Source organism: Streptomyces sp. NPDC048696, assembly GCF_043198895.1.
Taxonomy (GTDB): Bacteria; Actinomycetota; Actinomycetes; order Streptomycetales; family Streptomycetaceae; genus Streptomyces.
This window is the reverse complement of record NZ_JBICVJ010000010.1, coordinates 281,675-337,447: the sequence shown is the minus strand read 5'-3', so window position 1 is coordinate 337,447 and position 55,773 is coordinate 281,675. Positions and strand designations below refer to the sequence as shown.

Below are 55,773 nucleotides of genomic sequence, written 5' to 3'. Positions count from 1 at the left end.
CTGTCGGAGGGGATCGGCGACACGATCCGGGTTTCGCTGTCGGCGCCTCCGGCGGAGGAGATCAAGGTCGGGATCCAGATCCTGGAGTCGCTGAACCTGCGCCAGCGGCGTCTGGAGATCGTGTCGTGTCCGTCGTGCGGGCGCGCCCAGGTGGATGTGTACAAGCTGGCGGAGGAGGTCACGGCGGGTCTGGAGGGCATGGAGGTCCCGCTGCGGGTCGCGGTGATGGGCTGTGTGGTGAACGGTCCGGGTGAGGCCCGTGAGGCCGATCTCGGTGTGGCCTCGGGTAATGGCAAGGGGCAGATCTTCGTGAAGGGCGAGGTCATCAAGACCGTCCCGGAGTCGAAGATCGTGGAGACGCTGATCGAAGAGGCGATGAAGATCGCCGACGAGCTGGAGAAGGAGGGCATCGCCTCCGGTCCCCCGCGGGTCACCGCGCTGGGCTGACCGACACCACCGTGAGCTGAAAGAGGAACCGAAGGGGGCTCCAGCGTGACGATCTTGGAGAAAATTCGGGGGCCGCACGACCTGCAGGCGCTGGACGGCGCCGAACTCGCCGACCTCTCCCAGGAGATCAGAGAGTTCCTGATCCACGCGGTGGCGCGGACCGGGGGCCATCTCGGGCCCAATCTGGGGGTGGTGGAGCTCTCCATCGCCCTGCACCGGGCCTTCGACTCGCCGGTCGACCGCATCCTGTGGGACACCGGCCACCAGAGCTACGTACACAAACTGCTCACCGGGCGGCAGGACTTCTCGAAGCTGCGCTCCAAGGGCGGTCTCTCCGGCTATCCCTCGCGCGCCGAGTCCGAGCACGACGTCATCGAGAACTCGCACGCCTCGACCGTGCTCGGCTGGGCCGACGGCCTCGCCAAGGCCAACCAGGTACGCGGTCTCTCCGGCCATGTGGCCGCCGTCATCGGCGACGGTGCTCTGACCGGCGGCATGGCCTGGGAGGCGCTGAACAACATCGCCGCCGCCCGGGACCGCCCGCTGATCATCGTCGTCAACGACAACGAGCGCTCGTACGGCCCCACCATCGGCGGCCTCGCCGACCACCTCGCCACGCTGCGCACCACGGACGGCTACGAGCGGTTCCTCTCCTGGGGCAAACAGGTGCTCCAGCAGACGCCCGTGATCGGGCAGCCGCTGTACGAGTCGCTGCACGGCGCCAAGAAGGGGTTCAAGGACGCCTTCGCGCCCCAGGGCATGTTCGAGGACCTGGGCCTCAAGTACGTCGGGCCGATCGACGGGCACGACATCGCGGCCGTCGAGTCGGCGCTGCGCCGCGCCAAACGCTTCCACGGCCCGGTGCTGGTGCACTGCCTCACCGAGAAGGGGCGCGGCTATCAGCCCGCCCTGGACGACGAGGCCGACCGCTTCCACGCCGTCGGGGCGATGGACCCGCTCACCTGCGCACCGCTCACCCCCTCCAGCGGCCCCTCCTGGACCTCGGTGTTCGGCGCCGAGCTGGCCCGGCTCGGCGGGGAGCGGGCGGACATCGTGGCGATCACCGCCGCGATGCTGCACCCGACCGGTCTGACCGAGTTCGCCGAGCGCTTCCCGGATCGGGTGTGGGACGTGGGGATCGCCGAGCAGCACGCGGCGGTCTCGGCGGCCGGGCTGGCCACCGGCGGGCTGCACCCGGTCGTCGCCGTCTACGCCACCTTCCTCAACCGGGCCTTCGACCAGGTCCTGATGGACGTGGCCCTGCACCGGTGCGGCGTGACGTTCGTCCTGGACCGGGCCGGGGTCACCGGAGTCGACGGGGCATCGCACAACGGCATGTGGGACATGTCGATTCTCCAAGTGGTGCCGGGGCTGCGGATCGCCGCGCCGCGCGACGCCGCCCGGCTGCGGGCCGAGCTGCGCGAGGCGGTGGAGGTCGACGACGCGCCGACCGTGCTGCGCTTCCCCAAGGAGTCGGTGGGCCCGGACATCCCGGCGATCGGCCGGGTCGGCGGCATGGACGTGCTGCGCCGCGACGAGGACGCCGATGTACTTCTTGTGGCCGTCGGGGTGCTCGCCCCCGTCTGCCTCCAGGCCGCCGACCTGCTCGCCGGGCGCGGCATCCGGTGCACGGTGGTGGACCCCCGGTGGGTCAAGCCCGTCGACGACCAGCTCGCGCCGTTGGCCGAGCGGCACCGGCTGGTCGCGGTCGCGGAGGACAACAGCCGTACCGGAGGCGTGGGTTGGGCCGTCGGGCAGGCGCTGCGGGACGCCGGGGTCGACACGCCCCTGCGCACCTTCGGCATCCCCGAGCAGTTCCTCGCCCACGCCAAGCGGGGCGAGGTGCTGGCCGACATCGGGCTCACCCCCGTGGAGATCGCGGGACGGATCAGCGCCGCGCTCGCGGCGCGCGACGAGGCTGTGGTGCGTGAGAAGGAGAACGACGGATGACCGAGCCCAAAGGCTTCGACCTGGGCAGACTCCTCGCCGAGCGCGGCGGCGAGCGCTATGAGCTGCACGCCAGATACCTGAACCACCAACTGCCGCGCATGCTGCACACCATCGGCTTCGACAAGGTCTACGAGCGGGCCGAGGGCGCGTACTTCTGGGACGCCGAGGGCCAGGACTACCTGGACATGCTCGCCGGGTTCGGGGTGATGGGCCTGGGCCGCCACCACCCCGTCGTCCGCAAGGCGCTGCACGACGTGCTCGACGCCTCGCTCGCGGACCTCACCCGTTTCGACTGCCAGCCGCTGCCCGGCCTGCTCGCCGAGAAGCTGCTGGCCCACAGCCCGCATCTGGACCGGGTGTTCTTCGGCAACAGCGGCACGGAGGCGGTGGAGACCGCGCTGAAGTTCGCCCGGTACGCGACCGGCAGGCCCAGGGTCCTGTACTGCTCGCACGCCTTCCACGGGCTGACCACCGGCTCGCTCTCGGTCAACGGCGAGTCCGGCTTCCGCGACGGCTTCGCCCCGCTGCTGCCCGACACGGCGGTCCCGCTGGGCGATCTGGCCGCACTGGAGCGGGAGTTGAAGCGCGGGGACGTGGCCGCGCTGATCGTCGAGCCGATCCAGGGCAAGGGCGTGCACGCGGCGCCGCCCGGCTATCTGCTCGCGGCCCAGGAGCTGCTGCACCGGCACAAGGCGCTGCTGATCGCCGACGAGGTGCAGACCGGGCTCGGCCGGACCGGCGACTTCTACGCGTACCAGCACGAGAAGGGCGTCGAGCCGGACCTGGTGTGCGTGGCCAAGGCGCTCTCCGGCGGCTATGTGCCGGTGGGGGCCACCCTCGGCAAGGAGTGGATCTTCAAGAAGGTGTACTCGTCGATGGACCGGGTCCTGGTCCACTCGGCGAGCTTCGGCTCCAACGCCCAGGCGATGGCGGCCGGACTCGCCGTGCTGTCGGTGATGGAGGACGAGGACGTCGTCACCAACGCGCGCGTGACCGGCGACCTGCTCAGATCCCGGCTCGCGGCGCTGGTCGACCGGTACGAGCTGCTGCACGATGTGCGCGGGCGCGGCCTGATGATCGGCATCGAGTTCGGCAGACCCTCCTCGATGCGGCTGCGCGGGCGCTGGACGATGCTCCAGACGGCCCGCAAGGGGCTCTTCGCGCAGATGGTCGTGGTGCCGCTGCTCCACAAGCACCGCATCCTCACCCAGGTCTCCGGAGACCATCTGGAGGTGATCAAGCTGATCCCGCCGCTGACGATCGGCGAACGCGAGGTGGACCGGTTCGTCGACGCGTTCACCGCCGTGATGGAGGACGCGCACGGCGGGGGAAGCCTGATGTGGGACTTCGGGCGGACCCTGGTGAAGCAGGCTGTCGCCAACCGGTAGTCCGCCTGGTGGTGGAATTTGCCTCTGGGGTAAAAAATTTGCCCCAGAGGCAATGTCTTGCCTGAATGGGGTGCATGAGCACTCCCGCCGAAGGCGCCGGGGCCGAGGGGTCGGCCGGTTCCCCGCTGCCCGATGTCGCCCCGCGCCTGCGCGATCTGCGGCGCCGCCGCGGTCTCACCCTGGAGGCCGCCGCCCCGCGCGCCGGTCTCTCGCCCGCTCATCTGTCCCGGCTGGAGACGGGCGCCCGTCAGCCCTCGCTGCCGATGCTGCTGGCGCTCGCCCGTACCTACGGTACGACGGTCTCCGAGCTGCTCGGCGAGATGCCGCCGGAGCGCGAACCCGTCATCCGGGCCGGCCGCGCCGGACCCGCCGAGGCCGACGGCTGGACCTACCACCGGGCCGGCCACTCCGGCCGTGCCATGCAGGCCCTGCGCGTCGAGATCCCGTACGGGACCCAGCGCGAGCTCGTCCGGGTCCACCCCGGCGAGGAGTGGCTGTACGTCCTGGCCGGGCGGCTGCGGCTGAGCCTCGGTGACGCCGTGCACGAGCTCGACCCCGGCGACAGCGCCCACTTCGACTCGCTCACCCCGCACCGGATCTCGGCCGTGTCGCACGGCGGGGCCGAGTTCCTGTTCGTCCACACCCTGCTGCAGAGCCCCGATCCGCATCCGCACCATCCGCACGGCTGAGAGGTACGACATGTCGCAGAACCAGGGATCCGGCGCCGACACCCACGAGACCAAGTTCCCCCGGGGCCTGGTGATCCGGCTCTTCGCCTACTTGATCGCGGGCCACATCTTCGCGGCCTTTCTCTATCTCCTGTTCACCGTCGGCAAGTGAGCGGTCGGCACGTGGGGGCCGCGCCCGCGCCCCTCGCAGGCGCGGGCCCGTGGTCTACGCGGCCTCTGCGACCAGCCGGTCGCGCAGCCGCTCGCGGGTCTCGGGCGTGAGCCCCAGTCCCTCGGCGAGATAGCGCTCGGTGGTGCCCCAGGTCTCCTCGATGGTGTCGAAGGCCGCGTGCAGATAGCTGGCGCGGGCGTCGAAGAGGGGGGTGAGCAGTTCGACGACCTCGGCGCTCAGCCCGTTCGGCGAGTTGTCGCTGCGGTGCATCTTGTAGCGGCGGTGCGGGTCGTTGGACTTCAGGTAGTCCGCCTCGATCGCCTCGCGCTCGACGCCCACCGCGAGCAGCGACACCGCGATCGACAGGCCCGCGCGGTCCTTGCCCGCCGCGCAGTGCATCAGGGCCGGGACGCTGTCCTCGGCCAGCGCGTGCAGCACCCGGCTGTGCTCGGCGGTGCGCTGGCGGATGATCGTCCGGTACGAGGCGGCCATCCGGTCCGCCGCCTTGCCGTCGGACAGGACCGTACGCAGCTGGTTGATGTCGCCGTCGCGGACCATCTTCCAGAACTCGGCCCCGTCGGCCGGGTCGGTCAGCGGAATGTTGACGTTGCGCACACCCGGCAGATCGACGTCCGGGCCTTCGAGACGCTGGTCGGCCGCGTTGCGGAAGTCGAAGATCGTGTGCAGCCCGAGGGCGGAGAGGAAGGCCGCGTCCTGCTCCGTCGCGTGGGCGAGATGGCCGCTGCGGAAGAGCCGGCCGTGCCGCAGCACGCGGCCGTCCACGGTCGGCAGTCCGCCCACATCACGGAAGTTGCGCACCCCCGAGAGCTCGGGTTCGGTCGAGGGGGCCTGCGGAGTCTGCTGGGTCAACGTTGGCTCCTGATGTGGGTGTCGGAAAACGCTCACGGGTGGCGCATTCCGACGATACGACATGGATTCCTGGGGCAATCATCTCGTTCGACCACGGCCGAAGGCGAGCCCCGCGCGACCGTTGCCCTGACGGGCCCCGCGCCCCGATCCTGTTCCTGATGTTCGTGCCTGTTCGTACCTGTGCGGAACTGAGGGGTTGCGATGATCGAGACCGGTGACAACGGACGGCTGTGGCTGCTCTCCGGCCGTACCAGTGGCTATGCGCTGCACCTCACGGACCGCGCGGAACTGCTGCATCTGCACTGGGGACCCCGCCTCACCCTCGCCGACGCCGAAGTCCTGTCCGCCGAGCCCCTGCCGTCCCCCTGGCCCTTCGAGTCACCACTGGATGGCCGGGAGGAGTACACGGTGGAGGGCGGGCCCCGATTCGCGCGCCCCGCGCTCTCGGTACGTACGAGGGAAGTGCGCGGCACCGAGTGGGATTTCGCGGGTGCCGCCGTTGACGGGGACGAGCTGCGGCTGCGCTTCACCGACGCCGTGCACCGGCTCGGGCTGACCCTCCACTACCGGGTGCGCGACGACACCGATGTGATCGAGCGCTGGGCCACCATCGCGCACGAGGGCGCGGCCGGGGACCCGGACCTCGAACTGCTGCGCGCGGACGCCGCCGTGTGGACGCTGCCGCCGCGCGACGGCTGGCGCCTGAGCCAGCTGCACGGCCGCTGGGCCGCCGAGTCCCGGCTGGCGCGCTCCGAGCTCACCCCGGGCGAACGGGTGCTCGGCAGCCGTCGGGGTCACACCGGCCATCAGCATCTGCCCTGGGTCGCCCTGGACGAGGGCGCCGCCACCGAGGAGAGCGGCGAGGTGTACGCGTGCGCGCTCGGCTGGTCCGGATCCTGGCGCATCGCCGTCCAGCACCTCCCGGACGGCCGGGTGCAGATCAACGGCGGCGCCGGGCACGACGACTCCGGACTGCTGCTGCTCGCCCCCGGCGACAGCTGGACCACCCCCGTCTTCGCCGGGCTGTGGAGCCCCGGCGGCTTCGGCGGGGCCAGCCGGGAGTGGCACGCCTGGCAGCTCGCCCGGGTGATCCCCGACGCCGGGCGGACCCGGCCGGTGCTCTTCAACTCCTGGGAGGCCACCGGGTTCGCCATCTCCGAACCCCAGCAGCGGGCGCTTGCCCGGCGCGCGGCCGCGCTGGGCGTGGAGCTGTTCGTCGTCGACGACGGCTGGTTCGGCGCCCGCACCCATGACGCGGCGGGGCTCGGGGACTGGACGCCCCACCCCGAGCGGTTCCCCGGGGGACTGAAGCCCCTGGCCGACGAGGTGCACGCGCTGGGGATGCGGTTCGGGATCTGGGTCGAGCCCGAGATGGTCAACCCGGACAGCGACCTCTACCGGGCCCATCCGGAGTGGGTGCAGCATCAGGCGGGCCGGCGCCGGACCGAGTTCCGCAACCAGCTCGTCCTCAACCTCGCCCGCCCGGACGTCGGCGAACACCTGTGGGAGCAGCTGGACGCCCTCCTGTCGAGCGCGCCGATCGACTATGTGAAGTGGGACTTCAACCGCTGCTTCACCGACGCGGGCTGGCCCGGCGAGGAATATCCGCAGAAGCTCTGGACCGAGCACGTCCGGGCGCTCTACGCCCTGCTGGACCGGCTGCGGGCCGCGCACCCGGACGTCGCCTTCGAGTCCTGCTCGGGCGGCGGCGGCCGCGTCGACCTCGGCATCCTGTCCCGTACGGACCAGGTGTGGACCTCCGACAACACCGACCCGCTGGACCGGCTGGCCATCCAGGACGGCTTCAGCCAGCTGCACCCGGCCCGGGTGATGGCCGCGTGGGTCACCGACAGCCCCAACACCCAGCTGAACGGACGGACGAGCACTCTGCGCTTCCGCTTCGTCAGCGCGATGGCCGGAGTGCTGGGCATCGGCGGCGATCTCACCCGGTGGAGCGAGGCGGAACTGGCCGAGGCGCGCGGCTGGGTGGAGCTCTACAAGGAGATCCGGCCGCTGGTGCAGCTCGGCGCGCAGTACCGGCTGCGGCCCCCGCGCGGCGGGCTCAGCGCGGTCCAGTACGTCCACGGCGACGACACCGTGGTGCTCGCGTACCTCCAGGCCCAGCACCACGGCGAACGGCCGCCGGCGGTGCGCCTGCGCGGCCTCGACCCGGCCGCCGCCTACCGCTGCCTGGACACCGGGGCCGTGCACCGGGGAGCCCTGCTGCTGCACCGGGGCCTGGACACGGGTCTGCGCGGTGATCTGGACGCGGCCGTCCTCCGGCTCCGGCGCGTCCGTCCGCTCCCGGCGCACGCCCCCCGCGCTGGCCGGACCCGGCCATGAACTCCCTGGAGTGATGGGGGAGTTGAGGAACAGCGGCAGTCGTGAGGTGGGGTCCGGCGGTCCGGGCCGGGCCCGGACCGCCCAGGTCGCGCCCGGCCGGGGCGCCTCGGACGGGCCGCCGAGCCGACGCGTATACGACTGTGGAAAGTGGTCCGAATCTGGCATTTCACCCGCGCCCGCCGCCGAGTAGCGTCGCTGCCCCCTGCCGCGGTTGGTGAGGAGGCGGACCCATGTCCGATCCCCGGCAGCACGAGAAGTACGAGCGGTACGAAGGTGGCAGCCAGGAGGCCGAGCGGCTGCTGTTCGCGGAGCTCGCCCGGCGGATCGTCCGCGTCCAGAAGATCAACCAGGACAAGGGCGGGCTGCCGGGACCCGAGCGGACGTTCCACGCCAAGGCGTCGCTCGGCGTCGACAACGCCCGGCTGCGGTTCCACCCCGATCTGCCGCCCGGCCTGCGGGAGGGGTACGCCCGGCCGGGCGCCGAGTACCGGGCGCTGGTCCGGCTCTCGCACGCCTCCGGCATCCCGCGCCCCGACGCCGTGCCCGATCTGCGGGGCATCGCCGTGCGCGTCCTCGTCTCCGACGAGGAGCGGCACGATCTGCTGATGACCAACGCGCCCGTCTCGCACGCCGCGAACGCGCGGGAGTTCGTCGACTTCGCCGAGGTGATGGCGGGTGCCGGGAGTACCGCGGCGATCGCCTGGCGGCTGCTGGTGCGGCTGCCGCGCGTCGTCGGGTGGCCCACCGCCGCGCGGATGCGCCGCACGCTGAATCAGACGCTCGCCCGCAAGGTCGCCAGTCTCGCCGAGGAGCGGTACTGGAGCCGGGCGCCCATCCTGTGGGGCGACGCCGGACCGGTCCGCTACCAGCTGCGCCCCGGCCCCTCCGGGCCGCCCGCCGCGCGCCCCGACCGGGCCACCCGGGCCGACCCCGGCTATCTGCACGCCGAACTCGCCCGGCGGCTGCGGGCCCAGGACGTGGTGTTCGAGCTGTGCCTCCAGCGCTTCGCCGACGAGGGGCGCACACCCGTCGAGGACGCCTCGGTGGAGTGGCCGGAGACCGTGTCGCCGCCGGTGGCGGTCGCCCTGCTCACCATCCCGCGCCAGGACATCGACTCGACGGAGGCCCTGGCCACCGCCCGGCGCGTCGAGACGCTGTCGTTCACCCCCTGGCGTACAACCGAGACATTCCGACCGCTCGGCAACCTCAACCGGTCCCGCGAGGCCGTATACGGGGCGAGCAGCGCCCGGCGGCTCGGCCAGGGGTGAACGGCCCGGCCCCGCCCGGGACTCACCGTGAATCCACCGAGAACGAGAACCCTCCGTATGGAACGCCCGTATGGACCGCCCCGAGGGGGAATCCGATGAGCTCGTACCGCACCTCGCTGCCGTGGCGCCTGGTCACCACCGCCGCCGAGTTCCTGGACAGCAGGATCGGCTGGGACAAGCTCCCGCTGCCGCTGGGCCTGGGCACCCTGCTCGGGCTGCGCGTCCGGCTGCGCCAGGAGAACCTGCACGACACCAGCCAGCTGCCGGCCGCCAACGTGCCGGAGCCGACACCGCCCAAGGACCCGTCCAAGGTCCGGGTCAACCGGACCCCGGACGGCAGCTACAACGACCTCGACCAGCCCCGGATGGGCATGGCCGGGACCCGCTTCGGCCGGAACATCCCGCTCGACGACATCGCGCCCGCGACCCCCGCCGATGTACTGGCCGAGCCGAATCCGCGCAAGGTCAGCCGCGAACTGCTCACCCGCGACACCTTTGTCCCCGCCGAAACCGTCAACTCCCTGGTCGCCGCCTGGCTCCAGTTCATGATCCGCGACTGGTTCAGCCATGGCACCAGCCCCAGCGACCGGCCCTGGACGGTCGACCTGGTCGACGACGACCCATGGCCCGAGCGCCCCATGAAGATCATGCGGACGCCGGACGACCCCACCCGCGACCCGCACGCGCCCGCCGGGACGCCCGACACCCGGGTCAACGTCTTCTCGCACTGGTGGGACGCCTCGCAGATCTACGGGAACAGCGAGGACGAACTGCGCGCTCTGCGCACCGGCGAGAACGGCAAGCTGCACCTGTGGGACGACGAGCGGATGCCGTTCCCCTCCGACCCCTCCAAGGACCCCTCGCGCATCCCGGGCTTCTGGCTCGGACTCGCCCTGATGCACGACCTGTTCACGCGTGAGCACAACGCGATCTGCGACCACCTGCACACCGCGTACCCGGGCTGGGACGACGAGGAGGTCTTCGAGCGGGCCCGGCTGGTCAACGCCGCGCTGATCGCCAAGATCCACACGGTGGAGTGGACCCCGGCGGTCATCAGCCACCCGACCACCGTCACCGCGCTGCGCGCCAACTGGTGGGGCCTGGCGGGGGAGCGGGTGCACGACCTCTTCGGACGGATCAGCAAGTCCGAGGTCATCAGCGGCATCCCGGGCGGCGAGCGGGACCACTACGGCGTTCCGTACGCGCTCACCGAGGAGTTCGTCGCGGTCTACCGGATGCACCCGCTGATCCGCGACGACTGGGAGCTGCGGGCCGCCAACGACAACTCCGTACTGCGCGAGGCCACGTTCCGGGACATCGCGGGCCCCGAGGCGCTGAAGGTGCTCGGCTCGATCCCCACGATCGACCTGCTCTACAGCTTCGGCACGCTCCACCCGGGGCTCGTCACCCTGCACAACTTCCCGAAGTTCCTGCAGGAGTACGAGCGCCCCGACGGCCACCTCCAGGACCTCGCCGCCACCGACATCCTGCGCACCCGCGAACTCGGCGTCCCGCGCTACAACGAATTCCGCCGACTGCTCCGCCTCAAGCCCGCCAAGGAATTCGAGGACCTGACGGACAATCCGGTGTGGGCGAAAGAGATCAAGCGGGTGTACGGGGGAGACATCGAGAAGGTCGACCTGGAGGTCGGCATGTTCGCCGAGAAACTTCCCAAGGGCTTCGCCTTCAGCGACACGGCATTCCGGATCTTCATCCTGATGGCCTCGCGCCGACTGAACAGCGACCGGTTCTTCACCGAGTACTACACCCCCGAGGTGTACTCCAAGGCCGGTCTGGAGTGGATCGACGGCAACAGCATGATCAGCGTGCTGCTGCGCCACTACCCGGAGCTGCGCACCGCGCTCACGGGCAAGAAGAACGCGTTCGCGCCCTGGAACATCGCGGGCCAGGACTGATGGTGGGGCGTACGGGCGCATAGATGCATGGATCGGCTCTTTCGGTCCTTTGGTCCGAATTGGGTGCTATACGGGAAACCCCCTGTTTCCCCGACGGGAATGGGGGGTTGTCCGTGCAGATGTCCGTGAGCAGCGTCACCGTGGTGACGGTCCGTGGCGGTGGGCCGCGCCGGATCCCCCTGCCGCCGGGGCCTGTTGGGATTCCCGGTCGACGCAGGGTGACCGCAATTACCCGATGAATTCCCGGCCGGGAAATCCGATAACGAATTGCCACTTGTCGTGGCCCGCCGGGCTCGTTTACGGTCACCGCAATCCGAGTGGACCGCCGAATCCTGCCACCGCTCGGAATCCGCACCCATCCACGTGTGGCAGGAGCGGGGGACCCAGGTAGACGCCGTCCGGAATTCCGGCACGGCTTGGGGTGAAGCCGACGCACCGCATCGTGGTGCCCGGCCGGGCAGCTCCAGCCCGAACCCGACAGCTCACCTCGCAGGCGCCGGAGAGGAATCCGCCATGCCCGCGAAGGGTAAGCACCGCCGCCCCAAGTCCAGCCCGATATCCCGGGGCATGGTCGCCGCCGGCACCGGCGGCGCCGCGCTCGCCATCCCGCTGCTCGGCGCCACCGGCGCGCACGCGGCGGTGAAGAACGCGGCTGTGGCCGTCGCGCCGCAGCAGGCCGTCCGCGCCGCGTCCGCGTTCGCCGCCGCCCCGGCCGTCGCGCCGCAGGCCGCGCCCACGACGTACCAGGTCAAGTCCGGCGACTGCCTCTCGAAGATCGCCGAGGACCACCGGCTCGACGGCTGGCACAAGCTGTATCAGGACAACCGCTCGGTGGTCGGTGACGACCCCGCGCTGATCCGGCCCGGGATGAAGCTGACCATCGGGGCGAAGTCCCATGCCACGGCCTCGCACACGTCGACCACGGCCTCGCACACGTCGACCGCGACCTCTCACGCGTCCGATCGGGCCCCGGCCGCCACCACCGCTTCCGCCACCACCTCCTCGGCCGCCAAGGCGAGCCAGGGCTCCGCCTCCGGCTTCCGCGCCCCGCTGGACAGCGTGAGCATCGGCACCCCGTACCGCATGGCCGGATCGATGTGGGCCAGCGGCTACCACACCGGCGTCGACTTCGAGGCGCAGACCGGCACCACGGTGAAGGCCGTCGGCGCGGGCACGGTCGTCACGGCCGGGTGGGGCGGCGCGTACGGCAACCAGGTCGTCATCCGGCACGCCGACGGCATGTACTCCCAGTACGCCCACCTCTCGCAGCTCTCCGTCTCGGCCGGGCAGACCGTGACCGAGGGCCAGCAGATCGGCCTCTCCGGCGCGACCGGCAACGTCACCGGTCCGCATCTGCACTTCGAGATCCGGACGACCCCGGACTACGGCTCGGACGTCGACCCGCTCGCGTATCTGCGCCAGCAGGGCGCAAGTCTCTGACGGTCCGTGGTGCGGATCGGCGCGGCCCGGTACACGCATGCGTGTACCGGGCCGCGCCGTGCGTGGCGTATTCCCGATGGGGGCCAACTGACCGGGTGGTCTATATCACCCCCCGTCAACCCCTCCTTACGGTCGCGTAGGTCACATCCGTAAGGGAAAGATATGGTCCCGTGGCAGACGATTCGAGATCATTCAACAGCGGTACGTTCGGGTCGTACACGGCGATCGGCGACAGCTTCACGGAAGGCGTCGGCGATCCCGGCCCGGACGGGGCGTTCGTCGGCTGGGCGGACAGGTTCGCCGTGCTACTGGCTGATCAGCGACCGGAGGGGGCCTTTCGCTATGCCAATCTCGCGGTCCGGGGCAGGCTTCTCGACCAGATCGTCGAGGAGCAGGTGCCGCGGGCCAAGGAGCTCGCGCCCGACCTGGTGACCTTTTGCGCGGGCGGGAACGACATCATCCGGCCGGGCACCGACCCGGACGACGTCGCCGAGCGCTTCGAGCGCGCGGTGGCCGACTTGAAGAGCGCGATCCCGACGGTCATGGTGACCACCGGGTTCGACACGCGCGGGGTGCCGGTCTTCAAGCATCTGCGGGGCAAGGTCGCCACGTACACCGCGCACGTACGGTCCATCGCGGACCGCTACGACTGTCCGGTACTGGACCTGTGGTCGCTCAAGTCGGTGCAGGACCGGCGGGCGTGGGACGAGGACCGGCTGCATCTGTCGCCCGAGGGGCACACCCGGGTCGCGCTGCGCGCCGCCCAGGTGCTCGGCCTCGCGGTGCCGGCCGACCCCGACCAGGCGTGGCCCCCGCTGCCGCCGCGCGGCACCCTTGAGGAGCGGCGCGACGACATCCACTGGGCCCGCGAGCACCTGGCGCCGTGGATCGGGCGACGGCTGCGGGGCGAGAGCTCGGGCGACCATGTGGAGCCCAAGCGCCCGGACCTGCTGCCGCTCTGACGGCTCGTCACGGGCGTGTGCGATGCCCTGGCGGACCGTCAAGACGGTGGGGTGGCGCGGCGGTTCAGCCGTGCAGCAGTTTCCGCTCCGTCTCCGGGTCGAGTCCGACCCGGGGGCGGTCCGGCCGCTGCGGCGCCTCGCCGCCGATGGACTCCAGCCACGCCCAGGTGTCCGCGACCGTCTCCTCCACGGGACGGCAGCGCAGCCCGGCGAGTACGGCCTTCCACACGTTCGAGCAGTGCATCGTGGTGTGCAGCTCGCCCGGCGGGATCCACACCGGAAGGTCGGTCCACGGCTCGACCCCGGCGGCCAGGATCGGCTCGGGGTCGGTCCAGCGCAGCACCGCCCCGCCGCCGGTGACGCGTGCGCAGGCTTCGAGCAGCGCGCCCATGGTGGTGTGATCCGGCGGGCTGACCAGGTTGTACGGGCCGCAGAGCCCGAAGTCCGCGGCGCTGACGATCCACTGGGCGAGGTCCCGGACGTCGATGTACTGCACCGGCAGATCGCGCGGCCCCGGCGCGAGCACCTCGCCGCCGCGCGCGATGCGCCCCAGCCACCACGGCAGCCGCCCGATGTTCTCCCACGGCCCGAGGATCAGCCCGGCCCGCACAAGCAGCGAGCGCTCCTTGCCGAACTCCCGCTCGACGGCCAGTTCGCCGCCGCGCTTGGCCTGCGGATACGCCGCCTCGCCGGCGTCCGGCGACCCGTCGACCAGGGGTGCGCTCTCGTCGGCCCCGGCCGGGGACGGGTGCGGGTACACGGACCGGCTGGAGACGTACACATACCTGGCCGCGCGCCCCTGGGCCAGCAGTCGCGCCGCGTCCCGGACCGCCGAGGGCGCGCCCGACCAGGTGTCCACGACCACGTCCCACTGCCCGTCGCTCAGTGCGGCGAGCCCGCCCTCGGCGGTCCGGTCGCCGTGCAGCGCGCGCACGCCGTCGGGCGCCTCGTGGCGTCCCCGGTGAAAGACCGTCACCTCGTGCCCGCGCGCCAGCGCGGCCTCGGCGACGGCGCGGCCGACGAACTCCGTACCACCCAGTATCAGCAGTTTCATGTCCGCAACTCTGCCCGCCCGGGCGGGTCCTGAGAACCGCTGCATGCTCAGGGCGGAATCTGTTCGCTCACGGGCGATAGAGCTGGCCGGGCTTCGGAGGCGCGGGCGCGAGGAGCTGCGGGACGGTCACGAAGGTGAAGCCGCGCTCCTTGAGCGTGTCGATGATCCCGGGTACGGCGGGCACGGTCCCGTCGTAGATGTCGTGCAGCAGGATGACGCCGTCGCGGTCGGCCTGGTCGAGGATGCGCTTCTTGATGAGGGCCGAGTCGTTGGTGGAGTAGTCCTTGGCGGTCGCGCTCCACAGGATCTGGGAGAGCCCGAGCTCCTTGCTGACCTTGGTGACCGTCTTGTTGGTACGGCCCTGCGGCGGACGCATCAGCACGGGCTTGCGGCCCGTCAGCTTCGCGACCGCCTCCTGGGTGCTGCCCAGCTCGGTGCGTATCTCGTCGGCGCTGAGCTTGTCCAGCCGCTCGTGCGACCAGGTGTGGTTGGCGACCTCGTGCCCCTCGGCGGCGATGCGGCGCACGGTGTCCGGGTACTTCTCGACGTGGTTCTTGCCGAGCAGGAAGAAGGTGGCGTGGACCTTCTTCTCCTTGAGCGTGTCGAGCAGTTGAGGGGTGCGCTCGCCCGGCCCCGCGTCGAAGGTGAGGGCGATGCACTTGGCCTTCTGGCAGTCGGTCCCGGCCGCGCCGGAGCTCTGGGCCAGTGCCTTGGTGTCCAGTGCGTCGTTACGGGCGGAGCGCGGCGAGACCGCGTTGTCGGAGCAGCCGGTCAGCGCGAGGCCCAGCGACGCGACCGCGAGCAGCGCGGCGGCCGACCGCCCCCGGGCGCGGCGGACTCCGGTACCCCTACCCCTGTTGCGCATGACAAGACTTCCCTTCCGCCTGGACCAGATCATGAACCGGACTATACGCGAGGTGTATACACGCAGTGCATAGTGGGGTGGTGTTCGAGGAGGGTCCAGGGAGAGGGGCTTGCTCGCGTGGGGCGGCCGAGGCCTGCGGTTACTTGTTCCGGGTGCCGGACCGGCCCGGGCCCTTGCGGCCGGAGGCGCCGGCCCTGCGCGCGGAGGAGCCCTTGCGCGGGGCGTCCTTACGGGCGGGAGCGGCCGGGGCCGAGGCCGCGCCGCTCCAGTGGGAGGGGCGGTCGAGGCCGTCCGGAAGGAGCGTGGCGGCGTCGCCCCGCGCCGCGTTGACCTGCGTCTGGGTGAGGAAGAGGCAGTCGGTGAGGTCGGCGCCCGCGAGGTTGGTGTCGCGGAAGTCCGCGCCGATCACATCGGCCAGCCGCAGGTCGGCGCCGCTCAGGTCGGCCGCGATGAGATACGCGCCGCGCAGATCGGCCCCGCGCAGGTCGGCGCCCTTGAGCCGGGCCCCGAACAGGTCGGCGCCCCGGCGGTCCTTCTTCTTGCCCGGGACCTCGGCGCGCACCAGCTCGCTGGTCCGCAGCAGCAGGGTGTTCACCTCGGCGCGATACGCGGCCACGTCCAGGCCGAGCAGGGTGTCCACGTCGCCGAGGGTCAGGCGCTCGATCTTCTCCAGCTCGGCCCGCACCTGGCGGTGGACCGGGCGGGCGGCCGGGCGGGCCAGCGCCTGGGAGAGGTACCAGAGCAGCTCGTGGAACTGCCGCATCACGGGGAGCGCGGCGAACATCTGCCGCGCGCCGTCCGGGGTCTCGCGCCAGTTGTGGCCGGCGAAGGTGACCTGGGAGATCTTCTGGCCCGCGCCGAAGCAGTCGTAGACCGTGCAGCCCTGGAAGCCCTGGGGGCGCAGCTTGTCGTGGATGCCGCAGCGGAAGTCCTGCTGGAGGTTGGGGCAGGGGTCCCCGACGGCCTTGTCGATCGCGAAGTCCGTCGACTTGGAGAACGCCAGCGCGACGCAGCACAGGCCGAAGCAGTTCGCACAGTCGGCCCGCAGCTCGGATGGATCGGACAAGGCTGCTGGTCTCCTGTGCTCTCGGCCCCGGGAAGGCTGGTGATCGGACCCGTCACGGGCCGCATGGGCGCGCTTACGGGCAGGTCAAGCCTATCGTCCGGGTGGGGACCGGTCGGTGCGCCGGTCGGCGGCGGCCCAGGGCGGGCGACCGGGTCGCCGGCGTCCTACGCGGCTTCGTCGAGCTCCGCGGTGGTGGCCGCCGCCCACAGGGTGAGAAGGCGCTCGTACTCCTCCGAGGGCCAGCCGCCGTCCGCGTCCGCGCTGTCGACCAGATCGCGGATCGCCTCGTTCGCGGCGTCGGCGTCCGGCAGTACGGAACCAGGGTGGTGGGCGGAATGGGACATGCGTCCAGCCTAAACGCACCCTCCGACAATCTGCCCCGAACTTTCACTGCCAGGTCCGTCACACGACCGTCCGCCATCCCTCACACGTCCTCCACGCACGTGTGGCGGACGCCGGGGAATCGGCGGTACGCGCGCGCTGTTCTCCTGGCCATGACGCGATTCGACGCACACCAGGAAGCACTGCTCAAGCTGGTCGCCGGGCACAAGGGCGGCGTGCTGGTCACCCTCAAGCGCGACGGGCGCCCCCAGCTCTCCAATGTGATGCACGCGTACTACCCGGACGAGGGAGTGATCAAGGTCTCCCTCACCGACGACCGGGCCAAGACCAAGAACCTGCGCCGCGACCCGCGCGCCAGCTACCACGTGACCAGCGACGACCGCTGGGCCTGGACCGTCGCCGAGGGCACCGCCGACCTCTCCCCGGTGGCCGCCGACCCGCACGACGACACCGTGGAGGAGCTGATCTCGCTCTACCGCGACCTCCAGGGCGAGCACGCCGACTGGGACGAGTACCGGCAGGCCATGGTCCGCGACCGCCGTCTCGTCCTGCGGCTGCGTGTCGAACGCGCCTATGGCCAGCCCGCGGGCTGAGCCGTCCCCGGTGGGTCGCTGCCGTGTAACGCCGCGGTTCCCGCGTTGTCGTACCCGCCGCACATAATGGAACGACCCCGAGCCCCTGGAGGTGCCGTGACCGGCGCTGGTTCTCTGCTTCCACTCCGCGCCCGGCTGCGCGAGCTGCGGCCCGACGCCTTCGGGGCCGACCCGGCGGGGGAGCGGCTGGAGCGGATCCGCCGCTCGCCCAACTTCGCGGACGGGGTGTTCCAGAACCCGGAGGGCGCGCGGACGCGGCCGTCCGGCTCGATGCTGGAGTTCGCCAAGATCTACTTCCAGAAGGAGCAGCGCGCGCTGCGTGCGCCGGTGGGCAACATCCCGGTGCACGCGACGACGCTGGCCGACCTCGCCAAGCCGCCCGTCACGGGCCTGCGGCTCACCTGGATGGGGCACTCCAGCGTGCTCGCCGAGATCGACGGACGCCGGGTGCTCTTCGACCCGGTCTGGGGCGAGCGCTGTTCCCCGTTCGCCTTCGCCGGGCCCAAGCGCCTGCACCCGGTCCCCTTCCCGCTGGCCTCGCTCGGCCCGGTCGACGTGATCGTCATCTCGCACGACCACTACGACCACCTGGACCTCCCCACCATCCGCGCCCTGGCCGGTACGGAGACGGTGTTCGCGGTGCCGCTCGGCGTCGGCGCCCATCTGGAGCTGTGGGGCGTCCCGGCGGACCGCATCCACGAGCTGGACTGGAACGAGTCGACGAAGGTCAACGGAATCACCCTCACCGCCACCCCCGCACGCCACTTCTGCGGCAGGGGCCTGCGCAACCAGCAGCACACCCTCTGGGCGTCCTGGGCGGTCGCCGGGCCGGAGCACCGGATCTACCACAGCGGCGACACCGGATACTTCGGGGGCTTCAAGGACATCGGCGCCGAGCACGGCCCGTTCGACGCCACGATGATCCAGATCGGTGCGTACAGCGAGTTCTGGCCGGACATCCATATGACTCCGGCCGAAGGCGTACGCGCCCACCTCGACCTCCAGGGCGGCAGGCCGCACGGCGTCATGCTGCCGATCCACTGGGGCACCTTCAACCTCGCCCCGCACCCGTGGGCCGAGCCGGGCGAGTGGAGCCTGGACGCGGGGGAGGAGGCCGGGCAGACGGTCGCCACACCCCGTCCGGGCGAGCCGTTCGAGCCCGCCGGCGCCGTCCCGACCGACCCCTGGTGGCGGGCCGTGGCCGCGCCGACCCCGCACCCCTGGCGCCGCCCCAAGCCGGCCGTGCTGGAGGCGAAGCCGGTCCCGACCGACCTCGACCTCGCGGCGGAGCGCTGAGCGAGGCGAGGAAAGGCGCGGGGCGCCGCGGCGTCGTCGTCCGGCCGATCGCCGGTGCGCCCTTCGAACCCACCTCGGAAAACCCGCGCGCGCGGTCCGCGGCCCCATGGCCGTGATCCGGCCAAACACCCGCCGACGTCGCGCCATTTCGCGCTGTCGTGCGACGCGTAATACCAGAGCGGGACGCGGCGCGGGGAACTTTCCCAACTGCTCACCGAGGGCGAGGGGTTGACCACTACCGTGAGTGGTCGACGATCAACGCGGGTCCGTATAGGTTGAGTTGGACCCGACGCCACGATCTCTGGGACCCCACGTACCGAGGACGCAGATGTCTCATCTTCGCGCACCCGCCGCGCGGTCCGACCGCCGTGAGGGCGGGCGGCACGGACGTACGGCACACCGGCCGCAGCCCCCGGCCGCTCCCACCGGCACCCCGGCCCCGGCGGCCCGCCCGCCGAGCGGGCAGCGGCCGCCCGCCGAGGCCCGGATACGGCCGCAGCTGCTGCGCGCGGCCGTACTGCCCGCCGTGGTCGCCGTGCTCTGCGGCGCGGCGGCCGTCGTCGGCACGCTCCACTCCACCCACGCCCACCCCTCGCCGCTGCTCTGGGCGGCCCTCGGCGGAGTGGCGGTGCTGGCGCTCGCGGCCGTGGCCGCCGCGGCCGTGGGCGCGGACCGGGTCGCGAAAACCGTGCTCGGCCGGGCCAACAGCCTGCGCCGGGGCAGCGCCCGCTCGGCCGCCGACCTGCGTACCGTCGTCGAGGGGCTGCGCCGCGGCGAGGGCCCGCCGACCCGCCGGGGACCGGCCCAACTCCCCCCGGGTGCCGATGAGTTCGAGCTGCTGGCGCATGAGCTGACCCGCTCCCACGAAGCGGCCGTGGCCGCCGTGGTGCAGGCCTCGCAGCTCTCCAGCAGCGTCGGCAACGAGCAGAAGGTCGAGGTCTTCGTCAACCTCGCCCGGCGTCTGCAGTCCCTGGTGCACCGCGAGATCCAGCTCCTGGACGAGCTGGAGAACGAGGTCGAGGACCCCGAGCTGCTCAAGGGCCTCTTCCATGTCGACCACCTCGCCACCCGCATCCGCCGGCACGCGGAGAACCTGGCCGTCCTCGGCGGCGCCATCTCGCGGCGTCAGTGGTCCCACCCGGTCACCATGACCGAGGTGCTGCGCTCCTCGATCGCCGAGGTCGAGCAGTACCCCCGGGTCAAGCTGGTGCCGCCGATCGACGGGACGCTGCGCGGCCACGCGGTCGCCGACGTCATCCACCTGCTCGCCGAACTCGTCGAGAACGCCACGCTGTTCTCCGCCCCGCACACCCAGGTGCTGCTCCGCGCCCAGCTGGTCACCGCCGGGCTCGCCGTCGAGGTCGAGGACCGGGGCCTGGGCATGCCGGTCACCGAGCAGAACAAGATGAACGCGCTGCTCTCCGACCCCGATCAGGTGAATGTCGCCCACCTCCTCCAGGACGGCCGGATCGGCCTGTTCGTGGTCTCCGCGCTGGCCCGCAGACATGGCATCGCGGTCCGGCTGCAGACCAACATCTACGGCGGCGTGCAGGCCGTACTGGTGCTGCCGCAGGGCCTGTTGGGGGCCGACACCGAGAGTGCCAAGGACGGCGGGCGGGACGCGGCCGCGCCGGTCGCGCAGCAGTCCGCGCGCACCCCGCTCCCGGTCCAGCCGCAGCCCGCGGCCCCGGCGCCCGCCCCGCAGCCCGCGCCCCTGCCGACCACCGCGCCGGCGCCCACGCCCGCGCCCAAGGCGCACCGCACGCCCGCGCACGGCACCCCGCTGCCGTCCCTGCCGCGTCAGCCCCAGCATGGCGAGACCGTCTCCACGAGTGGCACCGCGCCCCTTCCGGTGCGCGCCTTCCACGAGGAGCGCCCCAACCCCGCGGCCGCCGTCCCGGGCGTCCACCGCGCGCCGGGCGAGACCCCGGCGCAGCCCCCGATACCCCTGACGAGCGGTACGGTACGCGCCGCGGCCGGCCGTCCGGATCTGCCCCGGCGCCGCAGCCAGGAGCACCTGGTCCCGCAGCTGCGGGACGCCCCGGCCGTACGCAAGGAAGACGAACACGCCCTGCACGACCCGGGGTTGATGGCGGCGTTCCAGCGGGGCATCGGCCTCGCCGAGTCGCAGCCGGCCCCGCCCGACCATTCAGCAGCACCGCAGTCGCAACCGCACCACCTCTCAGCCCCGTTACACCACCCCCAGGCCGAAACTGACGCCGAACACTCCAAGGAGTAGATGCACCATGGCGAGCGATGCGCCGACCGGACACGTCTCGGATCTCGACTGGCTGCTCAGCGGCCTTGTCCAGCGTGTGCCGTATACACGCAACGCGGTCCTGCTCTCCTCCGACGGGCTGGTGAAGTCCGTGCACGGTCTCGACGTCGACAGCGCCGACCACATGGCCGCCCTCGCCTCCGGCCTCTACTCCCTGGGCCGCAGCGCGGGGGCGCGCTTCGGCGACGGGGGAGAGGTGCGCCAGGTCGTCGTGGAGCTCGATTCCACGCTGCTCTTCGTCTCCACGGCGGGCTCGGGCACCTGCCTCGCCGTGCTCGCCGGCCGCGAGGCGGATGCGGCGGTGCTCGGATACGAGATGGCGATGCTGGTCAAGAGCGTACGGCCGTACCTCGTGACCCCGGCCCGGCAAGGCGCCGGAACGCCGAGCGGCACGAGGCACTGAGCGTGCCGGCCCCGCAGGACGGACCATGGCTCGACGACGACGCCGGGCGGTTGATCCGCCCGTACACCGTGAGCAATGGACGCACCCGGCCGACCGCCACCCTGGATCTGCTCTCCCAGGTGATGGCGACCGGGACACCGCCCCGGACACCGCTCGGGCCCGAGCACTCCCAGGCGCTCGGGCTGTGCGAGGGGCCGACCTCGGTGGCGGAGATCGCGGCCCATCTGCGGCTGCCCGCGGTCGTCACCAAAGTCCTGCTGTCCGACCTGGTGGAGTGCGGTGCGGTGACGGCCCGTGCGCCCCGCTTCCACCACACCCCCACCGACCGATCTCTGCTGGAGGCAGTGCTCGATGGCCTACGACGACGGCTCTGACGCCAGCCCCGCCGTGGATCTCTTCCCCACCGCGCTGAAGATCCTTGTCGCCGGCGGGTTCGGAGTCGGCAAGACGACCTTCGTGGGCGCGGTCAGCGAGATCGAACCGCTCTCCACCGAGGAGCTGCTCACCACGGTCAGCGTGGCGCACGACAGCCTCGAAGGCGTGGAGTCCAAGACCACCACGACGGTCGCCATGGACTTCGGCCGTATCTCCCTCGACGACCGGCACGTCCTGTACCTCTTCGGCACGCCCGGGCAGGAGCGCTTCTGGTTCATGTGGGACGAACTGTCCGAGGGCGCCCTCGGCGCGGTGATCCTCGCGGACACCCGCCGCCTTGAGGACTGCTTCTCCGCGGTGGACTTCTTCGAACGCCGCGGCATCGGATTCCTCGTCGCCGTCAACGAGTTCGACGGGGCCTACCGCTACACGCCGGACGAGGTGCGCTCCGCCATAGACCTCAAACCCGAGGTTCCCGTCGTCCTGTGCGACGCCCGGATCGGCAGCTCCGGAATCGGGACCCTGGTCACCCTGGTCCAGCATCTGCTGGCCACTTTCCCGGCCGCCACCAGCCATGGAGCCCACACATGACGTACGACCCGACCGGCCATCTGCTGCTCACCCCGATCGACCGGGAGGCGCCCGTGCGTGTGCAGCGGCTGCGCCAGCTCGGCATGGGGGAGCAGCCGGATCCGGCGTTCGACGACTTCGCCCACAAACTCGCCGAGGTCACCGCGGCGCCCTATTCGATGGTCAACTTCATCGACGAGAACCAGCAGTTCTTCGCCGGGCTGCACACCCCCGAGGGCGCGCACTCCACCGCCGATCTGAACGCGGCGGCCTCGGCGGGCGGGGTGAGCCGGATCATGGCGCGCGACCACGGGTACTGCCCGCACGTGGTGGTGCGCCGCAAGGCGCTCGTCCTGGAGGACGTCTGCGACTACCCCCGGTTCGCCGGCAACCCGGTCGTCGACGAGATCGGCATCCGCTCCTACCTCGGTGCCCCGCTGATCGACCGTACCGGGATCGCGCTCGGTACCATCTGCGTGGTCGACACCGAGCCCCGCCCGTGGGGCCGGGCCGGTCTGGAGACGATCAAGTCCATGGCGGCGGAGCTCATCGAGCAGATCCACCGCCGCGAGGACGGCGGCTTCTGACCGCCGTCCTCGCCGGCCATCGCGGTCAGTGGGCCGCCGCGAGCTCTTCCGTGCGTACGAGCTCGGAGAGCCGCTGGGACCACTGGCCCTTCGCGGTGCCCAGGGCCACCTCCGCCAGCCTGAGCAGCTGTACGTCCGAGGTGCCGGCCGGGGCGAAGATGTGGTGCGCGTCGCGCAGATAGCGTTCGATCGGGCGGTCGGTGAACAGTCCGGCCGCCGCGTGGATCTCCATGGCGCTGCGCGCCGAGTCCAGCGTGGACTCCACATTGACCACCTTGGCGTTCATCAGCTCCGCGTCGCACGGCATCCCCTGGTCCAGCAGATGCACCGCGTGATAGGCGGCGAGCCGGGCGGTCATCAGCCGGGACTGCAACTGGCCCAACTTGATCTTGACGTTGGTCAGTTCATGGAGCGGCTTGCCGTAGCGGATGCGCTCCGAGCAGAACCTGGTGGTCTCCTCCAGGATCGCCCGGTGGATACCGAGCGAGACGGCCGTCAGATTGGCGCGGCCGTAGAGCACGCTGGAGGAGTAGGCCACGGCGAGCCCGTCGCCCTCCTCGCCCAAGCGGCTCTCCACCGGCACCCGGCAGTTGTCGAAGTACAGCTCGCCGAAGCTGAAGCCGTGCAGCCCCATCGTGTCGCGCTGGATGCCGGCGGTGCACCCGGGCCGGTCGGATTCGACCAGGAAGGCGGTCAGCCCCCCGGAGCCCGGCCCGGTGCGGACGACCACGCCGTGCAGATCGCCGACATGGCTGTTGCCCACGTACACCTTGCGGCCGTTGAGGATGTAGTCGTCGCCGTCGCGCACCGCGGTGGCGCTCATGCCGAGCACATGGCCGCCGGACTCGGGCTCGGTCACCGCGATCGTCGGCAGGCAGTCGCCGGCGGAGATGGCCGGAAGCCACTGCTTCTTCTGCTCCTCGCTGCCGAAGTGGACTATTTTCGCCACCCCCAGCTGGGAGGCCTGTGCCATGGCGCCCATGGCCCCGCTGACCCGGGACAACTCCTCGATGATGATGGTCTTTCCGAGGTGCCCGACGCCCATGCCGCCGTACGACGGACTCACGGTGGCTCCGATCCAGCCCTGCCGGGCGATGAGCCGTGACAGGTCGTACTGGACCGAGCGCGCCGCCTCCATCGCCGCTATCCGGGGCCGGACCTCGTACTCGGCGAACTGCCGCACCTGTTCCCTCAGTTGGTGGTGCAGGCGGCTGCTGAAGTATCCGTCCATGGCGAGCCCTCCTCCGCGAAACGCCTGCCCGTATGGGTGTTCGGGCAGGTGGTGCATCGGCAGTGGTCCCCGTCCCGAAGAGGCCGACCCCATCATGTTGTGGATCATCCGGTGGCGCTTCAACGCGATTGTCAACTTTGGCCGAAACGCGGCGTGTTGACGTTTGGGTACTGGTGTTTCGTGTGAGGTTGGCCTCCTCGGTTCCACTCGGTTGGCATTCCCCGGACTCAACTTTTTGCCACATGCCAAGGGCAAAGGTTTCGTGGGTATCTGGCACTGAGGGACAGCTTTCGGTCCCGGATGCGCACATCGACGGCATCGAGGAGCACCCGCGAACGTGATCGGACAGCGGGCCCGAACGCATACGGACGCGCCCGTTGCCGCCCGGAACCAGGGTACGACGGTGTGCGAACCTGATCGTTTCGCCGTACGGGGATGAACGCCCGCCGGGGTCCCGCGCGTTGGAGTGCCCGCAGGGGGCAGCGGCGCGAAATAGTTGTCGTAGGCGCTTGCCCGGCGTGCGGTACCGGCTCGGGCGCCGCTGTCACCATCGGGCAGCGGATCACCCGGACAAGGCCGGGCCATCAACCCGCTCGGACCACAAGGAAGTTGACCATGACCGACCTGCGTATCGGCGCCCTCGGCTTCGGCCTGCGCGGCAGCCTCGCCCGCGTGGCCCACCGACCGGGCCGCGGCTCCCGGCTCACCGCGCTCGCGGACCCCGACCCCCGCGCCCGCGCGGAAGCGGCCGCGGCGTTCCCGGACGCGGCGATCACGAGCGATCACCGCAAGGTCGTCGAGGACCCCGACATCGACGCCCTGCTCATCCTCACCCCCGACCACACCCACGCCGACCTCGCCCGCGAGGCCATGCGGAGCGCCAAGCCCGTGTTCGTGGAGAAGCCCCTGGACATCTCGGTCGAGCGCTGCGACGCGATCCTGCGCACCGCGTACGAGACCGGGAGCAGGCTGTACGTCGGCCACAACATGCGCCACATGCCGGTGGTCCGGCTGATGCGGGACCTGATCGAGCGCGGTGCGGTCGGCCGGGTCAAGACGGTCTGGATCCGCCACTTCGTCGGCTACGGCGGCGACTGGTACTTCAAGGACTGGCACGCCCAGCGCGAGTACACCACCGGCCTGCTGCTCCAGAAGGCCGCGCACGACATCGACGTACTGCACTGGCTGGCCGGCGGCTACGCGCGCGACGTCCAGGCCATGGGCGACCTCATGGTCTACGGCGACAACCCGCACCGCCGCGCGCCGGGCGAGCCCAAGGCGGACGACTGGTACACCAAGGACGGCCACTGGCCGCCGCACACCCAGCGGGCCCTGAACCCGGTGATCGACATCGAGGACGTCTCGCTCCTGAACATGCGCCTGGACAACGGGGTGCTCGCCGCCTACCAGCAGTGCCATTTCACCCCCGACTACTGGCGCAACTACACGGTCATCGGCGACGCCGGGCGGCTGGAGAACTTCGGCGACGGCCCGGGCAGCCACATCAAGGTGTGGAACGCCCGGCGCTCGCACTACCGGGAGGAGCCCGACGAGCTCCACGAGGTGGCTCCGGCGCCGGACGACTCGGGGCACGGCGGCGCGGACCCGCTCCTGATGGACGAGTTCCTGCGCTTCGTACGCGAGGGAGGCACCACCGACACCTCCCCGGTGGCCGCCCGGATGGCGGTGGCGGCGGGCTACCAGGCGACCATGTCGCTGCGTGACGGCGGCACGCCCCGCCGGGTGGAGCCGCTGGATCCGGAGCTCGCGGCCTATTTCGCGGCGGGCCAGCGCCGCTGAGGCGGGCGGCTGGCGAAAGGCGTTCGTGACCACCGGTAGAAGTGCGGTATTGTTCTCGTGCACGTTCGGCCGGGGGAAACCCCAGGTCAGACGGGCACCGGGACGTGGCGCAGCTTGGTAGCGCACTTGACTGGGGGTCAAGGGGTCGCAGGTTCAAATCCTGTCGTCCCGACCAGCGTTTTCGCAGGTCGGAAGCCGTCTTCTCATTTCGGGAAGGCGGCTTTCCGTGTTTCTCGACGCCGATCGCGCCCGGTCTCGCGCGGATCGCGCCCGGCGGCAGGGCCCTGTCCGGCCGGAGCCCGTCACGAGATATCTTGATGTCGAGCAATGTTGCATACGTGGAGTGGAGCACCCGGTGACTGACTCGACCATCATCTACACCCACACTGACGAGGCGCCCGCGCTGGCGACGTACTCGTTCCTGCCTGTGGTCCAGGCGTATGCCTCGACGGCCGGGGTCACTGTGGAGACGCGGGACATCTCGCTGGCCGGGCGCATCATCGCCCTCTTCCCCGAGTACCTGCTGGAGGGCCAGCGCATCCCTGACGCCCTCGCCGAGCTCGGTGAACTCGCGAAGACGCCCGAGGCGAACATCATCAAGCTGCCGAACGTCTCGGCCTCGATCCCGCAGCTCAAGGCCGCGATCGCCGAGCTGCAGGGCCAGGGCTACGCGCTGCCGGACTACCCGGACGACCCGAAGTCGGACGAGGAGCGCGACATCCGCGCCCGCTACGACAAGGTCAAGGGCAGCGCCGTGAACCCGGTGCTGCGCGAGGGCAACTCCGACCGCCGCGCCCCCGCCTCGGTCAAGAACTACGCCAAGACGCACCCGCACCGCATGGGCGCCTGGACCCCCGAGTCCAAGACCAACGTCGCCACCATGGGCGCCGACGACTTCCGCTCCACCGAGAAGTCCGCGGTGATCTCCCAGGCGGGCTCGCTGCGCATCGAGCTGGCGGGCGAGGACGGCTCCACCACGGTGCTGCGCGAGTCCGTACCCGTCCTCGCGGGCGAGGTCGTGGACGCGTCCGTCATGCACGTGGCGGCCCTGAACGAGTTCCTGGCGGCGCAGATCGCCCGCGCCAAGGCCGAGGGCGTGCTGTTCTCGGTGCACCTCAAGGCCACGATGATGAAGGTCTCGGACCCGATCGTCTTCGGTCACGTGGTGCGTGCCTTCTTCCCGAAGACGTTCGCCGCGTACGGCGCCCAGCTGGCCGCGGCCGGTCTGAGCCCGAACGACGGTCTCGGCGGCATCCTGAACGGCCTGGCCGCGCTGCCCGAGGGCGACGCGATCAAGGCGTCGTTCGAGGCCGAGCTCGCCGAGGGCCCGGAGCTGGCGATGGTCGACTCCGACAAGGGCATCACCAACCTGCACGTCCCCTCGGACGTCATCGTCGACGCCTCCATGCCGGCCATGATCCGCACCTCCGGCCACATGTGGGGCCCGGACGGCCAGGAGCAGGACACCCTCGCGGTCCTCCCGGACAGCAGCTACTCCGGTGTGTACCAGGTCGTCATCGACGACTGCCGCGCCCACGGCGCCTTCGACCCGTCGACCATGGGCTCGGTCCCGAACGTCGGCCTCATGGCGCAGAAGGCCGAGGAGTACGGCAGCCACGACAAGACCTTCGAGATCGCGGCCCCGGGCACGGTCCGCCTCGTCGACCAGGACGGCAACGTCGTCCTGGAGCAGGCCGTCGCCGCCGGTGACGTCTTCCGCGCCTGCCAGACCAAGGACGCCCCGATCAAGGACTGGGTGAAGCTCGCCGTCACCCGCGCCCGCGCGACCGGCGACCCGGCCGTGTTCTGGCTGGACGAGACCCGCGCGCACGACGCCAACCTGATCGCCAAGGTCGAGCAGTACCTCGCGGAGCACGACACCGAGGGCCTGGACATCCGTGTCCTGTCCCCGGTCGAGGCCACCAAGCTGTCGGTGGAGCGCATCCGCAAGGGCCTGAACACGATCTCGGTCACCGGCAACGTGCTGCGTGACTACCTGACCGACCTGTTCCCGATCCTGGAGCTGGGCACCAGCGCCAAGATGCTGTCGGTCGTCCCGCTGATGGCGGGCGGCGGCCTGTTCGAGACGGGCGCCGGCGGCTCCGCGCCCAAGCACGTCCAGCAGCTGGTCAAGGAGAACTACCTGCGCTGGGACAGCCTGGGCGAGTTCTTCGCGCTCGCGGCCAGCTTCGAGCACCTGGCGACGACCACGGGCAACGCGCGCGCCCAGGTGCTCGCCGACACCCTCGACCGCGGCACGGCGACCTTCCTCAACGAGGACAAGTCCCCGACCCGTCGCGTCGGCGGCATCGACAACCGCGGCAGCCACTTCTTCCTCGCCCTGTACTGGGCCCAGGAGCTGGCGAAGCAGACCGAGGACGCGCAGCTCGCCGAGGCGTTCGCGCCGCTCGCCAAGACGCTGGCCGAGCAGGAGCAGACCATCGTCGACGAGCTGATCGCGGTGCAGGGCTCGCCGGCCGACATCGGCGGCTACTACCAGCCCGACCCGGCGAAGGCGGCGGCGGTCATGCGCCCGTCGGCCACCTTCAACCAGGCGATCGCCACCCTCGGCTGACCTCTCGGTCCCGCGACCGAGGATGGCGGACCCGTTCCGTCGTGGCTCACCCGTTCCGCCCCGGCCGGTTCCCCCGGCCGGGGCGGTCCCGTTTTCGCTACGGACCGCCCCGTATTTCGCTACGGACCGCGCCCGACGACCCGCCAAAGCGCCCGCGCGCTGGCACCATGGGGAAATTCCGGCGCCGTCCCAGGGGGAGCAGCGATGGTCGAGTTGTCCGTGGAGGAGCGCCAACGGCTCGTCACGCTCCTCGCCGCCATGCCGCTCCTCGGCTCGCCGGACGGCCGCGCCGAGATGCTGGCGCTCGCCGGGCTCGGCGACCTCGTCCCGCACATCGACCTCGGCGGCCCCGCCCTCGTGGCGGTCAGCCGTATCGTCACGTATCTCGGCGCGTACGGCCGGATCAGCCACGACCACGAGGCGCTGGGGCTCTTCCTCAACCTGGTCGCCACGCTCACCGGCCGGGAGCACCGGGACCTCCTCGCCGCGCTGCTGCTGCGCCACCGCATGATGGTCCCGGTCGCGCCGGCCCAGGCGGTGGCGAGGTGGAGGGGCGCCAGTGGCCCCGGCCGGGTCGAGGAGAAGATCATCACCAGCAACACGCTGCGGCCCGTCCACTTCCTGGAGCTCGCCCTGGCCGCCGCACGCCCGGTCTGCCACATCGTGGTGGCGGACGGCGCGAGCCGCTGGACCGGCACCGGGTTCCTGATCGCGGACGACCTCCTGCTCACCAACGAGCACGTACTCCCGCACGCGGGCCTGCTCGAAGGCGCCCGCTTCCTCTTCAACTACGAGGACGACGCCACCGGCAGACCACGCCCGGTGAGCACCGCGCGCGCCACCGGGCGGCTGTATCTCGCCGACGCCCGCCGCGACTTCGCCCTCGTCGAGCTGGCCGACTCGCCGGGCACCGAGTGGGGCCGCCTGGAGCTCGCCGAGACGCCGCCGCGCCCGGGCGACCGGGTCAACATCGTCCAGCACCCGGCCGGGCGTCCCAAGCAGATCGCGCTGCAGAGCAACTTCGTGGAGTACGTCGACGCCGATGTCGTCCAGTACGTCACGGCCACGCTCCCCGGCTCCTCCGGCGCCCCGGTGCTCACCGACGACTGGCGCGTCTGCGCCGTCCACCACGCCGGCGGCACCCTCCAGGAACCGGCCACCGGCAGCTACTACTACCGCAACGAGGGGTTCCTGCTGAGCGGGATCCTGCGGGAGCTGCCGCCGGACGTCCGCTCCCGCCTCGGCTGACCCATCGGCGCGACCCCGGAGACACCGCCATGCCAGACGCCGACCGCACCGCACTGCGCGGCAGACTCATCCAGAGCTTCGCCTCCCTGCCCGGTATGAACGAACCGGGCCAGCGGACGTTCCTCCTGGAGCACGCCGGATACGGGCAGCTCACCCAGCGGATCGCCCCGCAGCTGAGCACCGTCGCGTTCTTCACCGAGGCCGTCGGCGCGGTGGCGCGCGGCGGCCCGCGCGCTCTGTCGGACTTCGTCGCGGCGCTCGCCTCGGTCGCGGTCGTCGGCGTGGACCGCCAGGAGGCGATGGCCCGGCTCGCCGCCGAGGTCGCCCGGCTCGACCCGGCCGACCTCGACGCGCTGACCGCCACCGGAACGCCGTACGCGGGCCTGCGCGAGCGCGCGCGGACCGCCACCCTGCGGGAGATCTCCGAGATCGGCTCGAAGTACCTGCGCGAGCTCTACTTCCGCCACCGCGAACTCGAAGAGCGGGTAGAGGAGTTCCTGGCCGACGACAGCACCTGCTTCCTCGTGGTCTCCAAGCCGGGCCGCGGCAAGACCAGTCTGCTCTGCTCGCTGGCCGAGCGCCGCCTCGGCGACTCACTGGTGCTGCTGATGTCGGCCCGTGTCCCGGTCTTCGACCCGCGGGGGCTGCTCGACCTGATCGCCGCCCGGCTCGGCTACGGCGCCGACTGGCCGGGCTGCTTCGCCGACCTCGCCCGCACCGGGGGCCCCGGCCGCCCGCCGCTGCTGCTCCTCGACGCGATCAACGAGTCCCCGGCCAAGCCGGACGCCATGAAGGCCGCGCTGCACGAACTGCTGCGGCAGGCCGAGAGCGCGGGCGTGAAGGTGGTCGTCACCTGCCGTACCGACTTCTGGCAGTTCTACCGCGCCCCGTTCTGGTCCAGCTATGTGCGCCGGCGCGAACTCCCGCAGTCCGCGCCGAGATCCGGCGCCACGACCCGGGTCGAGGACGTGCCGCTGTTCCCGGCCGACTCCTTCCCCGCGATCGCCGCCGCCTACTTCGCCGCCTTCGGCATCCGCGGCGATCTGCGCGGCGAGGCCGCCGAGCGCTGCCGCCATGCCCTGGTGCTGCGCATCCTGTGCGAGGCGTACCGCGACCGGGAGATCGGCGTCGTCGAGGACTTCCGGCTCTTCCGCCTCTTCAAGCTCTTCTGGGAGCGCAAGGTCGAGCAGGTCGCCGACGCCACCTCGCTCAGAGGAAGCGGCGCGGTCGCCGAACTCGTCCTGGAGGTGGCCCGGTTGATGCGGCAGAGCCGCTGCACCTCGGTGCCGCGCAGCGTCGTCGCGGCCACCCTGCGCTACGCGCCCGCCGAGCTCGACAGCAGCGACTCGCTCTACAGCCGGGTCATCGACGAGGAGATCATCCTTGAGGAGAGCATCGACGACGAGATCGGCGTACGCAACGTCGTCTTCATCTACGACCGCTTCGCCGAGTACGTACTTGCCCTGAGCCTCTACGTCGACTGCGGCTGGGCGGGCAAGCGCCCGGCCGCCATCGCCGACGACGCGCTCGACCTGATGGCCCAGGAGCCCGGATTCAGCACCCTGCGCGGCGCGTTGGAGTTCCTGGTGCTGCGCCTGGAGGACCGCCGGGCGGACGACCGGGCGCACCTCGCGGTGATCCGGGCGATGCTCGGGCGCGACTGGAAGTGGCGGGGCATCGGCACCCAGCTGGTCTTCCAGCTCGACCCGCACCGGGGCCGCGTGTTCTGGGACTTCGTGGACGAACTCGCCTCGCAGGAGTACGACTTCGTGCGCCGCATCGTCGCCGAGCAGCTGCACCGCCTGGCCCTGACGAGCGGTTCACAGGTGCTGCGCCCCCTCAACCGTCTGGCGTGGGACGCGAATTCCACGGTACGGGCGTCGGCGCGCCGCACCCTTTTGCGGCTGCCCCCGGCCGTGGCCGCCGACGAGGTGACGCTGCTGCTCGCCCGGCCGTACGGCGACGCGCTGGAGCTCGCGGCCCGGCTGCTTGTCGGCGCGCCCGGCGGGGACGCGCCGGTGCAGGCCGAACTCGCCGCCCGGCTCGTGGGCGAGCACTATCTGGGCGAGCGGCTGCGTGAACTGGTCGTCGCCGCACTGGAGACCACGAGGGGCGTCGCCTACACCGAACTGCCGTGGCTGGCCGAGTGCGAGGACGCGTTCGCCGCGGCGCCGGTGCCGTCGGCCCCGCACCTGCGGGCGCGCGTGCGGGCGATACGGCAGCAGCGCGCCCGGGACCTGGAGCAGGACCGGTTGTTCGTGCGGACGATGTACGAGTGGGCGAGTGATCTGCTGGGCGCCGAGGGGCGGCCGGTCGCCCTCGCACCGGCGCGTGGCGGTCGCCACGGCTTCGGCCAGGGCGCGTCGGCGGGCGACGGACCAGGGGCTTCCGGGGACCTGATGGAGCTGGCCGAAAGCGTGTGCCAGGAGATGTGGTCGCGCTTCGGGCCCCGGCTCCTGCGGCTCGGCGGCGGCATCGAGATCATGGACGCCCCGCGTCAGGTGGCCGAACTGTGGTTGATCTGCCACTGGGTTGAGCGCGACCGGCCCGGCCCGGAGCAGGGCCTTGACGAGTGGGTCGCGTTCTGCGTGCGTACGGCGGCGAGCGCCGGGCACCGGCTGCCGCAGAGCGAGGCGCGCGCCCTGGCGCACCCCGAGCAACTGGCGCTCTGGCTCTGGGAGAGCGGGCGGCGGGAGGGGGAGCGCCGGAGCGGCATCGACGCGTTGGAGGAGCGGCTGCGGGGCCTGCCGGAGGAGCTGCTGGCCGACGAGTTCGCCCCGTACGAGTACCGGGAACCGATGACGCGGAACCCGCTCGCGGATCTCCTCGAAGCGCTCTGCCGGGTGCTGCGGGACCGGCCCGCGATGCCCGCTCGGGTGCTCGCGCCGCTGGTGGTCTGGCACGAGACGCGCGACAGCCCGCTGGTGGACGAGGCGCTGGCCGAGCTGCACTGGATGGACCCGGACGCGTTCTGGCTGGTCCTCCAGTCGTTCCTCAACCACCCTGACCAGCGGCTGATCGATGTGGCCGCGCGGGCGGGGGAGCGAGCCGAGCGGGCCGACGAGAGCGGGTCCGACCGGCGCCGGGAGGTTCTGGAAGGACTGGCGGAGATCATCAACGAAGTGACGGGCGTGCCGGTCGAGGAGGTGCGGATGGGGGCGGATTTCCTCACCGACCTGGACATCGACTCGCTGTCGATGGTGGAGGTGGCCGTCGCCGCCGAGGAGCAGTTCGGCCTGAGCATCCCCGACGAGTCCCTGATGGGTCTGCGGACGGTACGGGACGCGGTCGACTTCATCGTGAAGAAGCGTTCTCAGAGCGTGAGTTGACGGGTCATCGGCTCAGTGCCGCCGACGCGCGTCCGGTGCTGAGGCGCCCGCTCGGCGCCGCCTCGCGCGGCCACACCGCCGTCGCCAGCGCCGCCGCCGCGAGGGATACCGCGCCCAGGACCGTCGCCGTCACCGGCAGCCCGGCGCCCGCCGCCAGCCACCCCGCGAGCGGATACGTCAGCAGCCAGCAGCCGTGCGAGAGGGAGAACTGGGCGGCGAACGCGGCCGGGAGGTCGGCGGTGGCGGCGCAGCGGCGGATCAGCCGGCCGCCGGGGGTGAGCACCGCCGAGCCCGCGGCGCCGATCGCCGCCCAGGTGGCCAGCGCGCCCGCCCATGTCCAGCTCCCGCGCGGGGCGAGCGTGGTGGCGGCCACCGCGACGAGCACGGCGGGCAGGGCGAACGCCGCCGGGAGCATCACCGCGCGCTCGCTCACCCGGGCGAGCAGCCTCGGGAGCAGCAGCGCGGCAACGATGGAGCCCGCCCCGTACGCGCCCAGCGCCAGCGACACCGCACCCGCGCCCTGGCGGAAGTGGCCCCGGACCAGCACGACGGTGTTGACGAACACCATCGCGCCCGCGGCGGCCACCGCCAGGTCGAGCGCGAGCAGTGCCCGCAGCCGTGGGCTCGCCCAGAACAGCCGGACCCCGAACGCGGCCTTGGCGTAGGCGCCTTCGGTCCGGGTGACCGGCCTCGCCCGGGGCAGCACGGCCGAGACCACCAGCGTGGCGGAGCCGAGGAAGCCGAGGGCCGTGCCCGCGAACAGCCAGTTGTAGGAGACCAGCGTCAGCAGCGCCGCCGCGAGGGCCGGGCTGAGCAGGCTCTCCAGGTCGTAGGCGAGCCGGGACAGGGACAGGGCGTGGGTGTAGTCGCGCTCGGCGGGCAGGATCTCGGGGATGGTCGCCTGGAAGACGGGGGTGAACGCGGCCGAGGCGGCCTGGAGCAGGAAGATCAGCGCGTAGACCTGCCAGACCTGGGAGACGAACGGGAGCGTGAGGGCGACGCCCGCGCGGGTCAGGTCCGTCGCCACCAGCAGCGCCCGGCGCGGGATCCGGTGCGCGAAGGCGCCGACGACCGGGGCGACGCCCACATAGGCCACCATCTTGATCGCCAGCGCGGTGCCGAGCACGGCCGAGGCCCGGCTGCCCGCCATGTCGTACGCCAGCAGGCTGAGCGCGACCGTGGCGAGGCCGGTGCCTATGAGCGCCACGACCTGTGCGGTGAACAGATGGCGGTAGGTGCGGTTGCGCAGTACGGACAGCATGGGACCCGTCCCGGGGCGCGAGAAGGTGCTGGGACCTCCATCGTAATCAATGTGTGCGTACCTATGCACATGTTCGCCGAAGACCGGCTCCGGGGCTGCGGGGCGCGGGGGTGTCAGTCGTGTGGCGGAAGGGCGCTGAGCTGGTGGTCCGCCACGTTCAGGGCCTCGTCGACGAGGCGGCGCAGATGTCCGTGGCGCAGCGAGTAGACCACCCGGCGACCCTCCTTGCGGGTCGCGACGAGACCGGCGAGACGGAGCTTGGCCAGGTGCTGGCTCACCGAGGGGCGGGCGGCGCCGCACGCTTCGGTGAGGGTGGTGACATCGGCGTCGCCCGTGCCGAGTTCCTTGAGCAGGGCGAGGCGGGTGCGGTCCGCGAGCAGCGTGAGCACGCCGACGGCGACATCCAGGCGCTCGTCGTCGCCGGTCGTGCGCGGGTGCGGGGTGTGCGCATCTGACATCTGCTTGCTCGCGCTCATGGGGCCCATCGTAGAGCGCCGGTACGGGCCCGCCGGATGGCCCGCCCGCACCGCAGCGGCGGTCAGCGGGTGGGTATCACTCCGCCGTCGACGCGGACGACCTGGCCGGTGATGTGCCGGGCGGCGGGCGAGGCCAGGAAGCGGACGACCTGCGCCATGTCCTCGGGCCGGCCGGCCCGCCCCACCATGGTCTCCGCGACCCGGGCGTCGTGGAACTGCTGCGAGCGCCGGTCGCGGAAGAACTCGGTGTGGTCGACATAGCCGGGCGCGACCACGTTGCAGGTCACCCCGCGCGGCCCGAGCTGGCGGGCGGCGAAGATGTTCCAGCTGTTCATGGCCGCCTTCGCGGCGCCGTACGAGCCCGCTCCCCGGTCCGCCGCGAACGAGCTGATGTTCACCACCGCCCCGCCGGACACCAGCTGCTTGTCGACGGCGGCCGTGGTGAGCACCGCGCCGAGCAGATTGGCGTCCAGGTTGGCCCGCCACCGCTCGGCGAGCGAGCGCAGATCGCCGGGCGGCGGGGCGTCGAACTCCCGGTTCCCGCCCGCGTTGTTGACGAGGACGTGCAGGGCGTCCGGCAGCCGCTCGCCCAGCCGCTCCAGCTGCTCGGGGTCGGTGGCGTCGCACGGCAGCGCGGTCACCTTGCCGCCCAGTTCCTCGGCAGCCCGCCGCAGCACGTCTTCGCGCCGGCCGCTGATGACGACGTGGTCGCCGTCGGCCAGGAAGGCCGCCGCGATCGCCTTGCCGATGCCGGTGCCGCCACCGGTCACCAGGACGGTTCGAGTCATCTCCACACTCCCCAGAGGTCGTTGCCGCGTGCCGGGCTGTCGTGGTCAGGCCGTGGTCCCGAAGGCCCGGGCCTCCATCAGGTCATGGCTCAGATAGCCGTCGTGCGGACTGGTCCGGCCCGCGGTGTACGTGGGGATGGGGCCGAGCAGGACCTTGCGGATCGAGCGCTCGCGCAGCGCCTCGCGGGCCAGCTCCTCGTCGCCGCCGAGGATCGTCAGCGCGAGCGTGTCCTTCAGCAGGCCGAAGCCCTCGGCGCGCTGCCACGGCAGGATCCACACGCACGGGAACGACAGCTCGATCCGGGCGCCGGGGTGGTCGGAGCGGTCGCAGAGCAGCACCGCCGGGCGCAGCGCGCCGGACCCGTCCCCGAGGTCCGCCACCGGCCCGTCCGGGTAGAGCGGCGCGGCCACGTCCACCGCGCCCGCCAGGCTGCCCGCCAGCTGGGCGCGCAGCGCACGCGCCTCGCCCAGCGGCAGTACGGGCACCTGCGCGTCGGCCGACTGCGGCGGGGCCGCGGTCAGCCGGGCCAGCCGCTCGGCCACCGCCGCCGCCAGGGTCGCCGGGTCGGCGTCGGTGAACACGGCGGTCGCGTTGGTGCAGCGCATCCCGGCGTCGTAACCCACCGACGCGCAGATCACGTCGAGTGTCTCCTCGGTGATCTCGCCGGTGTGCAGCAGCTTGGAGCGGCCGGGACCGCGCAGGATCACCCGGCGGTCCTCGCCGTAGCGCCGGACCGCCGCGTCACCGCCGTACACCAGACTCAGATCGGCGGCCTCGACCAGCGCGTCCCCCGTGGCATGGCTGCCGGGAAGCAGCGACAGGTAGTGCGGCGCGACCCCCGCCTCCAGCAGCGCGGCGATCATCCGTGCCGGGGTGAACGGATCCCGTGTTCCCGGCCGCACCACCAGCCGGTACCCGCAGGCCAGTGCGGTGAGCCATTGGGTGTGCGTACCGGGGTTGTTGCTGGGGGCGATCACCGCCAGCACGTCCCCGCGCCGCGTCCACACCGCGCCGATCTCCCCGGGCGCGGGCCGTGCGCCCGCCCCGGCCGGGCGCTCGGCCAGGAACCGCGCCCCCACATTGGCGAACGTCTCGGCGACGTCCTTCAGTGAGTGCCGGGCCACCGCGACGGGCACCCCGGCGACCCGCGCCTGAAGCTCGCAGTAGCCCTGCGGTGAGAGCCCGTTGAGGGTCGCGGTCTCGAAGTGGCGGCCCGCCTCGGCCAGTTGCCCGGGTGTCGGTGTGCGCTCCTCACCGGCCCGCGCGTCCGCGACGGTGAGCCGGGCGAGCAGCGGTGGCGCGAGGTGGACCGTGGCCAGCAACGTGCCGTCCACACCCGTGAGTTCGGCGCGCTCGGACGACTGCCGGGCCCGGCCGGCGCGGATCAGCGGGATCTCGTACAGATCCTTGGCGTCAAGGTCTTTGGCCTCGCCCATCAGTCAGTACACCCCCTCGACCACCGAGGTGGTGGCCGACTCGTACGGGCGGACGCCGGAGACCTCGATCCCCGGGAAGCCGTCCACCGAGGCGCGCCGGGTGGCGAGGTCGCGCTCCAGGGTGGGCGGGGTGAAGTAGTCGCGGGTCAGGACGGTGATGACGACCCGGCCCTCCTCGTCCTCGGCGACGATCCGGTCCGGCTGTTCGGGGTCGACGAGTTCGACGACGGTGTACGGGTGGAAGGGGCGGAAGACGCACGGCGCCTTGTCGTGCGGCCGGGGGGTGCGCTGCGGGGCCACCCCCATCATCGTGTTGCCGTACGCGCCCGCCAGCGTGGCCTCCGGGAACAGCTCCTCCTGCAGCAGGCGCAGGGTCTCGCCGTCCATGCTGGTGCCGCCCCAGATCATCCCGCGCACACTCCGGCGCAGCAGGCTGTAGACGTCCTCGCGCGCGCTGATCGTCTCCAGGATGCGCGGGGTGCTGGAGATACAGCGGATGTCCTGAGTGGTGAGGACGTCCTTGACCTGGTCCAGGATGTGGTCGACATAGCGCCGGAACTCGCTCTGGCGCCCCTCGGCGACACAGCGCCGCACCCAGCGCGGGTCCAGGTCGACGAAGTAGCAGAGGTGGCCGCGCAGTTCGCTGAGCGTGGAGATGTTCTTGGCCATCACGTGCGGGCCGGTCGGCCCGATGTGCAGCCAGTTGCCGTCGCCCGAGGGGAACCCCTGCTCGTCCAGCATCCGGCTCTGCCACTCCACGTTGCGCCGCCGCGAGCCGGCGTCCACGATCCGCTTGGGCGCACCGGTGGCGCCGCCCGACTCGTAGATCCCGAACCGCACCCCGGGCGCGCTCCCGCGCGGCACCAGCTGATCGGCCGGTATCCGGCTCCAGTCGACCGGGACGTCCGCGAACAGCCGCAGATCCGCGAGGCTCCGGACGTCCGCGCGCGGGTCGAACGAGAAGCCCTTGGCGCGCTCCACCCAGTACGGGCTGCCGGTCAGCGGCGAGAAGTGCCACTCCATGGTCGCGCGGACGAGGTCGTCGATGTCGGGGGACTGGTCAAGTGGGGGCTCGAACACGGAACTGAAGTCGTCGGCCATCTCGGTTCGGTCCTGTCCGTTCTCTGCGAAGTCTCTGCGAAGCGATCGGCGACCCGGCGCCTTCAACACGCGGTGGCCGTAGAACAGTTGGCTGATTGTCAGAGATGCTGATTGTTGGCAGTATGTTGAGTGCGGGAAGGGGCGTCAAGACTGCCCGCGCGTCAGTGGGGAGCTCGGCGCGCGGGCGCCTCGCCGGTGCTTCCCGGCCGTGCCCGGGCGCCCTTGCGCCGGCCCGGTACGGCACCGGACGGGCGGATCCCATGGGTGCCGAAAGCGGTGAGGAGCGTACGGGTGAGCCAGGGACGGCAGATCACGGCGAGCCCCGCGCCACCGGGCTCCGGGCCCTGCGGGCGCCGCGCCGGATGCGTGTCCGCGACCGGGGTGACCTGCAGCCCGGCCGCCTCCGCCACCCGGAACAGCGCCTGGTCGCCCCACTCCCAGGCGGTGCGGGAGTGGATGTACGCGTCGGCGTCGCCCTGGATCACCGCGACCGTCTTGGCCCCGGCCGACCCCATCGGGATCAGCTCGGCCCCGATCTGCCGCACGACCGTACGCGCGAACGCGGCCGGGCGGCGGGTGTCGACCACCACCCGGGGGCGCTGCCCGGGCGGCCGCGACGGATGGCGCCACCCGGCGTCCCGGTCCGCCGTGCACACCACCTCGCACAGCGCCGGAACCGCGACGGCCGCCGCGACCACCCCCCGCTCCCGCTCCCACAGGGCGAGCCGCACCGACCAGTGCGGGTCGCCCGGGCCGTGGTACTCCTCGGCCGCGTCCAACGGCTCGACCAGCCACACCCGGCGCCTGCGCAGCTCGTCCGGCGCCCGCTCGGCCGGGGCGGTGAGCACACCGTCCCGTGGATAGCGGGCCCGGATGCGGTTGCGCAGGAGCAGCCCCGACCATGTGCGCCCGAGCTGGGCCATCTTGGCGCCGCCGGGCGCGAGCCCGTCCTCGTGCTGGGCGCGCAGATCCAGCAGCAGCCGCCCGGCGGCCACCGTGGCGCGCGCGGCGAAGCCCGCGGCCAGGAAGTCGTCGGCCACGACGGTCCGTTCGGCGAATCGCCCCGTGGTGGACATCGACTCATCCCCCGGCGTCCGGCAGGAACTGATGGAGATGCGCCTTGAGGAAGTCGGCGAGCGGGTGCGGATCCTGGCCGATGACCCGACGTACGTCATCGGTCACCGACTCGGCGGCGCCTTCCCTGAACAGCTGGAAGAGCGAGGCGAGTTCGGCCTCCCACGGCCGGTGCTCACGGGCCAGCCACGCGCCCAGCTCCGCACCCGCCAGCTCCTCGGCCACCACTCGGGCCGACGTGAGCCGGCCGAGCAGTTCCGCGATCTCGCCGAACGTCGGCGCGGCGGGCCCGGTGAGCGCGTAGGTGCGCCCCTCGTGCCCCGGCTCGACGAGCACCCGCGCCGCCACCTCGGCGACGTCGTGCTCGTCGACGAAACCGACCCCCCGGCCGCCCGCCGGATCGACCAGCACCCCGCGCCGTCGCACATCGGGCGCGTAGTGCCGGATCAGCTCCTGCATCGGATAGCTGGGCGACAGGATCGTGTACGGCAGCCCCCGTTTGGCGAGGTACCGCTCGGTGATCCAGTGGTGCCGGGCCCCGGGCGCCGGGCTGTCCTCCCGTACGGCGGCGGGCCACGGCGACATCTTCACCAGGCGCGCCCCGACGTCGGCGGCCACGCCGACCGCCGCGTTCTGGCACTCCACGCGGCAGGCGGAGGACAGGAACACGCTCTCGCAGCCCTCCGCCCCCGCCCGCACCGTGTCCGGGTCGCCGAGGTCCCCGGCGACCACCCGCACGCCCGGCCCGGCCGGGACCCGTTCGGACTCCCCGGCCAGGACGGCCACTTCCACGTCACGCTCCCGCAGCGCACGGACCACCGACTGCCCCAGTGGCCCGGCCGCGCCGATCACGAACACTGTCACGGCCCCGCGGCCCCTTCCGTGTGTCCGCACTGAGTCGGCATCGGTCAGTGCTTGTGCTCGTGCTTGTGGTCATGCTTGTGCTTGTGGCTCTGCGGGTGGTGCCCGTGGTCGCCGTGGCCCTCGGGCAGCACACCGCCGTGCGCGGCGAGATGGCAGGCGGGGCAGACCATCCGGCCCCGGTGGTCGTGCAGCGTCTCGACGCTGGTGGGCTCGCCGCAGTCGACGCACAGGTCGGTACGGGCGAGGTGCTTGACGCCCGGGGCCGGGGACTCGGCGCGCTCGACGCTCAGGATGTCGTCGTCGGCCACGCTCAGCAGCCCGGCGATCCGTTCGCCCTGGAGCCGGGCGAACGCCGCCTCGTCCTCCAGCGTCGCGGTGCCGTCGTCGATACGGGTGGACAGCGCCCAGATCTCCTCGGTGCGGAAGACGATGCTGTCGGCCTTCGCCTTGATCCGTACGCCACTGGATCCGTCGCGCTCCCACAGGGTGAACACATTGCGGCCCGCGTCCTCGTGGATCAGGTTGCGCTTGCCGTACGTACAGCCGGTCAGCACCTGGAGCGCGTCCACCGCGCAGGCGTCGGTCTCACAGACCAGCACCAGGGGCGTGGCCGGGTCCTTCGGGGCGAGGGCGGTGAGGGCGGCCTCGGCGACCCGCACGCCGAAGGCGGCGCCGGGGCATTCGTGGCCGTGGAAGCGGACGACGTCGTTGTAAGCCTGGGTGCGATCCATGACGACCTCTTTTATGGAGTGACGGACAGCGTGGAAGGGGTGGGGCGGGGCGCGGCGGACGGGCTTCAGGCCCCCGCCGCCCGCATGCCGGGCAGGGGCGGGACGACGCGGATCACGGCCTCGCGGTCGTTGTCGCCCTCGAAGAACGCCCGCAGGACCGGGCGGTGCAGATCGACCACGGAGAGGATCAGGGTCCACTGGCCCGACTCGGCCGCGAGCACCCGGTCCAGCCGGGTGCAGGTGTCGCGGACCGGATCGTGTGGCCAGGGCACGCGGTGGGTGTGGTAGTTGCCGAAGAGCACCCACCCGGCGTCGTCGCAGGCGTCGTCGATGGCCATCAGCTCGCGCGGATCGGCGATCCAGCCGCGCTGGTCCATCGGCGTCTCGGACGGGATGGCGTGCTCCTCGACGACCTCGTCCATCCGGGCGCGGTGGCCTTTGTCGTGGCGGAGGTTGACGATCAGCGGGAAGACCGAGCCGACCTGGAGACCGCCGCGGGTCGGCCGGCCCGCGACCATCCCGAACGCCTTGCGCTCCTCGGTCTCGCCCGCCAGATAGTGGCCGGTGAACTTCCGTACGGCGTGGGCCACCAGGCTGGCGTAGAGCGGGCGGGGGAAGACGATCTCCCGCGCCCCGGATATCTCCCCGGCGTCCTGGTCCGCGGCGGCGGGCGCGGCGCTCATCGCGCGTCCCCGCCGTCCGCCTCGCCGCCGGTGCCGTTCGGTAACTCGCCGGGCTGCCCGAGCACCGCCCGCGCCCTGGCCACCGCCCGGGCGGTCAGCGCCGCCGACTGGCCGAGGTGGCTCGCCGGGTCGAAGATCTCGTCGAGCGCGGCCGCGTCCAGCGGCGCGCCCGCCAGACCGTCGCGCCCGGTCACCTCGCGCATCGAGGAGCCGTTCTCGCGGGCCGCCTGGACGAGCTCGTACACGTACTCGTGGGCGGTCTGCTTCCCGATGTGCCTGCCGAGCGCGAGCATCAGCTTCTCGGTCGCGATCTGCTCGGCGACCGCCGACACATTGGTACGGATCCGCTCCGGCCGCACCGCCAGGCCGCCGACGAGGTGGCCCACGATCTCGCACGCCGACAGGGCGTAGTGCGAGACGTCGGGCACACAGGCCCACTCGATGCGCAGGGTCCGCGAGTCGCGTTCGTGGTCGCCCGCCATGCAGGCCAGCGCGTTGGCCATCTGCGCGGCCGCCAACCGGGCCATGACGACGGCCTGTTCGCACGCCTCCGGGTTGCGCTTGTGCGGCATGGTGCTGCTACCGACCTGCCCGTGCCGCCAGCCGATCTCCAGCTCGCCGAACTCGGGGCGGGACAGCGTGCGCACCTCGTCGCCGATGCGGCCCATCGTCCCGGCCACCATCGCCGCGCACGACACGAACTCGACGATCCGGTCGCGCGAGACGTGCCAGCCGACGGCGGGAGCCGTGAGGCCAAGCCGGGCGGCGAAGGCGTCGAGCAGCGGCAGCGCGTTCTCGCCGAAGCCCGCCATGGTGCCGACGCCGCCGAAGAGCTGGGCCGCGAGCACGCGCGGGCGCAGCTGCTCGATGCGCTCCAGATGCCTCAGCGTCTCGTCGAGCCAGCCGGCGATCTTGACCCCGAAGCCCATCGGAAGTGCGGGCTGGGCGTGGGTGCGGCCGAGGGCGACCGTGGACCCGTTGGCCTCGGCGAGATCCGCCAGCCGCCCGGCCAGGGAGCGCAGCAACGCCTCCAACTCGTCGAGGACGTCCCGGATTTCGAGGACCTGTGCGGTGTCCTGGATGTCCTGGGTGGTGGCGCCGTAGTGCACGTACTCGCCGGAGCCGCCCTCGCACGACGCCTGGAAGACGCGCAGGAACGCGACGAGGGAGTGGCTGGTGCGGCGGATCTCGGCCCGGATGGCGGGCAGGTCGAGCCGGTTCACATCGGCGGCCTCGGCGATCATCCGGGCGGCGGCCGCCGGGATGATGCCCAGCTCGCCCTGGCTGAGGGCGAGCGCCGCTTCGACGTCGAGCCATCGTTGGTAGCGACATCGGTCACAGAAGATGCGATGGCTGGCCTGGGTGCTGTACCGGTGGCCGTAGAACTGCGAGTCGGTGATGTGGCTGCGTAAGTGGGCGCACTCGGACGGGGGGTGGGGTGCGGCCGGGCCGCCGGGTGCGGGTGCGGTGGTCATGACGGTCGCCTCTCGGAGTGCGGCGAGGTACGGACGGTACGCGCCCGGGCGCCCCGGGGTGCGGGGCCGGACGGGCGGTAGGGACTTGCGCCGTAGGGCCGCTCGCCGGGCGAGACGATCGCCGACTCAGCGATGCCGGTGGCCACCTGACGGGGACTCAGCCCCCGGTCGCGGGCTCCGCAGAGGATGTCGCCGACGAGTTCGCGCATCATCGCCCCGATGGTGTCCAGGACCTCCGGCGCCGTCGGTGTGGTGCGGGGGCCGAACAGCGCCTCCATCGACGCCGAGCCGCCGATCCCGCCGATGAAGTCGGGGACGACCAGGACACCGCGGTCGAGCAGCAGTTGCTCGGCGGTCGGGCTCAGTCCGCAGTTGGCGCCCACGGAGACGATCGGCACCGGCAGCACCGCCGCCTGTGCGGGCGTGATCGCGTCCTCGCCGCCCGCCAGGACCAGTACGTCGGCGGGGAGCTCGAACAGCGCCTCGCGCGGCAGCCGCATCGGCTCGGCGAGCAGGCTCTGCACGGGGCGGCCCTGGTCGATGGTGAGCATGCGGGCGAGGTCGATCCCGCGCGGGTCGACCGCGCAGCCGTACTCGTCGGCGACGACCGTGACCCGTACGCCCGCGTCGAGGAAGGCCATCGCGGCGGCCCGGCCGAGGTTGCCGAACCCCTGGAGGGCGACGGTGACCTGGTGGGCGCGGCGGCGGGTGTGCGCGGTGGCGGCGAGCGCGCTGTGCGCCAGCGCGTGGCCGGCCCGGCGCTGGCCGAGCGTGAGCAGCCCCACCGGGGTGGACAGCAGGCTCATCCGGGCCCGGAACTCCTGGTCGCCGATGCGCTGGGCACGCCGTACGGCGATCTTCGCGGAGCCGATGCCCAGCTCGGCGGCGATCCGGTCGAGCTCCTCGAACCGGGTGCCCATGTCGCAGCCCATGCTGAAGCGAGTGGTCAGCTCGTCGGCGAGGAAGGCGACGAACCGCCGCAGGACGGCTTCGCGGTGCGGTCCGTGCGGGTCGTAGGCGATGCCGCACTTGGCACCGTCGACGTTGACCCCGAGCACGCGCTGCTTGAGCGTCATGCGTCCCGCGAGGGTCCGGAGGGTTTCGGCGGTGAGTCCGGCCTGCATGCGGCAGCCGCCCGCCGCGAGGCGGCAGTCGGTGGCGTCGTAGGCAAGGTAGCCGGGACAGTGTTCGACAGGATCGATGAACTCGATGACGCTGACCATGGTTCCCCCGTAGGTCATACAGATGTGCAAACACAGACACGCGCAGATTCGAGCAAGATAGATTGTCTGCTACAGTGACAATCAGCGTTCTGTCAGTTCGGGAGCATGGCCGACCGGTGACTGGAGAGTCAAGGGGCCCGCTGCGCGGCCTTCATGATGGACCGTCACCACTGGAGGGTGAACCAAAAAGTGGTGGCGAAGAGGGAACCGAACGATGGGACATCGCCGTTGTTCCATGGGTTGCAGGGCTGGCACGGCTTCCTTCTCCGCAAGGCGGGCCAGCGTTTCACCGAGCAGGCCGAGCAGGCTCTGGTCCATCTGGACATCACCCTGCGCCAGTTCGGGGTCCTGAACGTGGTGCGCTCCGAGCCCGGGATCAACCAGCGCATGGTCGGGCAGACCCTGCGGATCGACCGGACGACCATCGTCGGGCTTGTCGACGACCTTGAGCGCAAGGGCCTCCTGGAGCGCCGCAGAGGCGCCGACCGCCGGACGTTCGCGCTCTATCTGACCGACCGCGGCACCCTGTGCTTGCGGGATGCCGGGGACCTGATGGTCAAGGTCCACGAGTCCTTCCTGCAGCCCCTGTCGGTGGCGGAGCGCGATGTGCTGCGTGAGCTTATGCAACGACTCGCGGTCGCGGACGAGTAGCCGCCGCGGTACGGATCACTCCACGTTGCGGGCCGTCGGTCGCCCGCAACTTCCGTATGCCCGCGCACATGTGATGCCGCTTCAGAAATACCCGCGACCGCCTCCTCTTGCACATCATGTGCAAGTGCTGCAATCTGGCAAGCGACCCTTCCCCGCGTCATCGGTCCACGCCACACGACCCCTCGTGCGCCGCCCGTCCGGATCCGGGGCGCCCCCGCCGTCCGGCGGGGGCCGTTCCGGCCACGACACCACCGGGATCGGTCTCTTCGCCCCGCGCGGCCGCAGCCGGGAGTACCACGGCATATCAGCCTCCCATGGGACCCTGCTGTACGCGGGTGCCACCAGACCCGCCTACGTACGCGCTCACGGCATCCGCCGAATCGATTCGCCGCGCGCCCGGGCCGCCGCCTCCGGATGGTGGGCGAACGCGGGCCGCAACTCGGCCGCGTCGTAGGTACGGTGGAACACCGGCGTGGTCGCCGCCGACATCGGCGGCACGATCCAGGACCAGTCGGCGGGCACGGCACGGCCCTTGTGCTCCTCGCGCTCCAAGTGCCGTACGAAACGCCTTGACTCCGCGTGGTGGTCGGCCATGGTGACGCCCGCCCGGTCGAAGGAGTGCAGGACGGCCCGGTTGAGCTCGACCAGCGCGCGGTCCTTCCACAGCGAGCGGTCGTCGGCGGTGTCGAGGCCCAGGCGGCGGGCGATGCGCGGGAGCAGGTTGTAGCGGTCGGTGTCGGCGAGGTTGCGGGCGCCGATCTCCGTCCCCATGTACCAGCCGTTGAAGGGCGCGGCCGGGTAGTGGATGCCGCCGATCTCCAGGCACATCCCGGAGATCGCGGGCACGGCGTGCCAGCGCAGCCCCCACTCCTCGCTCCACGCGTCGTCGGGGTGGTCCAGTGGCACCTCCAGGACCGCGTCATCGGGCAGTTCGAAGGCGCGCGGCTTGTCGTCGACGCCCTCCACGATCAGCGGCAGCACGTCGAAGGCGGTACGCGGCCCGCCGGCCCAGCCGATCCGCAACGCCATGTCGGTGAGCCCGGCGTTGCGCGGATCGCCGACCACCCGGCCGTCGGCGGCGCGGTAGCCCGCGTACCGGATGAGCTGTTCGTTCCAGATGCGCGGGCCCGGGCGGTCGGCCGCGTCCGGGGCGAAGACGCTGATCAGGGGGCGGATGCGGCCGTCGTTGGTGGCCTGGCGCAGGTGCTCGGCGCAGGCGGCGGCGATCGGCTCCGCGTCGGTGAGGTGGCGCAGATCGCGCACCCGCAGCGAGCGCCAGTAGAGCCGGCCGATGCAGCGGTTGCTGTTGCGCCAGGCCACCCGGGCGCCGAACGCCAGCTCCTCGGTGGTGTGCCGGTAGGTGCCGGTGGTGCGGATCGCGTCCCGTATCTCCGCCAGGCGGGGCTCCGGCGCCCCGAGGTCCGGCTCCTCGGCGCGGTGCAGCCGGATGAAATCGGCCGCCTCGCGCCATACGGCCGGCTCGTCGGCGTTCGGCCCGCCGTGCGCGGGGCGCCTCGGCCTGCTCAGGAATTTCCGTATCACGGGCACCTCCGGCAACGGCGGACGGACGATCGGTGGGCCGAATGATGCCCGTGAACCCGTTGCGGCGGACGGCCGTTGCGGCGCAGTGATCGGCAATGGCGCGTTCGCGTCGCGCGATGACTGCTTTCGACCGGGTGGAGGTGACCGGAGGTGACCCTCGGTGGGACCGGGGGCACCCCCGTGGCCCCCGGTCCCGTGGGCCGTTCACCTACGACATGGTGCCCCCGACCGGGCGGCACGGCGTCAACCCCGCGATGGGTCACGGGGTAAACCCGTGCGGTACGCGCTCCCGGGTTCCGTTGTGCGGGCGGCGCCCGGGGTGTGGCCGAACGCGCGGCGGAAGACGTCGATGAACGCGCTCGTCGACGACCAGCCGCACCGCTGGGCGACCGAGGTGACCGAGGCGTCGTCGGCGAGCAGCACCAGGGCGTGGTGCAGGCGCAGTTGGGTGCGCCACTGCGGGAACGTCATCCCCAGTTCGGCGCGGAAGAGCCGGGTGAGCGTGCGCGCGCTCGCGCCCGCCGTGGCCCCGAGCTCGGCGAGCGGGCGGGCGTCGGCCGGGTCGTCCCGCAGGATCGCGCAGACCGCCGCGAGGCGCGGATCGCGGGCCGTCGGCAGATGCAGCGGCTGCTCGGGCGCCCGGCGCAGTTGGTCGAGCAGCACCGCGAGCATCCGCCGGGCCTCGGGCGTGTCCGTCGGCCCGGGTGCGCTGTACGCGATGATCAGCTCGCGCAGCAGCGCACCGACGGCGAGCACGGCGGGCCGGTCGAAGCCGGGCGGACGCCGGTCGATGGGGACGCCGACGGTGTGCAGGTCGGTCTCGCCGTACGCCCGGTGCTCGTGCGGGGTCCCGGCGGGCACCCAGATCGCCCGGGTGGCCGGGGCGACCCAGCTCCCCGCGTCCGTGGTCACCGAGAGCACGCCCCGGCCCGCGTAGACGATCTGGTGCACCTCGTGGCGGTGCGGCGCTACGCCCGCGCCGGGCGTGAGAAACCTGGTGGTGGTGGGGAAGTGCGGCGGACCGTGGCGGATGTTCGGCACAGCTTGGCACTTTATCGGAAGCCCGCCAGGGGGCGGCGCTTCGATGATCGGTGGATGACCCCGCCATCCGAGCCCTCGCCGTCGGCCACCCCGCCACCTGCCAATCCACCGTTTGCCGACTCACCGTCTGCCGACCCGCCGTCCGCCGTCTCGTCGCCCGCGACCCCGTCCGCCGAGTCGCCTCCCGCCGTCGCCCGGAAGCCGCCCGCGACCGTCGTGCTCGCCCTCGGCCACGCCACCGTCGACTTCTACCAGGGCGCCGTGCCCGCGCTCGTCCCGTTCCTGGTGGCCGACCGCGCGTACGGCTACCCGGCGGCCTCCGGCATCGTCCTCGCCGCGACCCTTCTCTCCTCCGTCGTACAGCCCCTGTTCGGTGTGCTCACCGACCGCTGGACGATGCCCTGGCTGATCCCGGTCAGCAGCCTCTGCGCGGGCGTCGGCATCGCGCTCGCCGGGCCGGGCGACTCGTACGTACTCACCTGGCTCGCCGTCGCCCTCTCCGGCATCGGGGTCGCCGCCTACCACCCGGAGTCCGCCCGGCTCGCCCGCGTCGCCGCGCGGGGCAGCCATGTCGCGATGGGGTGGTACTCGCTGGGCGGCACCATAGGCTTCGCGCTCGCGCCGCTCGCCGTCGGCCCGCTGCTCTCGGCCGGCGGTCTCGGGGCGACCCCGTGGCTGGTGGCGCCCTCGGTGGCCGGGGTGCTGCTGACGGCGCCGGCCGTCCGCCGCCTCGCACGGCACGCGGCCGAGGGCCGCGCCGCCGCCGCGCGGTCCGCGAAGAGCGACAACTGGCCCGCGTTCCTTCGCCTTTCGGCGATCGTGGTGTGCCGCTCGATCGTGTACGTCGGCCTGAGCGCCTTCATCGGGCTGTACGCGCAGGAGCGCGTCGGCGGGGGTCCCGCGACCGGGTCGGCCGCGCTGTTCACCCTGTACGCGGGCGGTGCCGTGGGCACGGTGGCGGGCGGCCGGCTGGCCGCGCGGTGGGGGCGGGTGCGTACGGTTCGGGTCGCGTACGCCGCGTCCGTCCCCGCCGTCGCGGGCGTGGTGCTGGTGCCCGGTCCGGGTCTGTTCGTCTTCGCCGCGCTCACGGCGGCCCTGCTGTACGTGCCCTTCTCGCTCCAGGTGACGCTGGGTCAGGACTTCCTGCCGAGCCGCGTCGGCACGGCGGCCGGGGTCACGCTCGGGCTCGCGGTCAGCGTCGGCGGCCTCGCGAGCCCGGGGATCGGCGCACTCGGTGAGGCGGTCGGCCTGGGGGCGGCGCTCGCCCCGCTCACCGTGCTGTGCGCGCTGGCGTGGTGGCTGGCACGGACGCTGCCGGAACCGGCGGACGCCGCTGGGACAGAGGGGGAGACGGCCGACGGCTACGGCTACGGCGTGAGCACCGGCAGCGCGCGCGGTACCACGTCCAGCGTGTAGCGCGCCGCTCCGGTGTACAACAGATCGCCGTCGTGCTCGAAGAACAGCGGCTGGCCGTCCGTGCGCTCCACCACCACCCGGCGCCCGCGCGCGTACACCACCCCGTCGTGGCCGACATGGCTGCCGTCGCGGACCAGGCGCAGCATCTCCCGCAGCGGGAGTTCGGCGCCGGTGACGCAGATGTCGAGCAGCCCGTCGTCAAGCACCGAGCACGGCAGCGGCATGAACTGCCCGCCGCGTCGGCGTCCGCCGCCCACAAGCACCGAGACGGTCGCCCCGGACTGGACGACGACGCCGTCGACGCTGACGCGGCCCGCGTACGGCCGGAACGCGATCATCGTCCGTGCCACCGACGTCTCATAGCGCCCCCGACGCGCCCCGCCCCTGTCGAACACGCTGGTGAGCGCCTGCGCGGCCAGCCCCGACGAGGCGCCGAGCAGGGCCAGTTCACCGGTCTCGGCGATCCTGGCCACATCGACCCGGCGTATGCGCGGCGCGGACAGGGCGGCGTCGAGGGCCGCGGGCCAGGGGCGGTCGGACCAGAGCTCGCGGTAGAAGGAGTTGGCGGCGCCGCCGGGGAGGACGAGCAGGGCGGCGCGGCGCTCGGCCGCCCCGGCGAGCAGTCCGGTCATGATCTCGTGGGCGGTGCCGTCGCCGCCGACCGACACCAGCACGGCCGGGCCGCCCGCTCCGCCCGCCGCGCGGGCGAGCCGGCGGGCATGGCCCGGCCGCTCGGTCACAGCCAGCTCGACCGGCGTACCGGCCCCCGCGATCCGCCGCGCGACCTCGTGCGCCATCTCCCGCGTGTGCGTTCCCGCGGCTGGATTGACCACCACCAGAACGGACTGGGGGGATGGACGCATCGGCGGACACCTCGGCGCGCTCGGCGAAACTGTGCTGTGGCGGAGAGGACAGGATTCGAACCTGCGCGGGCCGTGCTCGCCCGGTCCGGACCACGTCCGGAACCCCCGTTGGACCTCTTCGGGTACCTCTCCCCGTATCGTCGTACGGATGGATCCTCGCGGCGGTCGCTGAGACCCCACTGAGACGTCACTGAGACGTGCGTCTTATCCAAGCGCGCCGGCAGTGTCCGCCGGTGCCACTGGGGCGCGCCGGAGCGCGGTGGCCCGATCCGTTCCCCGGGCAACTGCCCATCGGCGAGCGGTGGTTGACGTTCCGGTCACGGGTGACTACGACGGCAGCGCGGGGGCGAGCGAAAGGCCGGTCCGGACGATGGAGGACGACGATCCGCGCTGTCTGCGGCCGGGCGAGGCCCTGGCCCTGCTCGGCGGCCTCCCCTGGCGGCGGGCGGTCGTGCTCAGCGGACAGGAGGGCCGACTGCCCCGGGCCGCCGTCACCCCCGGCTACCGGCCCCGCGTCTGGCCCGACCGGGTGGCGCGGGCGCTGCGCGAGGCCCGCCCCGGACTCGCCTGCCTGCTGGTGCACGCGCGACGCGAACTCGTGCTGGCCGAGGTGCGCTCCCGTCAGCTGGCGCAGGCCCTCGCCTTCCGGGCCGACCTCGCCCTGATCGTCTGCGGCGGTCCCGACGTACGGGCGCGCGGGTTCGACGCCGATGTGCTGGAGACCGAACTCAGCCGAATCGTCGCCTCGTTGAAGGAGACGGGCTGCCGTGACACGGTGGTGGTCAGCCCCTTCGACTGGTCCGCCTCCGGTCAGGTGCCGGCGGCCCAGCGGGACCGGGTGCGCTCCCGTCAGCGTCTGCTGGTGGAGCGCCTGATGATAGTGACACTCCGTCATGGCGCCCTGCACATCGACCTGATGAAGCAGAAGGAGACCGGCGACCCGCGCACCCTGTGGGGCCCGCAGCCCGGCTGCCTCAACAGCCGGGGCCATGCGGTGGCCGCCGCGGCGGTGGTGCGCACCCTCGCGGAACACCTCGCTCCGCAGAATCCCGCGAGCGGCTGACACCGGGCTGAGACGGGACTGAGACGGGCATGTCAGGGCTTTGAGATCCGTGGCTGCGACGCTCATGACAACAGGGGGGAGTGTCCATGAGCGTCCGCACACTCGCCGTCGACCGCGGCGACACGACCATGACGGCATTACGCGAATGCGGCGAGAACCCGAGCGCGTTTCTCGGGTTCAGCGAGGGAAACGAGTACTTCACCGTGACGGGGGCGCGGGGAGTGGTTCCCTATCGGGCTGTCGGCGGCTATCTGCACCAGATCGGGGGAGTGACAGCGCCGGACGAAGATCAGGAAATGCTTCTCCGCGCCTTCGTGGAATATGCCGGGGAGCTTCGCCGCAAGGTCATCGCCACCCGGCTGCGCCGCCCCGAGGCCGAACTCTTCGCCCGCTGTGGGTTCACCGTGAACCAGGCGGGCTCGTCCTATTCGGTCTACCTGCCGGAATTCCGCCTCGGCGGTGACCGCCTCGCCGAGCTGCGCCTCGCCGTGTCACAGGCGAGGCTCGCGGGTCTCGAAGTGGCGGAGGTGGCGTACGAGGACATCGCCGCCGCAGCGGACGAGATCGGCGCCATGACCGAGAGCCGGCCCGAACTGCGCGTGTTCGCCGGGCGGATCGGCGACGAGGTAGTCGCGTACATCGCGTACGCACCGGTCTTCGGCACCCGCCCCGGCCTGCTGCACCACCTCGCCCGCCGGGCGCCGGGCGCGCCGCAGGGCGTGCTGGAGGCGGTCAACCTGGCCGCCGTGCTGGCCTTCGCCGAGGAGGACCGGCAGTGGCTGCACCTGGGCTTCACCCCGTTGGCCGGACTCGGCGCCCAGTACGAGGTGGGGCCCGCGCATCCGGCCACGGCACGGGCGCTGCGGCTGCTCGCCGAGCGCGGTGAGCGGCTGTACCCGACCGCCGCACACCACGCCTACCAGCGGATCTGGGATCCGCATCTGGTACAGCCCGGCTATCTGGCCTGCCACGGCCGGGTCAGCGCCGGGGCGGTCCGGCAGCTGCTGCGGCTGACCAGGTCGCCCTGACCGAAGCCGGGGCGACCCGTGGTTGAGCGTGTGGTGGGCTCGGCTCAGAGGGTGGCGGGCTCCCGGCGCAGGATGTCCTGGAACCGGGCACGCAGCGCGTCGCCCGGTTCCAGGCCGAGGCTGTGCGAGAGCCGCTGGCGGGTGCGGTGGTAGGCGTCCAGGGCCTCGGCCTGCCGCCCCGACCGGTAGAGCGCGGTGATCAGCTGCTCGCAGAACCGTTCGCGCAGCGGGTACTGCGCGTGCAGCTGCTGGAGTTCGGTGATCACCTCGCGGTGGAGCCCCAGGTCGAGTTCGGCGTCGAAGAGGTGCTCGTACGCCGTCAGCCGGACCTCGGTGAGCCGGGTGTAGGCCAGCCTGCTGATCATGCCCTGGCCGGTGTCGAGGAGTGCCGGGCCGCGCCACAGGGCCAGCGCCTCGGTGAGCAGGCGGACCACCCGCTCGGGCGAGGCGCGGTGCGCCGCGGTGGCCTGCCGCACCAGCGCCGTGAACTGCGAGGCGTCGACGTCCCGTTCGGGCAGCGCCAGCGCATAGCCGAAGCTGGACGTCTGGACGATCCCGCGCGGCCCGTCGCGGCCGGTGCGGGACTCGATGATGCGGCGCAGCCGGGCGACATGGCCCTGGAGCGAGTTCTCGGCGTTGCGGGGCAGGTCCTCGCCCCACAGCTCGTCGATGAGATCGTGACGTGAGACGGGCCGGCCCGGCGAAAGGGCCAGCGCGGCCACGATCGCGCGCAGCTTCTCGCCGGGAATCCGGAACGTGAGGTGGCCGTCGGTGATTTCCAGTGATCCGAGCAGACGAACTTTCAACGTGCTTCCCCCGTGCTTCGTGCAGGAATCGTAGGACTCCGCCGACGCTTGACGGGTTGTTCCGGCGGCGCCGGTGGAGAGCGATTCAGACGATGGACCGCCGTGTGACGCGATGTGGCGATCATTTCCCCGCCGCTCGTGAGGAGCGGCGATCTTACCCCGTGACGAACATGAATGAAGCGTATTTGTCGCTTCGTACAGGGTCAACGAAATTGATTGTCCGTCACAGCGGTGTGAGAGGGCTCACGCCGGTACGCGCGCGTCGCACTCCGCGGGCTTCGCGCGGCGTACTCCGCGGCCTTCGCACAGCTCAGCCGATCAGGCGCAGCGCCGTGTCCGAGCGGCCCACCCGAATCGTCTGACCCCACGTCAACTCCAGGGAATCCGCCTCCATTCCGTCCCCGAAGGCGACGAGCCGGTCCGACTCGACGGTGACCCGCAGCCGCTCGGACCCCTCAAGTGCCCCTTCCACCAAAGATGTTCCGGTCGTGGGGGAGGGCCATGCCTCCCGTACGAACCAGATGAGACGGGGGTCGGCGGGTCCCGGCAGCGCGAGACCGCTGCCGCGCTGCTGCCACAGTGAGCGCAGCCAGCCCGTGGCGCCCGTGCCGGTCCCGACGAGCAGGCCGGAGGACGCCTGCGGCTCGGAGGCGGCGGCCTGGTCGTCGGGGCCCAGGCGGTAGCGGGCGGTCTGGTGGCCGGGCGGGCCCAGATAGATCTCGTTGAGGGCGAGCAGCCGCTGGGTGTCGTCCGCGACCGCCTCCACCATGGTGAGCTCGTCGGCGCCGGACGAGGAGAGCGCCGCGTCCAGCAGCTTCGCCGCGTCGCCGGGGCGGTGGCGGACCAGGACGCCGGGGTTGCGGCCCGGGTCCGTGTCGATGCCCACCACGGGCTGCCCGCGCAGGTACTTGGCGGCGTTGGCGACCAGACCGTCCTGCCCGACCACGACGACCACGTCCTCGGGGGCGAACAGGAACCGGTCCAGATCCGTCCGCTCCACCCGCGACTGACGCCACTTCAGCGGCACGGCCGCCGCGACCTCGGCGAGCGCCCGGTGGGCGCGGTGGTGGCGCTCGGCCACCTCGTCGATGGAGCGCCCGCGCGAGGAGAGGAAGAACGCGGCCTGGCCGTGGGTGCCGTGCCGGGCCAGCAACTCCTCGTACTCCGTGGTGCGGTGGACCAGGACCGCGCGCGGCGCGAGGCTCACCTCGGCTCCCCGTCCGCGCGGCCCAGCTTGGCGAGCAGGCCGGTGAGGACGTCGGGGGAGACGGTGAGGCTGTCGATGCGGGGCAGGTTCTCGGCGAGCCTGGCCGTGGTGAGCGCGTTGAGGGTCGCCGGGTCGGCCTCGCCGTGCACCCGCAGCCAGGCGGCCTGCGCCTGGGCCCGCGCCTCGCCCCGCTCGCGGTCCGCCTTCGCCTGGGCCTGGGCGAGCCGGACCGTGCGGGCCGCCTCGGCCTCGGCGCGTACGCCGTCGGCGGCCGCGTTCTCCTCGGCCTCGCGGCGGGCGTTGGTGCCGCGCTGCTCGACCAACTGCTCCTCGCGCCGGGCCAGTTCGATCTGACTGGCCAGCTCGTTCTCGGCGATGGCCCGCTCCCGCTCGACGGCCACGGCCCGCCGCTCGTACGTCGCCCGGTCGGCCTCCTGCTGGATCTGCTCGCGGGCCGGGGTGCGCAGCGCGCGCTCCACCTCGGGCTCCGGCCGGATGGCGACGACCCGCACCGCCACCACCTCGATGCCGGTGGCGGGCAGCCGGGGCTCGGCCGCGAGACCGGCCGCGATCCGCTCGCGCACCGAGGCGACCCCGTCGACCAGGGCCGCCGCCAGCGAGGTGCGGGCCAGTACGTCGAGCGCGTGCTGCTGCGCGGTCTCGGTGAGCAGCGTCGACAACTGCTCCAGCGGGGCGCCGCGCCAGACGCCGCTGTCCGGGTCGACCGAGAAGTCGAGCCGGGCGGCGGCGACGGCCGGGTCGCTGATCCGGTAGGTGACGGTCGCCTGCGTGGTGACGTCCTGGAAGTCGGCCGTACGGGCGTGGAAGGCCATCGCCAACTCCCGGTCGTCGACCGGCACTTCGGAGATGGCGGCGGTGAGCGGCCGGAACCGGAAACTCAGTCCGGTGCCGTCGTGGATCAGCTTGCCGCTCTTGTGGTGGCGGATGTGGGCGGTGGGCGCGGAGCGCAGATGGCGCCAGCCGAGGCGCCGGGTGATGTCGGCCATGGGAGGACCCCCTCTTGTTTTCGTCATGCCGACGATATTGGGAGTGCCTGCATATCGTCAAGACGACGAAAACCGGGGTCCGGGTCCATGGGGGTTCCGTATGCCGTCCGGCGTCCTCACTCCTCCTCCGTCACCCCCAGCTCCGCGAGCAGCTCGCCGCGCAGCCGCGCGAACGCCGGGTCGGTGCGGCGGCGGACGCCCGCGAGGTCCGCCGTCCTGGCCGGTCCCAGGCGCCCTTCGGTGAGCACCAGGATCCGGTCGGCCAGCAGGATCGCCTCGTCCACGTCATGGGTGACGAGCAGCACCGCCGGACGGTGCGCCGCGCACAGCGCCCGCAGCAGAGCGTGCATCCGCAGCCGCGTCAGCGCGTCCAGGGCGCCGAACGGCTCGTCCAGGAGCAGCAGTTCGGGCTCCCGGACCAACGCCCTGGCCAGCGCCGCCCGTTGCGCCTCGCCGCCGGAGAGTGTGGCGGGCCAGGCCCGTTCGTGCCCGGCCAGACCGACCTCCGCGAGTGCCGCGCGGCCCCGCTCGCGCGCCCCCGCCCGGGGCAGCCCCAGGACCACGTTCTCCAGGACCCGCTTCCACGGCTGAAGCCGCGGGTCCTGGAGGACCACGGCCCGCTTGCGCGGGACGAGCAGGCGCCCGCCGGTCCGGGGGTCGAGGCCCGCCATGGCACGCAGCAGGGTCGACTTGCCCGAGCCGCTGCGGCCGAGCAGCGCCACGAACTCGCCCCGCCTGATGTCGAGTTCGATGCCCGACAGCACCTCGCGCCCGTCGAACGCGCGCGTGACCTGCCGCGCGCTGACCGCGAGCCGTTCGCCCGCCGCGACCGTCATCAGGCACCTCCCTCGAAGCCGCGCCGCCACACCAGCAGCCGCCGCTCCAGCAGGCGCACGATCCCGTCGGCGGCAAGACCGAGGACTCCGTAGATCAGCAGACCGAGGACGATGATGTCCGTGCGGTACCAGCTCTGGGCCTGGTTCATCAGATAGCCGATGCC

The 55,773-nt window shown here is 72.2% G+C and carries 50 protein-coding genes, 2 tRNA genes and 1 riboswitch (1 of these 53 running past the window's edge); of the genes, 26 read left to right on the top strand and 26 right to left on the bottom strand.

The features are described from left to right. From ACGFRG_RS23150 to ACGFRG_RS23130, 5 genes are all read left to right on the top strand, one after another. Positions 1–447, top strand: a 447-nt coding sequence (locus tag ACGFRG_RS23150) for a flavodoxin-dependent (E)-4-hydroxy-3-methylbut-2-enyl-diphosphate synthase (RefSeq protein ID WP_393266633.1), incomplete at its 5' end; no start/stop codon positions are given. Between the two features lie 45 nt (positions 448–492). Next, positions 493–2,397, top strand: coding sequence for a 1-deoxy-D-xylulose-5-phosphate synthase (gene dxs / locus ACGFRG_RS23145; protein ID WP_361419090.1), 1,905 nt, complete (start codon positions 493–495; stop codon positions 2,395–2,397). Further along, positions 2,394–3,785 (top strand): aspartate aminotransferase family protein, encoded by a 1,392-nt coding sequence (locus ACGFRG_RS23140; RefSeq protein ID WP_393266629.1) that lies wholly within the window; start codon positions 2,394–2,396, stop codon positions 3,783–3,785. Before dxs ends, ACGFRG_RS23140 begins: the two co-directional genes overlap by 4 nt. A 74-nt stretch (positions 3,786–3,859) precedes the next feature. After that, the gene (locus tag ACGFRG_RS23135; RefSeq protein ID WP_361419084.1) at positions 3,860–4,474 is read left to right on the top strand and encodes a helix-turn-helix domain-containing protein; all 615 of its coding nucleotides are present in this window, start codon (positions 3,860–3,862) and stop codon (positions 4,472–4,474) included. Between the two features lie 10 nt (positions 4,475–4,484). Beyond that, entirely contained in the window at positions 4,485–4,625 is a 141-nt protein-coding gene (locus ACGFRG_RS23130) for a DUF6126 family protein (RefSeq protein ID WP_188278643.1), read from the top strand. A gap of 54 nt (positions 4,626–4,679) precedes the next feature. On the opposite strand, the gene ACGFRG_RS23125 is transcribed toward ACGFRG_RS23130, so the two are convergent. Beyond that, on the bottom strand, positions 4,680–5,495 hold the full coding sequence (locus ACGFRG_RS23125; RefSeq protein ID WP_361419081.1) for a tyrosine-protein phosphatase: 816 nt from the start codon (positions 5,493–5,495) through the stop codon (positions 4,680–4,682). Positions 5,496–5,696: 201 nt separating this feature from the next. Here ACGFRG_RS23125 and ACGFRG_RS23120 point away from each other — a divergent pair, with 201 nt between their 5' ends. The 5 genes from ACGFRG_RS23120 to ACGFRG_RS23100 all read left to right on the top strand — a co-directional run bounded on the left by ACGFRG_RS23120 (position 5,697) and on the right by ACGFRG_RS23100 (position 13,424). Then, positions 5,697–7,838, top strand: coding sequence for an alpha-galactosidase (locus tag ACGFRG_RS23120; RefSeq protein WP_393266625.1), 2,142 nt, complete (start codon positions 5,697–5,699; stop codon positions 7,836–7,838). Between the two features lie 230 nt (positions 7,839–8,068). Then, positions 8,069–9,106, top strand: a complete 1,038-nt coding sequence (locus ACGFRG_RS23115) for a hypothetical protein (protein ID WP_361419074.1) — start codon at positions 8,069–8,071, stop codon at positions 9,104–9,106. 95 nt (positions 9,107–9,201) lie between these two features. Then, a complete protein-coding gene (locus ACGFRG_RS23110) occupies positions 9,202–11,022 on the top strand; it encodes a peroxidase family protein (protein ID WP_361419071.1) in 1,821 nt (606 codons plus the stop codon). 313 nt (positions 11,023–11,335) lie between these two features. After that, a riboswitch (cyclic di-AMP (ydaO/yuaA leader) is annotated at positions 11,336–11,531 on the top strand. Between the two features lie 4 nt (positions 11,532–11,535). Continuing rightward, positions 11,536–12,462, top strand: coding sequence for a peptidoglycan DD-metalloendopeptidase family protein (locus tag ACGFRG_RS23105; protein WP_393266622.1), 927 nt, complete (start codon positions 11,536–11,538; stop codon positions 12,460–12,462). Between the two features lie 170 nt (positions 12,463–12,632). Further along, the gene (locus ACGFRG_RS23100; RefSeq protein ID WP_361419065.1) at positions 12,633–13,424 is read left to right on the top strand and encodes an SGNH/GDSL hydrolase family protein; all 792 of its coding nucleotides are present in this window, start codon (positions 12,633–12,635) and stop codon (positions 13,422–13,424) included. 64 nt (positions 13,425–13,488) lie between these two features. On the opposite strand, the gene ACGFRG_RS23095 is transcribed toward ACGFRG_RS23100, so the two are convergent. The 4 genes from ACGFRG_RS23095 to ACGFRG_RS23080 all read right to left on the bottom strand — a co-directional run bounded on the left by ACGFRG_RS23095 (position 13,489) and on the right by ACGFRG_RS23080 (position 16,753). After that, positions 13,489–14,478 (bottom strand): NAD-dependent epimerase/dehydratase family protein, encoded by a 990-nt coding sequence (locus ACGFRG_RS23095; protein WP_393266619.1) that lies wholly within the window; start codon positions 14,476–14,478, stop codon positions 13,489–13,491. 67 nt (positions 14,479–14,545) lie between these two features. After that, on the bottom strand, positions 14,546–15,343 hold the full coding sequence (locus ACGFRG_RS23090; RefSeq protein ID WP_393266616.1) for a polysaccharide deacetylase family protein: 798 nt from the start codon (positions 15,341–15,343) through the stop codon (positions 14,546–14,548). Between the two features lie 139 nt (positions 15,344–15,482). Continuing rightward, positions 15,483–16,409 carry a pentapeptide repeat-containing protein gene (locus ACGFRG_RS23085; protein ID WP_393266613.1) on the bottom strand — a complete coding sequence of 309 codons (927 nt, stop codon included), beginning with the start codon at positions 16,407–16,409 and terminating at the stop codon, positions 15,483–15,485. Between the two features lie 164 nt (positions 16,410–16,573). Beyond that, positions 16,574–16,753 carry a hypothetical protein gene (locus ACGFRG_RS23080; protein ID WP_188278653.1) on the bottom strand — a complete coding sequence of 60 codons (180 nt, stop codon included), beginning with the start codon at positions 16,751–16,753 and terminating at the stop codon, positions 16,574–16,576. A gap of 150 nt (positions 16,754–16,903) precedes the next feature. Between ACGFRG_RS23080 and ACGFRG_RS23075 the strand changes: the two genes are divergently transcribed. The 7 genes from ACGFRG_RS23075 to ACGFRG_RS23045 all read left to right on the top strand — a co-directional run bounded on the left by ACGFRG_RS23075 (position 16,904) and on the right by ACGFRG_RS23045 (position 22,853). Continuing rightward, entirely contained in the window at positions 16,904–17,344 is a 441-nt protein-coding gene (locus ACGFRG_RS23075) for a PPOX class F420-dependent oxidoreductase (RefSeq protein ID WP_361419052.1), read from the top strand. Positions 17,345–17,440: 96 nt separating this feature from the next. After that, positions 17,441–18,640 carry an MBL fold metallo-hydrolase gene (locus ACGFRG_RS23070; RefSeq protein WP_361419049.1) on the top strand — a complete coding sequence of 400 codons (1,200 nt, stop codon included), beginning with the start codon at positions 17,441–17,443 and terminating at the stop codon, positions 18,638–18,640. Between the two features lie 328 nt (positions 18,641–18,968). Further along, positions 18,969–20,879: an ATP-binding protein gene (locus tag ACGFRG_RS23065; protein WP_361419046.1), complete on the top strand. Its 1,911-nt coding sequence runs from the start codon at positions 18,969–18,971 to the stop codon at positions 20,877–20,879. A 7-nt stretch (positions 20,880–20,886) separates the two neighbouring features. After that, positions 20,887–21,321 (top strand): roadblock/LC7 domain-containing protein, encoded by a 435-nt coding sequence (locus tag ACGFRG_RS23060; RefSeq protein WP_101391062.1) that lies wholly within the window; start codon positions 20,887–20,889, stop codon positions 21,319–21,321. 2 nt (positions 21,322–21,323) lie between these two features. Beyond that, positions 21,324–21,695, top strand: coding sequence for a DUF742 domain-containing protein (locus ACGFRG_RS23055; RefSeq protein ID WP_361419043.1), 372 nt, complete (start codon positions 21,324–21,326; stop codon positions 21,693–21,695). Further along, a complete protein-coding gene (locus ACGFRG_RS23050; protein WP_361419041.1) occupies positions 21,673–22,287 on the top strand; it encodes an ATP/GTP-binding protein in 615 nt (204 codons plus the stop codon). Before ACGFRG_RS23055 ends, ACGFRG_RS23050 begins: the two co-directional genes overlap by 23 nt. Continuing rightward, positions 22,284–22,853: a GAF domain-containing protein gene (locus ACGFRG_RS23045; RefSeq protein ID WP_361419038.1), complete on the top strand. Its 570-nt coding sequence runs from the start codon at positions 22,284–22,286 to the stop codon at positions 22,851–22,853. Before ACGFRG_RS23050 ends, ACGFRG_RS23045 begins: the two co-directional genes overlap by 4 nt. Positions 22,854–22,878: 25 nt before the next feature. Here the strand turns inward: ACGFRG_RS23045 and ACGFRG_RS23040 are convergent, their stop codons facing one another. Then, entirely contained in the window at positions 22,879–24,084 is a 1,206-nt protein-coding gene (locus tag ACGFRG_RS23040) for an acyl-CoA dehydrogenase family protein (protein ID WP_361419035.1), read from the bottom strand. A gap of 615 nt (positions 24,085–24,699) precedes the next feature. Between ACGFRG_RS23040 and ACGFRG_RS23035 the strand changes: the two genes are divergently transcribed. From ACGFRG_RS23035 to ACGFRG_RS23015, 5 genes are all read left to right on the top strand, one after another. Then, complete coding sequence (locus ACGFRG_RS23035; RefSeq protein WP_361419033.1) at positions 24,700–25,884, top strand: Gfo/Idh/MocA family oxidoreductase; 1,185 nt, start codon at positions 24,700–24,702, stop codon at positions 25,882–25,884. A 98-nt stretch (positions 25,885–25,982) separates the two neighbouring features. Beyond that, positions 25,983–26,059: transfer RNA gene (locus tag ACGFRG_RS23030), tRNA-Pro, on the top strand. Between the two features lie 180 nt (positions 26,060–26,239). Then, positions 26,240–28,459, top strand: coding sequence for an NADP-dependent isocitrate dehydrogenase (locus tag ACGFRG_RS23025; protein ID WP_393266605.1), 2,220 nt, complete (start codon positions 26,240–26,242; stop codon positions 28,457–28,459). Between the two features lie 204 nt (positions 28,460–28,663). After that, positions 28,664–29,707, top strand: a complete 1,044-nt coding sequence (locus ACGFRG_RS23020) for a trypsin-like peptidase domain-containing protein (protein WP_393266603.1) — start codon at positions 28,664–28,666, stop codon at positions 29,705–29,707. Positions 29,708–32,799: 3,092 nt separating this feature from the next. Then, entirely contained in the window at positions 32,800–33,036 is a 237-nt protein-coding gene (locus tag ACGFRG_RS23015; protein WP_393266679.1) for an acyl carrier protein, read from the top strand. A 4-nt stretch (positions 33,037–33,040) separates the two neighbouring features. Here ACGFRG_RS23015 and ACGFRG_RS23010 read toward each other — a convergent pair whose 3' ends face one another. The 11 genes from ACGFRG_RS23010 to ACGFRG_RS22960 all read right to left on the bottom strand — a co-directional run bounded on the left by ACGFRG_RS23010 (position 33,041) and on the right by ACGFRG_RS22960 (position 44,149). Then, positions 33,041–34,297 (bottom strand): MFS transporter, encoded by a 1,257-nt coding sequence (locus ACGFRG_RS23010; protein ID WP_393266600.1) that lies wholly within the window; start codon positions 34,295–34,297, stop codon positions 33,041–33,043. A gap of 113 nt (positions 34,298–34,410) precedes the next feature. Further along, a complete protein-coding gene (locus tag ACGFRG_RS23005; RefSeq protein ID WP_361419021.1) occupies positions 34,411–34,773 on the bottom strand; it encodes a metalloregulator ArsR/SmtB family transcription factor in 363 nt (120 codons plus the stop codon). 62 nt (positions 34,774–34,835) lie between these two features. Further along, on the bottom strand, positions 34,836–35,561 hold the full coding sequence (locus tag ACGFRG_RS23000; protein WP_393266597.1) for an SDR family NAD(P)-dependent oxidoreductase: 726 nt from the start codon (positions 35,559–35,561) through the stop codon (positions 34,836–34,838). A 45-nt stretch (positions 35,562–35,606) separates the two neighbouring features. Next, on the bottom strand, positions 35,607–36,998 hold the full coding sequence (locus ACGFRG_RS22995; RefSeq protein ID WP_393266594.1) for an aldehyde dehydrogenase family protein: 1,392 nt from the start codon (positions 36,996–36,998) through the stop codon (positions 35,607–35,609). A gap of 3 nt (positions 36,999–37,001) precedes the next feature. Next, positions 37,002–38,099: a phenazine biosynthesis protein gene (locus ACGFRG_RS22990; protein ID WP_361419012.1), complete on the bottom strand. Its 1,098-nt coding sequence runs from the start codon at positions 38,097–38,099 to the stop codon at positions 37,002–37,004. 161 nt (positions 38,100–38,260) lie between these two features. Further along, positions 38,261–39,175 (bottom strand): inositol monophosphatase family protein, encoded by a 915-nt coding sequence (locus ACGFRG_RS22985; protein WP_361419009.1) that lies wholly within the window; start codon positions 39,173–39,175, stop codon positions 38,261–38,263. A 4-nt stretch (positions 39,176–39,179) separates the two neighbouring features. Further along, positions 39,180–40,037: an NAD(P)H-binding protein gene (locus tag ACGFRG_RS22980; RefSeq protein WP_393266592.1), complete on the bottom strand. Its 858-nt coding sequence runs from the start codon at positions 40,035–40,037 to the stop codon at positions 39,180–39,182. A gap of 44 nt (positions 40,038–40,081) precedes the next feature. Next, positions 40,082–40,768, bottom strand: a complete 687-nt coding sequence (locus ACGFRG_RS22975; protein WP_361419002.1) for an FmdE family protein — start codon at positions 40,766–40,768, stop codon at positions 40,082–40,084. A 65-nt stretch (positions 40,769–40,833) separates the two neighbouring features. Beyond that, positions 40,834–41,451 (bottom strand): hypothetical protein, encoded by a 618-nt coding sequence (locus tag ACGFRG_RS22970; protein ID WP_361418999.1) that lies wholly within the window; start codon positions 41,449–41,451, stop codon positions 40,834–40,836. Beyond that, positions 41,448–42,926, bottom strand: coding sequence for an adenylosuccinate lyase family protein (locus ACGFRG_RS22965; RefSeq protein ID WP_393266587.1), 1,479 nt, complete (start codon positions 42,924–42,926; stop codon positions 41,448–41,450). Before ACGFRG_RS22965 ends, ACGFRG_RS22970 begins: the two co-directional genes overlap by 4 nt. Then, the gene (locus ACGFRG_RS22960) at positions 42,923–44,149 is read right to left on the bottom strand and encodes a Glu/Leu/Phe/Val dehydrogenase dimerization domain-containing protein (RefSeq protein ID WP_393266584.1); all 1,227 of its coding nucleotides are present in this window, start codon (positions 44,147–44,149) and stop codon (positions 42,923–42,925) included. The genes ACGFRG_RS22965 and ACGFRG_RS22960 overlap by 4 nt, the downstream gene beginning before the upstream one ends. 228 nt (positions 44,150–44,377) lie before the next feature. On the opposite strand from ACGFRG_RS22960, the gene ACGFRG_RS22955 reads away from it, so the two are divergent. Next, the gene (locus ACGFRG_RS22955; protein ID WP_393266582.1) at positions 44,378–44,800 is read left to right on the top strand and encodes a MarR family winged helix-turn-helix transcriptional regulator; all 423 of its coding nucleotides are present in this window, start codon (positions 44,378–44,380) and stop codon (positions 44,798–44,800) included. A gap of 363 nt (positions 44,801–45,163) precedes the next feature. Here the strand turns inward: ACGFRG_RS22955 and ACGFRG_RS22950 are convergent, their stop codons facing one another. After that, the gene (locus ACGFRG_RS22950; protein ID WP_393266579.1) at positions 45,164–46,342 is read right to left on the bottom strand and encodes a nitric oxide synthase oxygenase; all 1,179 of its coding nucleotides are present in this window, start codon (positions 46,340–46,342) and stop codon (positions 45,164–45,166) included. 243 nt (positions 46,343–46,585) lie between these two features. After that, on the bottom strand, positions 46,586–47,383 hold the full coding sequence (locus ACGFRG_RS22945) for a helix-turn-helix transcriptional regulator (protein WP_361418987.1): 798 nt from the start codon (positions 47,381–47,383) through the stop codon (positions 46,586–46,588). Positions 47,384–47,437: 54 nt separating this feature from the next. On the opposite strand from ACGFRG_RS22945, the gene ACGFRG_RS22940 reads away from it, so the two are divergent. Further along, positions 47,438–48,799 carry an MFS transporter gene (locus ACGFRG_RS22940; RefSeq protein ID WP_361418984.1) on the top strand — a complete coding sequence of 454 codons (1,362 nt, stop codon included), beginning with the start codon at positions 47,438–47,440 and terminating at the stop codon, positions 48,797–48,799. Here the strand turns inward: ACGFRG_RS22940 and ACGFRG_RS22935 are convergent. Together ACGFRG_RS22935 and ACGFRG_RS22930 are read right to left on the bottom strand one after the other, a co-directional pair. After that, positions 48,751–49,662: a diacylglycerol kinase family protein gene (locus tag ACGFRG_RS22935; RefSeq protein ID WP_361418981.1), complete on the bottom strand. Its 912-nt coding sequence runs from the start codon at positions 49,660–49,662 to the stop codon at positions 48,751–48,753. The two genes, ACGFRG_RS22940 and ACGFRG_RS22935, sit on opposite strands and share 49 nt — an antisense overlap. A gap of 37 nt (positions 49,663–49,699) precedes the next feature. Then, positions 49,700–49,794, bottom strand: a tRNA-OTHER gene (locus ACGFRG_RS22930). 169 nt (positions 49,795–49,963) lie between these two features. Between ACGFRG_RS22930 and ACGFRG_RS22925 the strand changes: the two genes are divergently transcribed. Beyond that, positions 49,964–50,725, top strand: coding sequence for a hypothetical protein (locus ACGFRG_RS22925; RefSeq protein WP_361418977.1), 762 nt, complete (start codon positions 49,964–49,966; stop codon positions 50,723–50,725). An 86-nt stretch (positions 50,726–50,811) separates the two neighbouring features. Next, positions 50,812–51,753, top strand: a complete 942-nt coding sequence (locus tag ACGFRG_RS22920; RefSeq protein ID WP_393266575.1) for a DUF2156 domain-containing protein — start codon at positions 50,812–50,814, stop codon at positions 51,751–51,753. A 44-nt stretch (positions 51,754–51,797) separates the two neighbouring features. Here the strand turns inward: ACGFRG_RS22920 and ACGFRG_RS22915 are convergent, their stop codons facing one another. The 5 genes from ACGFRG_RS22915 to ACGFRG_RS22895 form a co-directional block, all read right to left on the bottom strand. Further along, a complete protein-coding gene (locus ACGFRG_RS22915) occupies positions 51,798–52,559 on the bottom strand; it encodes a BTAD domain-containing putative transcriptional regulator (RefSeq protein WP_393266572.1) in 762 nt (253 codons plus the stop codon). Between the two features lie 310 nt (positions 52,560–52,869). Next, entirely contained in the window at positions 52,870–53,766 is an 897-nt protein-coding gene (locus ACGFRG_RS22910) for a hypothetical protein (protein WP_393266569.1), read from the bottom strand. Beyond that, positions 53,763–54,773: an SPFH domain-containing protein gene (locus tag ACGFRG_RS22905; RefSeq protein WP_361418965.1), complete on the bottom strand. Its 1,011-nt coding sequence runs from the start codon at positions 54,771–54,773 to the stop codon at positions 53,763–53,765. The genes ACGFRG_RS22910 and ACGFRG_RS22905 overlap by 4 nt, the downstream gene beginning before the upstream one ends. A gap of 116 nt (positions 54,774–54,889) precedes the next feature. Beyond that, complete coding sequence (locus ACGFRG_RS22900) at positions 54,890–55,609, bottom strand: ABC transporter ATP-binding protein (RefSeq protein WP_393266565.1); 720 nt, start codon at positions 55,607–55,609, stop codon at positions 54,890–54,892. Next, positions 55,609–55,773, bottom strand: partial view of an ABC transporter permease gene (locus tag ACGFRG_RS22895; protein WP_393266563.1) — the final stretch only. Its footprint extends 318 nt past the window's final position; the window shows 165 of its 483 coding nt (coding positions 319–483); its start codon lies beyond the right edge, outside the window — the gene reads right to left on this strand; it ends in the stop codon at positions 55,609–55,611. Before ACGFRG_RS22895 ends, ACGFRG_RS22900 begins: the two co-directional genes overlap by 1 nt.

Coding starts and splice junctions, on each gene's coding strand:
- ACGFRG_RS22985 (WP_361419009.1), bottom strand. CDS start 39,175: ATGTCCACCACGGGGCGATTCGCCGAACGGACCGTCGTGGCCGACGAC.
- ACGFRG_RS23000 (WP_393266597.1), bottom strand. CDS start 35,561: ATGACTCGAACCGTCCTGGTGACCGGTGGCGGCACCGGCATCGGCAAG.
- ACGFRG_RS23020 (WP_393266603.1), top strand. CDS start 28,664: ATGGTCGAGTTGTCCGTGGAGGAGCGCCAACGGCTCGTCACGCTCCTC.
- ACGFRG_RS23130 (WP_188278643.1), top strand. CDS start 4,485: ATGTCGCAGAACCAGGGATCCGGCGCCGACACCCACGAGACCAAGTTC.
- ACGFRG_RS22975 (WP_361419002.1), bottom strand. CDS start 40,768: ATGGATCGCACCCAGGCTTACAACGACGTCGTCCGCTTCCACGGCCAC.
- ACGFRG_RS23135 (WP_361419084.1), top strand. CDS start 3,860: ATGAGCACTCCCGCCGAAGGCGCCGGGGCCGAGGGGTCGGCCGGTTCC.
- ACGFRG_RS22935 (WP_361418981.1), bottom strand. CDS start 49,662: ATGCGTCCATCCCCCCAGTCCGTTCTGGTGGTGGTCAATCCAGCCGCG.
- ACGFRG_RS23045 (WP_361419038.1), top strand. CDS start 22,284: ATGACGTACGACCCGACCGGCCATCTGCTGCTCACCCCGATCGACCGG.
- ACGFRG_RS23075 (WP_361419052.1), top strand. CDS start 16,904: ATGACGCGATTCGACGCACACCAGGAAGCACTGCTCAAGCTGGTCGCC.
- ACGFRG_RS23005 (WP_361419021.1), bottom strand. CDS start 34,773: ATGAGCGCGAGCAAGCAGATGTCAGATGCGCACACCCCGCACCCGCGC.
- ACGFRG_RS22995 (WP_393266594.1), bottom strand. CDS start 36,998: ATGGGCGAGGCCAAAGACCTTGACGCCAAGGATCTGTACGAGATCCCG.
- ACGFRG_RS23095 (WP_393266619.1), bottom strand. CDS start 14,478: ATGAAACTGCTGATACTGGGTGGTACGGAGTTCGTCGGCCGCGCCGTC.
- ACGFRG_RS23110 (WP_361419071.1), top strand. CDS start 9,202: ATGAGCTCGTACCGCACCTCGCTGCCGTGGCGCCTGGTCACCACCGCC.
- ACGFRG_RS23115 (WP_361419074.1), top strand. CDS start 8,069: ATGTCCGATCCCCGGCAGCACGAGAAGTACGAGCGGTACGAAGGTGGC.
- ACGFRG_RS23060 (WP_101391062.1), top strand. CDS start 20,887: ATGGCGAGCGATGCGCCGACCGGACACGTCTCGGATCTCGACTGGCTG.
- ACGFRG_RS23120 (WP_393266625.1), top strand. CDS start 5,697: ATGATCGAGACCGGTGACAACGGACGGCTGTGGCTGCTCTCCGGCCGT.
- ACGFRG_RS23105 (WP_393266622.1), top strand. CDS start 11,536: ATGCCCGCGAAGGGTAAGCACCGCCGCCCCAAGTCCAGCCCGATATCC.
- ACGFRG_RS23090 (WP_393266616.1), bottom strand. CDS start 15,343: ATGCGCAACAGGGGTAGGGGTACCGGAGTCCGCCGCGCCCGGGGGCGG.
- ACGFRG_RS22970 (WP_361418999.1), bottom strand. CDS start 41,451: ATGAGCGCCGCGCCCGCCGCCGCGGACCAGGACGCCGGGGAGATATCC.
- ACGFRG_RS22920 (WP_393266575.1), top strand. CDS start 50,812: ATGAGCGTCCGCACACTCGCCGTCGACCGCGGCGACACGACCATGACG.
- ACGFRG_RS22905 (WP_361418965.1), bottom strand. CDS start 54,773: ATGGCCGACATCACCCGGCGCCTCGGCTGGCGCCATCTGCGCTCCGCG.
- ACGFRG_RS22940 (WP_361418984.1), top strand. CDS start 47,438: ATGACCCCGCCATCCGAGCCCTCGCCGTCGGCCACCCCGCCACCTGCC.
- ACGFRG_RS23040 (WP_361419035.1), bottom strand. CDS start 24,084: ATGGACGGATACTTCAGCAGCCGCCTGCACCACCAACTGAGGGAACAG.
- ACGFRG_RS23140 (WP_393266629.1), top strand. CDS start 2,394: ATGACCGAGCCCAAAGGCTTCGACCTGGGCAGACTCCTCGCCGAGCGC.
- ACGFRG_RS23050 (WP_361419041.1), top strand. CDS start 21,673: ATGGCCTACGACGACGGCTCTGACGCCAGCCCCGCCGTGGATCTCTTC.
- ACGFRG_RS23065 (WP_361419046.1), top strand. CDS start 18,969: ATGTCTCATCTTCGCGCACCCGCCGCGCGGTCCGACCGCCGTGAGGGC.
- ACGFRG_RS22965 (WP_393266587.1), bottom strand. CDS start 42,926: ATGACCACCGCACCCGCACCCGGCGGCCCGGCCGCACCCCACCCCCCG.
- ACGFRG_RS23080 (WP_188278653.1), bottom strand. CDS start 16,753: ATGTCCCATTCCGCCCACCACCCTGGTTCCGTACTGCCGGACGCCGAC.
- ACGFRG_RS22960 (WP_393266584.1), bottom strand. CDS start 44,149: ATGGTCAGCGTCATCGAGTTCATCGATCCTGTCGAACACTGTCCCGGC.
- ACGFRG_RS23035 (WP_361419033.1), top strand. CDS start 24,700: ATGACCGACCTGCGTATCGGCGCCCTCGGCTTCGGCCTGCGCGGCAGC.
- ACGFRG_RS23010 (WP_393266600.1), bottom strand. CDS start 34,297: ATGCTGTCCGTACTGCGCAACCGCACCTACCGCCATCTGTTCACCGCA.
- ACGFRG_RS22990 (WP_361419012.1), bottom strand. CDS start 38,099: ATGGCCGACGACTTCAGTTCCGTGTTCGAGCCCCCACTTGACCAGTCC.
- ACGFRG_RS22900 (WP_393266565.1), bottom strand. CDS start 55,609: ATGACGGTCGCGGCGGGCGAACGGCTCGCGGTCAGCGCGCGGCAGGTC.